The organism is Nocardia sp. NPDC058519 (assembly GCF_042719755.1).
Classification (GTDB): Bacteria; Actinomycetota; Actinomycetes; order Mycobacteriales; family Mycobacteriaceae; genus Nocardia.
Window position 1 is genome coordinate 1 of record NZ_JBHXNK010000002.1, and the last position, 57671, is coordinate 57671.

Sequence of the window (57671 nt, forward strand, 5' to 3'; positions counted from 1 at the left end):
CGCACCAGCTCCGCACGCTCGGCGTCGGACACAACGATCTCAACAGCAGAAGGCCCACGATTCGACACGCAAACAGGCTAACAATTTATCTGGCTTATTTCAGGCGTGACACACTAGGCTGACCGGGTGGATGCCAGTGAGACCCCCGAGACGGAACTGCCGACGTTGCGCAATCCCGTCATGGTTGCCGCCTTCGAGGGCTGGAACGACGCAGGCGATGCCGCCAGCGGAGCCATCGAACATCTGGAGTTGATCTGGGATGCCGAGCCGCTGGCCGAACTCGATTCCGAGGACTACTACGACTACCAGGTGAACCGGCCGACGGTCCGTCAGGTCGACGGCGTGACCAGGGAGATCCAGTGGCCGTCGACGATGCTGTCGGTGTGTTCCCCGCCCGGTAGCGACCGCGACGTGGTGCTGCTGCGTGGCATCGAACCGAACATGAAATGGCGCAGTTTCTGCGACGACCTGCTCGAGTTCATCGAGCAGCTCGGGGTGGAGACCGTCGTCATCCTCGGCGCGCTGCTGGCCGATACCCCGCATACCCGCCCGGTGCCGGTGACCGGTTCGGCCTACAGCCCCGAGGCCGCCGAGCGGTTCAGTCTGGAACAGACCAGGTACGAGGGCCCGACCGGGATCACCGGAGTACTGCAGGACCAGTGCGTGAAGGCGGGCGTACCCGCGGTGTCGTTCTGGGCCGCGGTCCCGCACTACGTGTCGCAACCGCCGAACCCGAAGGCGACGATCGCGCTGCTGCACCGGGTCGAAGACGTCCTCGATATCGAGGTTCCGCTCGGTGAGCTGCCGAAACAGGCCGAGGAGTGGGAAGTCGCGGTCAACGAGATGACCCTCGGCGACGAGGAGATCAGCGAGTACGTGCGCTCCCTCGAGGAGCGCGGCGACGCCGCGATCGACCTCAACGAGACCATGGCCAAGATCGACGGCGACGCCATCGCGGCGGAGTTCGAGAAGTACCTGCGCAGGCGCGGTCCGGGCAGCTTCGGCCTCTAGCCCTCGTTCACCGGGAGTTCGCCGGGCAGAAAGCGCCCGGTTGCCGTCGGCACGCCGCTTAGACTTTTTCGGATGCCGGCCCAGTCGATCGTCGCCCATCTGCGTGGTTTCGACGACCGCATCGCGGTGCTGCACCATCCCGGGCCCGTGCCCGCCGAGTCCGTCGCACCGGTGACCTATGCCCAGCTCGGCGACCGCGTCGCGGAGTTCTCGGCCGGGCTGGGTCCAGTCCGGCGGCTCGTCGCGCTCACGGTCGGCAACGATCTCGACTCCCTCGTCGCCTACCTCGGCGCTCTGGAGGCGGGGTGCGCGGTATTGCTGACCGGCGAGCTCACCGGCGAACTGGCCGCGACCTACGACCCGGACGTGATCATCGATCGCGGCCGCGTCGTCGCGAACCGCGCGCAGCCGGCGCACCGGCTGCATCCGGAGCTGGCGCTGCTGCTCAGCACCTCCGGCTCGACCGGGTCGCCGAAGCTGGTGCGGCTGTCGGCGCACAACCTGACCGCCAACGCCGAGTCCATCGCCGAGTACCTCGGCATCGGCCCGCACGACCGCGCGGCGACCACCCTGCCGCTGTTCTACTGTTACGGGCTGTCGGTCGTCCACAGCCACCTGCTGCGCGGTGCGAGCCTGCTGCTCACCGAGCGTTCCGTGCTCGAGCCCGAATTCTGGGACGAGTTCCGCGCACACCGGGCCACCTCGTTCGCCGCGGTGCCCTACACGGTCGACCTCCTGAACCGGATCGGCTTCGCACAGATGTCGCTACCGGATCTGCGCTACGTGACCCAGGCGGGCGGCAGGCTCGAACCCGCCAGGGTGCGGACGTACGCGGAGCTCGGCGCGGCCGCGGGCTGGCGGTTCTTCGTGATGTACGGCCAGACCGAGGCCACCGCCCGAATGGCCTATCTACCACCGGAATCGGCGGCCGAGCACCCCGACTGCATCGGAATCCCCATTCCGGGCGGGCATTTCACCCTGACACCGGTCGACGACGGCGCCGCCGAAGAACTCGTCTACCACGGCCCGAACGTGATGCTCGGCTACGCGCACAGCCCCGCCGACTTGGCGCTGGGCCGCACCGTCGACGCGCTGCGCACCGGGGATCTGGCCCGACGCACCGCCGACGGGCTGTTCCAGGTCGTCGGCAGGCGCAGCCGCTTCGCCAAACTGTTCGGCCTGCGCATCGACCTGGGCCGCATCGAATCAGAGCTGGCCACAGCCGGTTTCATCGCCGCATGCACCGACGACGGTGCCCGGCTGATCGCGGCGGCACTCCCCCGATCGGCATCGTCGGCGACATCGCATCGAGTCGACGAAGAGGCGGCAGCGCGGCTGATCGCCGAGATATCGGGACTGCCCACCACCGCGATCAGCGTGACCGTCCTCGACGAACTCCCACGGCTGGCCACCGGCAAGATCGACTATCCCGCGGTACGCGCGCTCGCGACCACGTCGGCCGGCCACGGCGACGATGTCGGCGCGATCTACGCCGACGCCCTCGGCCTGCCGATCGAGTCGATCTCACCCGCACACAGTTTCGCGGACCTGGGTGGCAATTCACTGAGTTACGTCGCCGTCGCGGCACGCCTGGAACGCGTGCTCGGCACGCTGCCCACCGACTGGCCACAGCGCTCGATCGCCGACCTGCGCCGATCACCACGCACCCGCACCCGCTTCGGCCGGGCCCTCGATTCCTCGACGGCGTTGCGCGCCATCGGCATCGTGCTCATCCTCGGCTCCCACATCCAGCTGTTCGAACTGTGGGGCGCGGCGCACGTCCTGCTGGCCGTGGCCGGCTACAACTTCGGGCGGTTCGCTGTGAGTTCGGCCCCACGCGCCCGGCGACTCCAGCTCACCGGACGGGCCGTGGCGATGATCGCGGTGCCTGCCGCACTCTGGGTACTGCTCACGATGGCCTGGCAACCCGGCTACTACGGCTGGCAGAATGTGTTGCTGCTCAACAAGATTCTCGGACCGCGCAATGACACGGCGGGACATCTGTGGTTCCTGGAAGTACTCGTGTACTGCACGGTGGCCTGCGCGCTGCTGATCAGGATCCCCCGGATCGACCGGTGGGAGCGACGGGCGCCGTTCTGGTTCGCGCTCGGCCTGCTCGGCCTCACCCTGATCCTGCGCTGGCATTCGTTCGGGCTCTATCCCGAACGCGAAATCACATTCTCACCGCTGGCCTGTTGGTACTTCGTTCTCGGCTGGGCCGGAGCGAAGGCGACGGCAGTCTGGCAGCGGCTGATCGTCAGCGCCGTGCTGCTGGCTGGTGTGCCCGGATATTTCGGCGTCACCGAGCGGGAACGCCTTGTCATGGCAGGCATTGCGATCTTGATCTGGCTGCCCGCGCTGCGCGTGCCCACCGTCGTCGCCGTGGTGGCGGTGGCGGTGGCCGACAGCTCCCTGTTCGCGTATCTGCTGCACTGGCAGGTGTACCCGGTGTTCGGCGACCAGCGATTGCTGGCGCTGGCGGCCTGTCTGGCCGCCGGCGCGGCCGCTACCGAGATGGCGGATCGGTGCAGGCGTGCGATCCCATGGCTAACGCTCCAGGGTCAGCACCTGAGCGGCCGCCTCGTGCGCCAGCTTCGCGATCAGCAGGTCACGCGGAATCGTCTGGCCGGCAAGGTGATCGAGTGACGGCACCACCACGTGGTGGGCGTCGGCCCGCTTCAATTCCTGGGTGAGCTCGGCGAACGCCGCACCGTCACCCGCGGGCGCTTCGTGGAACGTCGCGGCGAAACACATGCCCGCGGTCCGGGCGAGGCTGCGTAGCGCATCCTCCAATTGGTCGCTCTGGCCATCGGCCAAATCGTCCCGCAAGTATCCATAGATCAACGCTTCCACCCGAACCTCCGTTGGATTGGGATCGCTGTTCTGTTGTCGGACCTGTCGTGTACTCGATCCCCCCGCGTCGCGCGGTGCGCCACGCGGGGGTACTGCGTTGCCCTGCAAGCTCTCCTGCAAAGCAGGTATCCGGTTGTCCAGCCGAGCACCTGCTTCCATCATGAACATTCGCGGCCCCCGGCAGCAGATGTCAATCCGATGACATCTACTTGCCCTATCCGGGACGCCGAACGTTAACTGGTGGAATACTACCGCCGTGACCGCAACTGATGATCGACCCGTCTGGGCTGTTCGGATGCGCTCGGAACGTGACGCGAGGGGGTGGTCGCAAGCCGATGCCGTTCGCGCGATGCGTGCCAAGTCCTCCCACAACCTGCCGACGGACAGTACCCTGCTGCGCAACTGGCGCCGCTGGGAATCCGGGGAATCGCGACCTGACGAGTTCTACGCGCCGATCATCGCGGCCGCGTTCGACACCGTCCCCGCCGCGTTCTTCCCGAAGTCCCGTCCCAACCGGGATGACGAGCTGTTATCGGCAACCGGTATGGACACTTTGGAGTTCATCGGACGACTCAGGATGTCCGACGTCAACAGCGCAACACTGGACGCGGTGCGGATCACCGCCGAACGGTTGTGCTGCGAATACGCTTACGCCGAACCCCACGCACTGCACGCCGAGGGGACCGCGTGGCTGCGCCGGATCACCTCGCTGCTCGACGGCAGACTGACCCTGAGCCAGCATCGGGAGATCCTCGTACTGGCAGGCTGGGTCGCGTTGCTGGTGGGTTGCGTCGATTACGACCTCGGCCGCCGAGGCGGTGCCGAAGCCACCCGCCGGGCCGCCGATTCCCTCGGCCGTGAAGCGGGCAATCCCGAGATCGTGGGGTGGGCCGCGGAGATGTCGGCGTGGTTCGCGTTGACACAGGGCAACTTCCGTGGCGCGATCGATGTCTCGGAGAAGGCGATGGCAGGCACCACGTCGTCGAGTGTCGGGGTGCAGCTGGCCGCGCAGCGTGCCAAGGGCTGGGCCCGGCTCGGTGACCGCCGCGCGATGCAGACCGCACTCGACGAGGGCAAGGCGATTCTGTCGCGGATGGGCCACCCGGCCGATCTGGACAACCACTTCGTCGTCGACGCCACCAAGTTCGACTTCTACGCGATGGACTGCTGCCGGGTGGCAGGCCAGGATCGACTGGCCGAACGCTACGCCCGGCAGGTGATCAGCGATTCGACCCGACCGGACGGTTCGGTCCGCAATCCCATGCGGGTCTCGGAGGCGCGGCTGACGCTGGCTGTCGTCGCCGTGCGCGACCGCGATCTCGAGCGCGCGGTCGAGGAGGGCGTCGCGGCGTTCTCCGCGGGTCGCAAGTCGCTGCCGTCGCTGGCGTGGATCGCGGGCGAGGCGGCCAGGGAGATCATCGAACGATACCCAGGAGATCAGCGCACCCAATCGTTCCTCGACCAGCTGCGATCGCTCAATGTCGGGTGAGTTCGCCCGGCGGTGCCACGCCGATCGGGGACGGGTCCGGCGGAGCACCCGGAGGCCACCACTAACCTGTCTACGGTGACCGACTCCGCCGACGGCCTGCCCAGCGCCGTACCCGCCCTCTGGGACGAGCGTCTGCGGTTGTTCTCGTTCGCGACCGCCGAGAAGCGCGCCGACTACCTGCGGGTACTGCGCGCCTTCGACAGCGCTCGCGCCGCCTACGTGGTGTTGTTGCACGCCGACGACGTCGCCGAGTGGATTTCGAGAGCCGAGGCGGGCGGCCGGATCGAGGCGGCCGCGGGTGTCCCACTGCCCGCGGCCGAGATCGGTCCGCTGCTCGAGCAGTTGCATCGCTGGGGTGTGCTCGAACGCAGCTATGACGGCACCAGGGCGGCCACCCTGGCCGAGTACCGCAACCGGCACTACGTCTACCAGTTCGCGCAGGCCGGCTTCCAGGCCTACCGGGCGGTGGCCGGGGTGCTCGCGGCCCGGATGGAGGACGCGTCGCTGTCACGGCTCGTGCTGCCCGAACTGCTCGCCGACCTGCGCACGCTCGCCGCCGCCAATCGCGACGGCGATGCCGAGCGGGTCTACACCACCTTGCGCAGGCTCGACGCCGCGCTCACCGACATGGCCGCGCGGGCCGCGCATTTCTATCTGTCGCTGGGCGATCTGGTGCGCACGACCGAGATCACCCCGGAATCCTTTCTCGCGCACAAGGATGCGCTGCTGGCGCACATGCGGGAGTTCAGTCTGGATCTGGCCCGGTTCGCGCCGCGGCTGGCGGCGGCGATCGGCGAGGTCGAGGAGACCGGGGTCGAGCAGTTGATCGGTCGCGCGGCCGGGTGCGACGAGCGGGTGCTGTTGAGTTTCGATGAGCGCGAAGCGGATTGGCGTTCGCGCTGGGACGGGTTGCGCACCTGGTTCGTCGCCGCGGGCACCGAGTCGTCCGAAACGTGTGAGGCCGACCGGCTGCGGGAGGCGACGATGAGCGCGATCGCGGCGGTGCTGTCGCTGTTGCGCCGGGTCACCGAGACCCGCCGCGGTGGCGTCAGCCGGGAATCGGCGTTGCGGCACCTGGCCGAGTGGTTCGTCGCCACCCCCACCGCGAGCGGTGCGCACGCGCTCTACGACGCGGTATTCGGGCTGGGCAGGCCGCGTCATCTGTCGCTCGAACACCCCGATGCGGAGCTGATCCCCACCAGTCGCTCCTGGTGGGACGCACCGCCTTTGGAGATCTCCCGAACGCTCGCCGAGACCGGGCGCGCACCCACCGCGGGCGCGCCCGCCCGGATCGCACGCAACGACGCGGGCATTCGGCGGTTGCGGGAGGCCCAACTGTTGGCGCAGCGGGACCGGGCCGCGGCCGCCGCTTCGCTGTCGAAGGGCAATGTGCACGAGCGCGTGCTGGATCAGCGCGAGACGGAGGTGTTGTTGCGTCTGCTCGACGCGGCTTCCACCGCCTGGGTGCCGGTGAGTGGAAAGGTCGACGGCACAACAGGTTCTGACAACGGCGTGACGTTGACGGTGCGTCCGTGCGACGGGTCGACGGTGATCCGCACCGCGGTGGGCCTGCTCCACTTGAACAACCGGCGCCTCGAGGTGCGCGCTGGTTCAGCGCGGCGGGGGGTGGCCCGATGAAACGGCAACGGATCGACGCGCTGGCCCTGGACAGCTATCAGCGCGCGGCTCGGGTGATGCTGGCCAACCACCTGGTCACCCGCGTCTACCCCGATCGAATCGCCTTGCCGTTGATCCGGCGCTGGGCGACGGAACTGCGCGAGGATCTGGCCGAATTGTTCGGCTACCGGCTGGAAGTCACCGAGACCACGGCCCGGCTCTACCCGGTGCACGACCGACTCGACGACGCCCGGCCCGCCCGCAGCGTCAACGACCGCGTCTTCGACCGCCGCCGCTACGCCTATCTCTCGCTGGCGCTCGCCGCGCTCGGCCGGGCGGGCGACCAGATCACCCTGTCCGAATTGGCCGAGCACGTCGCCGATTACGCGAGCCGGATCGAGGGCCTCGACCTGTCGACCGAGCGGGCCGCCGATCGCGACGCCTTCGTCGACGCCGTGGGCTGGCTCGGTGCGCGTGGTGCGCTGACCTTGGCCGACGGCGATGCGGGTGGCTGGGCCAGCGACCCGGAGGCGGGCGAGGCCCTCTACGACATCGATCGACCGGTGGTGTTCGCCCTGTTCCGGCCCCCGCGCGCACTGCAGCACCTGCACAGCGTGCGCGGTTTGCTGGCCGAAGACACCGAACAGGCATCGCCCGAGCAGGCCCGCCGGGTTCGCCGGGCACTGGTGGAGCGCCCGGTCGTCTATCTCGACGAGCTGCCGGAGGCCGAACGGGCGCTGCTGGGCCAGGAGCGTCTGGTCGGCGAGGTCGAATACTGCACCGGCTTGCGGGCCGAACGCCGGGCCGAAGGGGTGGCGCTGATCGACACCTCGGGCCGGCTGTCCGATACTCGTTTCCCCGGCACCGGAACCCTGGCCCAGGTGGCGCTGCTGCTGATCGGCGAGATCGCCGACGCGGTTCTCGATATCGACAACCCGGTCCCCCGCCGCCCGGGCGCTCTCACTGCCGATGACACGCTGCTCGACCAGCTCGACGCGTCCATCCCCACGGCGGGCGTGTTCGCTCCGCTCGCCGATGACATCGAAACCATCACCACCGCAACCGATTTCGTCGACGAAGCGACCGAGGACGACGAACCGGCCACCTACCCGTTCCTGGCCGAGATCTGGGTGCGCGCCACTGTCACCGCGCTCACCGACCGCTACGGCGCGACCTTCGCCGCGCAATGGCAGGCCGATACCGGCGGGCTCACCACCGAGGTGCTCGCGCTGCTCGCCAAGCTGCGGCTGATCCGGCCGGTCGATGACGGGCTGCTGGTCTTGCCCGCGCTGGCCAGATATCGCGGCGCGGTGGTCACCGTGCGGGTGCGCAAGGCCGAGGAATTGTTCGTCACCGCCGCCGATACCGACGGCAGCACCGGAGAGGGAGGGGTCTGAGCATGTCAGTCATTCACGGCGGAGTGCGGTTCGTCCCGACCCGTGCGGGCATCGTCAACCTGTGGGACTACCGCGACCAGGAGTTCAGTTTCGCCGACGGTCGGCTGGTACTGCGCGGACCCAATGGCTCCGGAAAGACCAAGGCGCTCGAGGTGCTGTTCCCGTTCGTGCTGGACGGGCGGATCGAACCGCGCAGGCTGAACCCGTTCGCCGGTGAAGAACGCACCATGAAGTCGAATCTGCTGTACCGCAAGCAGGAATCGGCCTACTCCTATGTATGGATGGAGTTCGCGCGCGGCAGCTGGGACGATCCGGAGACCGTCACCGTCGGCATCGGCATGCGCGCCACCCGATCCTCGGACAAGGTGACCCGCTGGTACTTCGTCGCCGACGGCCGCGCCGGGGTCGACTTCTCCCTCATCGGCCCCGACGACCGCCCGCTCACCCGCAAGCAATTGGCCGAGCAGATCGGCAGCGACGCCATCCTCGACCGTCCCGTCGAGTATCGCGCGGCGATCGACGCGCGCATGTTCGGGCTCGGCGTGCAGCGCTACGACCAGCTGATCAACCTGATCCTCACCCTGCGAAGGCCCCAGCTCGCCAAGAACCTCGACCCGCGCGGCCTGTCCCAGGCGCTCACCGACGGCCTGCGCCCTCTCGACGAGCAGTTGATCCTCGATGCCGCTCGCTCGTTCAGCGATATGGAGGAGGTCGGCCGGACCCTCGACGGTCTCGTCCAGGCCGACACCGCCACCCGCCGTTTCGTCGACGTGTACCGCAAATACCTCGCGGTTCAGGCGAAAACCGACGTCGACCAGCTCCGCACCCGTCTCGACGCGGTCACCAACACCGCCACGGCCCTGTTCGCCGCGACAGCCTTGCGCACCCGTCGCGACACCGATCGCGCCGAAGCCGAGACCAGAGCCGAGAACGCCGATCACGCCTACGAACAGGCCATCGCCGACCGTGAGAACCTCCAGCGCTCCAGCGCCTACGAGGGCAAACAGCAACTCGACGACCTGGCCGACGCCGTGCGCCGCCTCGAGACCTCCGCCGCGGCCCATCGCGACAAGGCCGCCGAAGCAGGTCACACGCTGCAACGTCGCGCCGAGGAAGCCTCGCGCGCGGCCGAGGCTGTCCGCACCGCGGCGGCCGCCCTCCTCCGCGGCGAAGACGCCGTCCGCGCGGCTGCCGAAGAAGCGGGCATCGAATGGACTCCGCCCAGCGCCGAGGGCCGCGGCGACCAGTTCACCGCAGCGGTCCGCGGCCACGCCGAAGAGCGCGATGCCGACGTCCGCGCGGTACGAAATGCACTGGGCAAGTGGGAAACCGCCGCCGCGGACCGCACCCGTTCCGAGCGCCTCGCCGAACGCGCGATCGAACTACGTGACTCCGCCGCCGCGGAGGTAGCCCACGCCGAAGCAGCGGTTGCCTTGGCCCGCAGCGAATCCGCGGCCGCTCTGCGCACCTGGTGGAGCACCAACACCGAGGTTTTCGCAGCGGTCGCCGGACCTGAAGGCATGCCCGCAGAAGGCGCCGGTCGCGTGACGGGCACCAGCGGGCCGGTCGACCCCGAAGAAGCTACGGCGGATACGGGTCAGATCGACCCCGCCGCCGACCGAGGTCGTCCCGCGGGCTTGTTCGAGGCGCTCGACACGGCCATCGCCGGCGCGGAAGTGGCGGATATTCCCTCCGCCGCAGAGGTTTTGGCCGAGCGATGCGAGCCGCTACAGGAGCAGATTCGCACCCGCCGCCAGGAAGCCCGGTCCCACGCGAGCGCTGCCGCCGCCCGCCGCGACGCGCTGACCGCCGAACGCAAGCAGATCGCCGCCCAACGCGACGACGCTCCCCCACCGCACCCCGCCAGAGCCGGTGTCCGAGAAGGCCTTCCAGGCGCTCCGCTCTGGCAGCTGGTCCGGTTCGCCGAGTCGGTGTCCCCGCGAGATGCGGCCGGTATCGAAGCAGCGCTGCAATCCGGCGGCCTGCTCGACAGCTGGATTTGCGGCCCGACTCTGCCCGCCGACGTCGACTCCGACCACTTCCTGCTCCCCTTGCCGGTCGACCAGCGTCCCCCCGGGCGCACGCTCGCCGATGTCCTTGTCGTCGAAGAGGACTCCACCGCGCTCACGGTTCCCACCGAGACCGTCGCCGCGGTGCTGGCCTCCATCGCGCTCACCTCGATGATCGAACACTCGGCTTCGTGCACCGGCGCCACACTCACCGCGCTGACCACTGCCGACACACCGCACGTCGTGGTCAGCCTCGCCGGGTCCTTCCGACAGGGCGTTCTCGTCGGCCACCATCACAAGTCCGAGGCCGAGTTCATCGGTACGACAGCGCGAGCCCGCAGGCGTGAGTCCCGGCTCGCCGAGATCGAGGCAGCGATCGAGGCAGCCGCTGCCGAGCACGACGCCGCGCGAGCCGAAGACGCTTCGGCCACTGCGGAATTGGCCGCGCTGTCCGCAGCCGCCAAGGCTCTGCCGCGCCCGTCGGCGGTGACCTCCGCTTTGCGTGCCGTAGCCGAGACCGCCGGTCTGATGAGGTCACGGGTGGAGGCCGCGACGCAGGCCGAGCGCGAACTCGACCAGGCCGTCGCCGAAGTCGCGGCGCTGGACAAGAAGGTTCGCGCCGCCGCCGCGGCACACCGAACCCCGCGTGCGGCACGCGAACTCGACGCACTGGCCGCCGCCATCCGCCATTTCGAGAACACCGGCACCGGTCTGCTCCGCCTGCGCGCCGAACACGAGCGCGAACGCGAACGCGAACGCGAGGGCGAGGACCGTCACGACGAAGCGCGGGCACTGGCCGAGGCGTTCGCCGAAGAGGCTGAGGCCGCCCGGCTCGGATATACCGAGCAGCATCGCAAACTCGAAACGCTGCGCGAAGCGTTGGGCGCCAGTGCCGCCGACATCGACCGTGACCTCGACCTGGCCCGTGGCGCCATCGAGGCGGCCAAGGCCGAACAGCGGGCCGCGCGCAAGGCCGCCAACGCCGCCATCGAAGCGGTCGGCGACGCCGAGGCCGCCTATCGCACCGCCAACGAAGCCCTCGCCACCGCGCTCACCGAGGTGCTCGCCGAGGTCCGTTCACTGGCCCCCTACGCACGCCCCGACCTGTTGAGCTTGCTCGGCGCATCGGTCGAACATCGCTGGCCCAGTAGCGATGCCGCGTGGTCCACCCCGGAGCAGCTGCAATACCGCATCGTCGCCGCGGGCCCGGAAACCGATCCGCTGGTGCTGCCCGATGAGGTGGCCGCCCTGTTCGCCGACCTCGACACCGCCACCAGCCAGGTCCGCGCCACCGAGGCCGGTCGCAAGTCCACCCGGTCCGCCGTCACCAGCGCACTCCAGGAGTTCGACGCCGCGCTCACCGCATCGGGTCGCGACTACCGCCTGAACTGGGACGCTGCCGACGGACTCACCGTCGTCGCCGTCCACGACGAAAACGGCCAGGCCGCCCTCGCCGACTTCGCCGCCCGCATCGACGCCGCCCGCCGCGACCAGGAACTGCTGCTCACCGATGCCGAACGCCGCATCCTCGAGGACGCGCTGCTGACCGGTCTTGCCCAGCAGATCCACGAACGCACCACCGACGCGCGCGAACTCATCTCCCGCATGGGCGCGGAGATGAAGCAGCGGCGGATGTCGTCGGGCAACACCATCGGTGTGCACTGGATCCTCGCCGATGGCCTGTCGGAGTCCGCGCGCTCGGTGTGCAAACTCCTCGACCGCGACACCACGGCCCTGAGCTCGGATGACCTCGGCGCGGTGCGCGCCCACTTCGCTGCCGAGATCCGCGCCGCCCGCACCGCGCACCCGGAGCGTTCCTACCCCGAAATCCTCGCTGCCACCCTCGATTACCGCACCTGGCGAGTCTTCTCCTTCACCCTCATCTCCGGCGACGGCACCGAGGACAAGCTCACCGTCGCCCGCCACAGCGCCCTCTCCGGCGGCGAACAATCCGTTTCCCTGCACCTGCCGCTGTTCGCCGCCGCCCACGTGATGCTCGACTCCGCCGACCCCCAGGCCCCTCGCCTGCTGGCCCTCGACGAAGCCTTCGCCGGCGTCGACGACAACGGCCGCAGCGAATTGCTCAGCCTCAGTGTGCAATTCGACCTCGACCTGTTCATGACCGGCTACGACCTGTGGATCACCTATGCCCACGTGCCCGGCTGCGCGCACTACGACCTGGCCCACTCCACCGCCGAGAACACCGTCAGCGCAACCCTGCTCGTCTGGGACAGCGGCGAACTCCTCGCCGAACACGACGGCGGCGACCTCACCACCGCCCTCGGCTCTCCCAATCGCCGCCGGGTGCCGAACACCATCGAGGGTGGGTTGACGCTGGCGGGCATGCCCGGTGAACCGGCATCGGTGGGCTGAACTGCCGGTCCCCGCGACTCATCAACTGGCTGATGACACTTCGTAGCAGGTGGCGAGCGCGGCGGCACGGTGGTGCAGGGCGGTGCGCAGCCATGGTGGTGCCAGCACTTCCGCGTTCGTGGCGAGCTGCCACATCGCCCATTCGGCGTGCCTGCGATCCTGGAAGGTGACCTCCATCCGCACCCGGCCGTCCGCGTCCGCCTCTTCGCTCCGAACAGCCAGCGCGGTGCCGACCAGTTCCTCCCGTCGCGCCGGGTTCACCCGAACCAGCACGGAGATCAGCTCGCCACCCTCGCGAAACCGCGTGCTGCGGCCCTGCCACGCCTGATCCAGATCGACCCGATCCGGTCGCTGGGCCGGTTCGTCCAGTTCCTCGGCGGCCAGCACACGCGAGAGCCGGTAGGTGCGGTCCGCGCCGGACCTCGTGGCGAGCAAGTAGCCCTGACCTCTGACGGTGACCAGGCCGATCGGGTCCACCGTGCGCCATTGGGGGTCCTGGTCCACGGCCGCGTAGTGGATGCGCAGCTTGTGTCCGGCGAGCACCGCGCGCCGGACCTCGGTCATGATCGTGTCGGACAATTCCTCGGCGACCAGCCGACGCGACAGGAGGTCGATCTCCGGATCGACGAGCAAACGCTGGGCCGCGTCGCTCGCGGTGTCCCGGTAGCTCTCGGGGAGCGCGTCGACCACCTTGAGCATGGCCGATGCCAGGGCGGAGCCGAGACCGAATGCCTGTGCGCCACGCCGTGATCCGGCGATCAGCAAGGCGAGGGCCTCCTCGTGGTTCAGCCCGGTGAGCTCGGTCCGGAACCCGGGCAGCAACGCGAAACCGCCGTGCCTGCCGCGCTCGGCGTAGACCGGAACGCCTGCCGTGGACAGTGCCTCGATGTCGCGCAGCACGGTGCGGGTGGAGACCTCCAGTTCGCGCGCGAGGGCGTCGGCCGACAGCCGGCCGTGCCGACGTAACAGCAACACCAGGGAGACCAGCCGGTCAGCTCGCATAGGAAAAACTATGCCAGGAATACACGACACAAGATGTCGTGTATTCCTGGCAGATTCATCGGCATGACCAACACCGAGCACGCACCCCGCACGGCCCACACCATCGTCAACCCGGACGGCCTGCACGACCCGACCCCCTTCGGCTACAGCCACACCGCCACTGTCCCCGCGGGAACGGAACTGGTGCTCGTCTCAGGACAGTACGGATCACGACCGGACGGCTCGGTCGTCTCCGCCGACTTCACCGAGCAGGTGAACCAGACATTCCGCAATATCGGCACCGCCCTCGCCGCCCACGGCCTCACCCTCGGCGACGTCGTCCAGCTCAGGACCTATGTGGTGAACCACGACGTCAGCAAGCTCGGCCCTATTGCTGGTGCTGTACAAGCGAATTGGGGGACGACGCCGCCTACCCAAACCCTCATCGGCGTAGCGAGCCTGGCGACGCCCGACGTGCTGTTCGAGGTCGAAGCCGTCGCCACCCGCCGCTGACCCGCCTCGTGCGCAGGTGCTGTAGCGCGATGAACCCGCGCAACTGGGCGCACAGGTCGCTCTAGCCGGGGACGCCCCGTAGGTGCACGGCTCACCTACGGGGCGCGGGCAACGGATAGACCCCGCTCGAGGACGTCGTACGCCTCGGCAAGCAGCTCGAGCAGGTCGAGATCCTCTGTCCGGTCGAATGCTGCGACCACCGCGTCTGTGGCGGGTCCGTTACTCAGCCAGTCGACCAGTTCACCGAACGGCATCCACCCGTGGTCCCAATAGGAGTTCGTCGGAGTCAGTCGGCCATCCTCGATACGGCAACCGTGTATCACGAGCTCATGCAGATTCCGCACCGCCGGCGCTGAATCCAGCAACGCCCATTCCACGAGCCGGGCAGCGATCGTGGACTCGGCCGCACCAACCACGCACACTACGACAGCGATGCCAGGACCCGGATTCGCAGCGGCAAATGTGCTGCGCCACAACGCATCCACTACCTCGGCGACCGCGTCGGCCTGCGGCCACGAATCCCAGCCCGCCTGCCGAAGCTTGCTGTACACGACCTCCATGTCGGGCATCTGCGGATCGTCGGTATGGAGCAGTTGCAGGATGCGACCGGTCAGGTAACGCAGGTCCGCGACCGATCCGACTGTGTTCAACGCCCGGAAGGCAAAGCTGCCCAGCTCGGTTCCAGTGAGTTGGTGTCGCGGCGTGCTCAGCAGGACCGCATAGTCGGCCGGATTCCGGCAGCACGGACAGGCTTCGATCGCAGCGGGCGGACCTACTGGGGCGAAGGCGTCATCGAGCGCGACCAATGCTCCGGCGAGCGCCTGGTCGACTCCGATGTAGGTCAACTCCGATCGAGGCACCCACCCGTACTCGTGCCGAATCGACATTCCGGGCCATCCGCCGACATCGTCACGGTCGCCGACATAGTGGATGAACGCACGATCCGGATCGTCGATCCAGATCTCGAACGGTTCCCTCCGCCACCTGCACGGCACTCGTAGATCAACGGCCACCAGTCGCACAATACCGACGGTTCGGGCTGTCCACGATTCCTTTCCGCAGGCGGTGAGGGGCGGACGCTCAATCGGCAAATGCGTCTGTGAGGCGATCCGCGAGGGCGCGTAGCCGCGCGGTGAGTTCTGGCGAATCGTGTACGCGGAAAGGTACTCCCAGGGAGATCAGCTGGATGGCGAGCCAGGTGGGGTCGTCATCTCGGGTGGCGGTGTGGCGGCACGTGGTGTCGCTGTCGGCGTGCAGGGTGTCCGGTTCTTCGCCGAGGCGGCCCGCGATCCGGGCGTGTGGCGCTTCGATGGTGACGTCGACGTGGTATTCGGGGGTGGCCCAGTCGGTTCGGCGGCCTGCGACGTAGTCGGCCGCGTCGGCGGCGGGGAGGTCGCGTGGGGTGGTGCGGGCGCCGGTGGGCTGGGGGTTTTCGATGCGGTCGGCTCGGTAGCTGCGCCAGGCGTCCCGGTCCAGGTCGTAGGCGACGAGGTACCAGCGGCGGCCCGCGGCGACGACGCCGACGGGGTCGGTGTGGCGGTGGGATCGGGTGCCGGTGGCGTCGCGGTAGGTGAAGCGGAGGCGTTCCCGGTTGGTGACGGCGGCGGCCAGGGTGGTGAGGACCTCCGGGTCGACGGTGGGGCCATCGCCCGCGCGGACCGCGACCGCCGAACCGACCACGCGCACCCGCCTGCGCAGTTTCGCGGGCAGGACTTGCTCGAGCTTGGCCAAGGCCCGCACCGACGCGTCCTCGATGCCCGCAACCGCCTGTCCCGCAGCGACTCTCAACCCGACAGCGACCGCGACGGCCTCGTCCGCGTCGAGGATCAGCGGTGGCAGCGCGGAGCCCGCGGTGAGCCGGTACCCGCCGGCCGCCCCCATCGCGGCGACCACCGGATAGCCCAGCTCGCGCAGACGGTCGACGTCGCGTCGCACGGTCCGATCGGTGACGCCGAGCCGGTCGGCCAGCTCGCTGCCCGGCCACTCCCGTGGCATTTGCAGCAGGGAGAGCAAACGGAGCAGCCGGGCCGCGGTGTCGGTCATGTTCTCGATTCTGCCGCGTATCTAGGACCGAAACAGTCCTAGATGGCCGATAGCGTCGCAATCACACCGACAACGAGGAGTCCCGATGAGTACCATTCGCCCGTTCCGCATCGACATCCCCCAGGCCGACATCGACGACCTGCACGACCGGCTGACCAGGGCGCGCTGGGCGGCCCAGCTGCCGGGCGAGGGCTGGGAACGCGGCGTGCCCACCGAGTACCTGCGCGAGCTCGCCCGGTACTGGGCGAACGAATTCGATTGGCGCGCACAAGAAGCCGCGCTGAACACCTTCCCCCAGTTCATCACCGAAATCGACGGCCTCGACGTCCATTTCGTGCACGTACGCTCCCCCGAGCCCGACGCGGTGCCGCTGCTGCTCACCCATGGCTGGCCCAACTCGTTCGTCGAATTCACGCGCACCATCGGCCCGCTCACCGACCCGCGCGCACACGGACTCGATCCCGCGCTCGCCTTCGACGTGGTGATCCCGTCGGTCCCCGGATTCGCCTTCTCGGCGCCACCGCGCGACACCGGAATGACCACGGCACAGGTCGCCGGGATGTGGGCCACCCTCATGGACCGGCTCGGCTACGACCGCTACGGCGCCCAGGGCGGCGACCTCGGCGCCTACGTCGCGCCGGACCTGGCGCTGGCCGCCCCGGAACACGTGATCGGCGTGCACCTCGACGGCGGGATCGGCATGCCGACAGAGGCAGACGTACCCGCGATGTCGGCCGAGGACCGCGCGCAGTGGGCCGACATGCAGCAGTGGATGACCGGCGGCGTCGACCACCACGCCCTGTTGCGGGCGGCGCCGCACACGTTCGCGCTGGGCTGGAACGATTCACCGGTCGCGCTGCTCGCGTGGATGATGCAGAAGTTCCAGGAGTTCACGCCCATGGCCGAGCTCGCCGAAGACGTGATCGACCGTGACCACCTGCTCACCAACATCGCCCTGTACTGGTTCACCCAGACCACCGGCACCTCGTCGTGGCCGATGTACGACGGACTGCGCGACGGCGGTTTCGGCTGGCCCACCGATCAGAACCTGGTGCCGACCGGTGTCTACGGTGGCGGTTCACCGCTCATGCGCAAACTCGCCGACCACGGCAACAAGATCACCCACTGGCCGTCGGGAAATCCGGGCAACCATTTCGTCGCGATGGAGGAACCCGCCGCGCACGTCGCCGACATCCGGACCTTCTTCGCCGCGCTGATCTAGCGCTGACTCGCGTCCGGCACCCGGGGCGGACACGGGGTGCCGGGCGCGGTGACCAGCTCGAAATGCCACCACTCATTATCGAAAGTCCGGCAAAGCCCCCAGCGGTTGCCGTTGTCCTCCAGCCACTGCGCCCCCACCTGCGGGCCGACGTCGACGGCGTGCCCGGAGACGTGCGTGGACTCCTCGGGCGGCAGCACCCAGCGGCGCGCCTCGTCGGGGCTGCCGTAGGTGGCGAGGCCGTCCTGCCAGAGCCATTCCTGCTGCTCGTAGGTGCGATGGCCGGAGGTGATCGACAGCGGCACACCCTCGGCGTGGGCCTGCTGCTCGGCGAGGGTGTAGGCGACGGCGAGGGGCGGGTCGAGGCCTTCGGTGCCTGCGGCCGATTGGAACTGTTCGCGCGGCTCGGGTTGGGCGGCGGTGGTGCCGATGCCCATAGCGGTCACGGCCGCGGCGGCCGTCATCGTCACCAGGATCCGGTCGGCCACGCGGCCGAGCACAGTTTTCATAGGCGGATTCTATCGACCGGACCCGTCGCCGAGGCCACGGCGCCACTGCTCGATCGCCCGGCCGATCTCGGTCTGCGGGGGTTCGTCGTAGAGCCATTCGCGGGCCAGCTGATGCCAGTTGGCGGTGACGCGCAGCTGACCGAGGGTGGCGAAGGTGAACAGGTCGGCGCGGCGGGAGAACACGTGCTCGGGCGGCAACAGCTGTTTGTGCATGCCCTGGAAGTCGGACGCGCGCGGATCGACAGCGAGGAGCAGTGCGCCGGTGGCCAGTTCGGGGGTGATCGTGACTTCCTCGTCGAGCAGGTGCCAGCCGGTGGCTGCCCAGACGTAGGCCAGACTCTCCTCCACGGTGACCTCGGAATCGGGGTCGATGATCCCCCGGCCCAGCCACGCGGCGAACAGATCCTCGCCCCGGCCCTCCGCGGCCGCCCGTAGGACCGAACGCTCGAACTCGACGTGCGCCGGGTCCATCTCCTTGTAGAGGCCGAAGTCGACGAAGGCAAGTTTGCCGTCGGCGGCCAGCAGCACATTGCCCGGATGCGGGTCGCCACAGAACTCGTTGTCGGCGAACAGGCCGGCGATGTAGAAGCGGTAGATCAGCTCGCCGAGCCGGTCACGTTCGGCGGCTGGCAGCGTCTGGATGTGCGAAAAAGGGCGCCCTTCAACGAATTCCGTTACCAGCACATTGTGCGTGCAGAATTCCTCGATGCTGTCGGGCACGGTGATGAAGGGATGGCCACGATAACGCTGCGCGACCCGATGCTGGGTCTGGGCCTCGCGCTCGTAGTCGAGTTCACTGCGCAGATTGCTGGCGACCTCCTCCAGCACACCCGTATCGGCCATGCTCGGCAGCACCGTTCTGGCCATCTTGCCGAGGAACTCGAGATTGCTGATATCGGCGTGGACAGCACGGTCCACCCCGGGGTACTTCACCTTGACCGCGACGACCCGCCCGTCGTGCAGTCGCGCCCGGTGCACCTGGCCGATCGACGCCGCCGCGATCGACGTTTCGTCGAACTCGGCGAAGGTCTGTTCCAGTGGGCCGAGATCGTCCTCGATCACCTGCCGCATCGTCGGGAACGGCATCGCGGGCGCCCGGTCCTGCAGTGCCGCGAGCTGTGCACGGAACTGCTCGCGATGCGCTACGGGAACGAAGTCGAGATCGAGCACCGAGCCCATCTGCCCGAGCTTCATCGCCGAGCCCTTCATGCTCCCCAGCACCGCGACGATCTGCTGTGCCTTCATCATCGCCGACCGCTCGGCCAGCACCTCACGCGCCTCATCGGTGCGCCCGATCATCGACAGCCGCCGCCCGACCTCCCGCACCGCCTGCCCGGCCGCGAACTGCCCCAGCTTCGCACTGCGCGTCGCCCGCCCCCTGGGAAGTCCACCGCTCGCCAATCCACACCCCTGTCAGGCCCTGTACACCGTATGTCGTGCGTCACAGTACACCGGGGTGACAGCCGACGCCGGGCCCCCGGAACAGACGAACCCCCGGTGCCCGCCGAAGCGGACACCGGGGCATCGAAGCGGGCTACTACACGCGTTCCTTGGAACGAGTACGCACGCGCAGGGCGATGGGCTTGGAGGTTTCGGCGAAGAAGTCGTTGCCCTTGTCGTCGACGACGATGAAGGCGGGGAAGTCCTCCACGTCGATCTTCCAGACCGCTTCCATGCCGAGTTCGGCGTATTCGAGGACTTCGACGTTCTTGATGCAGTCCAGCGCCAGGCGAGCGGCGGGGCCGCCGATAGAGCCCAGGTAGAAACCGCCGTGATCGTTGCAGGCCTTGGTGACCTGAGCCGAACGGTTGCCCTTGGCCAGCATGACCATGGAGCCACCCGCGGCCTGGAACTGGTCGACGTAGGAGTCCATCCGGCCCGCGGTGGTGGGGCCGAAGGAGCCCGACGCGTAGCCCTCGGGAGTTTTGGCGGGGCCCGCGTAGTAGACGGCCATGTCGCGCAGATACTGCGGCATCGGCTCGCCCGCGTCGAGGCGTTCCTTGATCTTGGCGTGGGCGATGTCGCGGGCCACGACCAGGGGACCGGTCAGCGAAAGACGGGTCTTCACCGGGTATTTCGACAGTTCGGCACGGATCTCGTCCATCGGGCGGTTGAGATCGATCTTCACCACATCGCCACCGAGGATGTCGGCGGTCTGCTCCGGAAGATACTGGGCCGGTTCGGTTTCCAGCTGCTCCAGGAAGATGCCGTCCTTGGTGATCTTGGCAAGCGCCTGGCGATCGGCCGAGCAGGAGACGGCGATCGCGACGGGGCAGGACGCGCCGTGCCGGGGCAGGCGGACCACGCGCACGTCGTGGCAGAAGTACTTGCCGCCGAACTGCGCGCCGATGCCGAACTCACGGGTGAGCTGGAAGACCTCTTCCTCGAGCTCGACGTCACGGAACGCGTGACCGGTGATCGAGCCCTCGGTGGGCAGGTTGTCGAGGTAGTGCGCGGACGCGTACTTCGCTGTCTTCAAGGCGAATTCGGCACTGGTGCCACCGATCACCACGGCGAGGTGGTACGGCGGGCAGGCCGCGGTGCCGAGCGAGCGGATCTTCTCGTCGAGGAACTCGAGCATGCGCTCGGGGTTCAGGACGGCCTTGGTCTCCTGGTACAGGAACGACTTGTTGGCCGAACCGCCGCCCTTGGCCATGAACAGGAACTTGTACACCGGGTTGTCGGCGTCGCCCTCGGTCGAGTACAGCTCGATCTGGGCGGGCAGGTTGGTACCGGTGTTCTTCTCGTCCCACATGGTGATCGGGGCGAGCTGGGAGTAGCGCAGGTTCAGCTTGGTGTAGGCGTCGAAGATGCCGCGGCTGAGCCATTCGGCGTCGTCGACACCGGTGAGCACACCCTCGCTCTTCTTGCCCATCACGATCGCGGTGCCGGTGTCCTGGCACATCGGCAGCACGCCACCGGCGGAGATGTTGAGGTTCTTGAGCAGGTCGAGCGCGACGAAGCGGTCATTGCCCGAGGACTCCGGGTCGTCGATGATCTTGCGCAGCTGCCGCAGGTGCGCGGGGCGCAGGTAGTGGCTGATGTCGTGGATCGCCGTCTCGGTCAGCAGCCGCAGCGCCTCGGGCTCGACCTGCAAGAAGGTGCGCCCGTTGTGCTCGACGGTGCTGACCCCCTCGGTGGTGAGCAGGCGGTAGGGCGTCTCGTCGGCGCCGATGGGCAGCAGATCGGAATAGCGGAACTCCGGCGCGGTCACGGATCGCACTCCTTCGGGCAGGGCGGGCACCGCAACACTGCGGAGCACCAGGCAGGGCTGGTCACAAAGCAATCCGCAGCCTATCCACCACCCATACCCGCACGGTGGTTAGGCAACCCTATGTGAGGTTCCCGACCGACCCTAACCAATGTCGAGGTTGCACGTTCAACCCAAACGGTGCTACCCATTCTCCGGGCGGTGGCGGGCGTGCGCCGTTCAATCCGAAGCCTGCACCTTCAGAATCTGGAGCTCGATCGTGACCGATCCACAGTGGCTCGATGATGTCGAAATGCGTGCCTGGCTGGGCTATGTCCGGACCCGCGACCTGATCGCCGCGGCGATCGGACGTGACGCAGGCCGGGCAGCGAACCTGAGCTATGTCGAATATTCCGTGATGGTCTACCTAGCCGACGCACCAGGCCAGCGGCTCACCTTCGCCGATCTGGCCTGCGCGCTCGAATGGTCGCAGAGCAGGCTCTCGCACCAGATCACCCGCATGCAGAAGCGCGGCCTGGTCTCACGCGAGACGATGCCGCACGACCAGCGCCGCACGGTGGCGAAGCTGACCCCGACCGGCGGGCAACTGCTCACCACGGCCGCGCCCGCCCATGTGCGCAGCGTGCGCAAACACATGATCGACGTGCTGGATCGCGACCAGCTCGCCACCCTCGCGGAGATCTACGACGTGCTCGTCGACCATCACCGCGGCGCGAACGCGGCCGAACCGGTCGGCCGGCTGCAGCCCGCCGCGCCCGGCGAGGACTAGGACCCGCCGCTGCCGCTGCCACCCCCGCCGGAGGAGTCGGGGCGGGCATTGCCCAGACCACCGCGCGCGACGCTGCCGCCCTTGGCAGGCGCACCGCGGTCGAAGACCTCGCCGCTGGTCGGGCGCAGGAAACTGCCCGCGGCGAGAGCGACGGCGACGCCGATCGCCGGGTACACGAAGGTGTCGGTGTGCTGGTACCAGAACCGCTTGTAGTTGGTGTCGGCGCTGTCGCACTGTTCGTCGGCCACGCGGACGTTGGTCGTCTTGTCCACGCAGACACCGACAGCCGCCGGTTTGGCGGCGGCCGAGGTGGTCGTGGGCACCCGGGAAGTGGTGGTCGGGGGTTTCGAGGTGGTCGTGAGTGTGGTCGACGCCGCGCGCGGTGCCGGTTTCGGTGTGGCGGTGCCACATCCGGCCGAGACCAGTGCCACCGCCACGACGGCGGGCAGCGTGTAGGACACGCTGCGCGACATCATGATTCGACTACGCGAACCCTCGATATCCGAAACCACACTCACGAATTCCCCCTCTGACGGTGATGCCCAACCGCCGATACTATCCAGCCGCGGCGCCGCTGACGACCGTTCCGTTGGACGCGAAATCCCGGTTGCCGGAATCCTTTTGCCCCGTACCGACCCCCAGCGCGCGTTCGAAGCCGGCGGGAACGATGATGTCGTCGCGGGTCAGGTCGGAGATCGAGGTCTTGCGCAGACCCAGCAACGCGGAATCGATTCCGCCACGCAGGATGTCGAGAACGTTCTCGACGCCGGCCTGCCCGTTGGCCGCCAGACCCCACAGGGAGGCGCGCCCGATCAGCACCGCACGCGCACCGAGCGCCACCGCCTTCACGACATCGCTGCCGCGCCGGATGCCGCCGTCGAGGAGCACCTCGATCTGGTCGCCGACCGCATCGGCGAGCACCGGCAGTGCCCGGATGGCGGCGGGGGTGCCGTCGAGATTGTTGCCGCCGTGGTTGGACACCGAGATGCCTGCCACGCCCGCGTCGACGGCGCGCAGGGCGTCGTCGACGCGCATCACGCCCTTGAGCAGTACCGGCCCGTCCCACTGCTCGCAGATCCAGGCGACATCGTCCCAGTCGGGTGCCGGTGTCTGCATCCATTCGCCGTAGGCGCCGAAGAACCCGGGTGCCGCGCCGCCGCCGACCGCCATATTGGGCGCGGTGAGGTCGGGGATGCTGCCCGAGCGCAGGTATGTCGCGAGCCAGCGTGGGCGCGCGAGGGTCTGCGGCGCGAACTTCATCATCGTGCGCAGGTTCAGCGATTCCGGGATCACCGGGCTGCCCCAGTCGCGGCCGTGCGAGAACGACCAGTCCAGGGTGAGGATCAGGCCAACCGCGCCGGCTTTCTTGGCCCTGGCCATCCGCTCGAGGATCTGGTCCTTGTTGCCGCACCAGTACAGCTGGAACAGGGTCGCCGGGTTGGCGGCGAGCACCTCCTCGACGGGCTTGCTCGCGAAAGAGCTTAGCCCCATGGCGATTCCGCGTGCCGCCGCGGCGCGCGCGACGGCGACCTCACCGTCGGGGTGCACCGCCTGCACGCCGGTCGGCGAGATCAGCACCGGCATGGACACCTGCTGACCGAGCACCGTGGTCGATTGGTCACGGTCGCCGATCGGGCCCGCGCAGTGCGGGGCGAAACCGAGTTCGGTGAACGCGGTCTGGTTGTCTTCGATGGTCTGTCCGCGTTCCGAACCGGCGATCAGCGCGCCGTACACCGACTTCGGCAGACGCTTGCGGGCGCGCCGCTGCGCCTCGGCAACGGTCTCGAACCAGGGATTCATCGGGGTCCTTCCTCATGATCCTGCGGCCACCATCGGCGCAGGTCTTCCAGCAATGCGGTAGTGGCGACCCGCAGCAGGCCGGTGCCTTCGCAGGCACTCGATCCGGTCGGGTCGCCGAGGATTCCATTGGGGCTGACCGCCCGCACTCCGCCCGCGCGCAGCAGCGGCAGCAGTTCGGTCAGCGGGCGGCAGTCCCCCGGTTCGGCCAGTTCGGTGCGCACCAGGTCGGGGCTCAGCGCGAGCTGGATCGAGGTCTCGGTGCGCCCGGCGTGCGGGTCGCCGCCGTAGCCGGGCGAGAACACCCGAACGTCGCGCGACTCCGACCGCAACAAGGCGACGGCTCGGCGCAGGGCTTCCACATTGCCGCCGTGCCCGTTGACCAGCACGATCCGCGAGAACGTGTCCGTCGCGGAGCGACACAGTTCGACGACGAGCAGTTCCAGCGCCGCCTGTCCGATCGACAAGGTGCCCGCGAACCCCGCGTGCTCGCCACTGGCCCCGTAGGCCACGGCGGGCGCGATGAGCACGTCGGAGCGCTCGGCCGCGACCAGGCGGCACACCGCCGACGCGATGTCGCTGTCGGTCGAGAGCGGCAGGTGCGGGCCGTGCTGCTCGGTCGCGCCGAGCGGAATGACCATGATCACTCCCGCGGCGGCGCGCACACCTGCCTCGGGCGATGTGAGGTGCGCCACGAACATGGCGCCAACATTAACGTCAGTCACTGACATAATCAATAGCTCGTGCAGGTCGAAAGCTCGCCGAGTCCCTATCCTGTATCCATGTCCGCCCCGCCGCCGCGCGCCCCGATGTCGATTCCGAAGCAATCGGGGCACCGCGGGCGCCCGCCGCGCACCACCCGTCGCGAGCTCGAGGTGATCGCGATGAAACTGTTCGCCGAGCACGGATTCGACGACGTCACCGTCGAACGCATCGCCGCCGAGGCAGGGGTGAGCGAGCGCACCTTCTTCCGCTACTTCCCCAGCAAGGCCGAGGTGCTGTGGCACCAGTTCGACAACGAGGTCGACGACCTTCGCGCCGCGTTCGCCGCCGTGCCGAGCGAGGAGCCGATGATGGCGGCGGTGCGCCGAATCGTGGTGGCGGCCAACAGATATCGCGCCGAGGACATCCCCGAATTGCGCACCAGGATGCGGCTGGTCTCCGGGGTACCCGCACTTTCGGCGGGCGCGGGGGCGCACTACGACGCGTGGGAACACGCCGTCGGCGAGTTCGCCGCGAGCCGCCTCGGCGCTAGCGCGGGCGACCTGATTCCCCTCGCCATCGGGCGCTCCACCCTGGCCGCCGCGCGTGCCGCGTTCGATGCCTGGCTCGAGCGCGGCGATACCGATCTCACCGTGTATCTGGACCGGGCACTGCGCGCACTGGAACGCGGGTTCGCCCCGGAATAGCCGAGCGCGCCACGTTTGGGCAGCACCACCGAGGGGGTATGAGTAGGCTCAGGCTCAACGCGCACTGTGCGCACCGAGAACGTCCGTCGTCGAAAGGGGCAGGGGTTTCCATGTCCGAGGTGTCCACGAGTCTTTCGGCGGATTCGCTGCCGGTGCAGCCGCTCGACAATCTGCTCCCGCAGCTGGTCGAGCACCTGCGGCAGAACCGCACCGGGCTGCGGGAAGAGTGGGCACGGCGCATCACCGAGGCCGAACTGCTGACCGCGATGACCCCGGAGGAGATCTTCTCCGAGGCGACGTCGATGTACGACAACTACGTCGAGGTGCTCGTCACCGGTAGCGTCGAGGCACTGCAGGCCTACGCCCGCGACCTGTCCGAGCGCATCATTCCGCGAGGCGTCGAGACCGACGAGGTCATCGGCATCGTGCTGCTGCTGCGCGATGTGCTGGCACGCAGCCTCTTCGAGAAGTACCAGTCCAACTTCGAGCTGCTCAATCGCGTGCTCGACGCCTACGAACCGGCCGCCAACCGCATCGCCAACACCGTGGCCGTGTCGTTCGTGCAGGAGCGCGAGCGCGTCATCAGCCGCCAGCAAGAGGCCATCCGCGAGCTGTCCACCCCGGTGTTGCAGGTCCGCGAGCAGCTGCTCATCCTGCCGATCATCGGTGTGCTCGACTCCCAGCGCGCCCGCCAGCTCACCGAGCAGCTGCTGCGCGCCATCCGCGCCAATCGCGCCAAGGTGGTCGTCATCGACATCACCGGTGTGCCCGCGATCGACTCCGTGGTGGCCAACCACCTCGTGCAGACCGTCGACGCGTCCGGCCTGATGGGCGCCAGCGTGATCATCACCGGCCTGTCCTCGGAGATCGCGCTGACCCTGGTGACCATCGGCCTCGATCTGTCCAAGATGAACGCGGTCGGCGACCTGCAGGGCGGTATCGAAGAGGCCGAACGTCTGCTCGGGTACGAGGTCTCGCGAGTCACCGAACGCTTGAGCGAGCGGGACGGGCGCTGACCAAGCCACCATGCCGGTACCTATTCTCAAGCAGGGCACGTACCTGATCGCGTCGGTGCAGTCGGCGTTGACCGATGCCGACACCGAACGGTTGCAGGACGACCTGATGAAGCAGGTCAGTCGCTACCGCGCGACCGGCATCATCGTCGATGTCACAGCCATCGACGTGATGGACTCCTTCGCCGCGCGCTCGTTGCGCACCATCGCGCACATGACCCAGTTGCGCGGCGCGGAAACCGTCATCGTCGGGCTGCAGCCCGAAGTCGCCTTCGCCATGGTCCAGCTGGGCCTTACATTCGAAGACATGCACACCGCGCTGGATCTCGAGGAAGGCCTCTCCTGGCTGAATCGGCACCCGCGGCGACGAGACGGTCGCGACAGTGGCCGCTGAGCAGGTGGCGATCGCGGTCAAGGTGTCCGAGGACATCGTCACCGCCCGGCAGGCCGGGAGCGAGTTGGCCGGTGACCTCGGTTTCACCCTCACCGACCGCACCATGATCTCCACCGCCATCTCCGAAATCGCCCGCAACATCACCAGTTACGCGGGCAGCGGCGAGATCAGGCTGCTCATCGATTTGCGCGAAGGTCGCCGCGCACTCGTCATCCAGGCCGAGGACCAGGGCCCCGGCATCCGTGACATTCCCCGCGCGCTGGAAGACGGCTATTCCACCGGCCGCGGACTCGGACTCGGACTGCCCGGCGCGCGCAGGCTGATGGACCGCCTCACCATCGATTCCGCCCCGGGCCGCGGGACGTTGATCGAGATGTGGAAGTGGGTACCCGACGTTGCATGAGGACGGGATCATCGGGCGCATGGAGTGGTCGACGGCCGGCCGGGCACTGCCCGGTCAGGACGTCTCCGGTGACCGCGCGCTCGTCCTCGACACCGGCGCGGGCGTGCTGTTCGCGGTGCTCGACGGGCTCGGTCACGGTGCGCCCGCGGCCGAGGCGGCCGATCGCGCGACGCACATCCTCACCGAGAACTGCGGCGAACCGCTGGACGTGCTGATGGTGCTCTGTCATCGCGCGATGGTCGAAACCCGTGGTGCCGCGGTGTCGTTGGCGCTGATCGAACCGGGCGAGACGCTGCAATGGCTCGGTGTCGGCAATGTCGATTCGCGACTGCTCACCCTCGGTCCGGCCGGTCCGGAGCTGCGGGCGACGATGCTGCTCACCGGCGGCATCGTCGGGTATCGGTTGCCCTCGCACCTGCAGCCGCAGACACTGCCGATCCGCCCCGGCGATCTGCTGCTGATGGCCACCGACGGGATCGTCGCGGTCGGCCCGGAATCACTGGACCTGGCCAAACCCGCCACCGCCATCGCGGGCGATCTCCTCGCGCGCGACGCGAAGGACACCGACGACGCCCTGGTGCTCGCGGCGCGTTTCCGTGGGCCCTGCCCGTGAGGCCGCGACACCGCGGCCTGTTCCCACAGACCTGGCCGATAAGAGGTTGCCGATGAGCGCTGTCCTGGTCGCATTTCTCGACGACTACTCGGTGGCCATGCGCCGCCACGTCGCCGCGCCAGGCCAGGCCGGCCTCTCGCAGGGATACGACCTCGGGCGGCGGGCCCTCGTCGAGGGCATCAGCCTGCTCGATCTCACCGAGCACCATTTCCGGACCGTTGCCGAGGACGCCGAAACGCAGGCCGATCCGCGCCGCGCCGAGGTGGCACTGGAATTCCTGCTGCAGACCATGGCGGCCCTCGACATCGCCACCCGCGGCTATCTCGACGGCACCCGCCGCTACGAGCAACAGCGTTCCCGCGCGGAGGATCTCGAAGGCCGCGACGCGTTTCGCACCGCGCTGGTCGAATCGTTGCAGGACGGGTTCTTCGTCGCCGACGACCACGGCACCATCGTCGAGGTGAACTCCGCGTTCGGGGTGCTCACCGGATACGGCGCAGGCGAGGTGCCGTTCGGGCTACCGCATCCGTGGGCACTGACCGATCGCGCCGGCTATCCCCAGATCGGCACGGAGGCATCGCGATTCGTGATGCCGATTCGTCATCGCGACGGCCGGGAACGCTGGCTGGCGGTGAGCGCGAGCTCGCTGGTGAAGCAGGAGAACGACGAACAGATCTTCGTCGGCACCGTGCGCGATGTGACCGCCGAACACGACGCACAGGCCCGCGACCAGGCGGCCTCCCGCCTGGCCACCGCCGTCGGCGCGGCGACGAGCATGGTGGAGGTCCTCGCGGTCGGACTCGACGAACTGCGCCGGACCATGGGCGCCGAGACCGCCCTGGTGGCGATCTGGCCGAGCCGGACCGGGCGCCCCGATGTCTTCTCCTGCGGAGTGACACCGACGAGCAGGGAAGAAGCGGATCCCGAACCCGAAACCACCGGCATCGCACCGCAATTCACCGTCACGCCGATGCGGCAGAGCGGCCCGCGCGCGGACGGCCCCGTCGTGCTCGACGACGACACCCAGGCCCTGCTCGACCGCTCGCGCAGGCAATCCGCCCGTGGGCTCTCGGCCATCACCGGTGACGAGGGCGGGGTCGACGCGGTCGTCGCACCGCTCGGCGAGACCGGTGACGCGGCGCTGTGGGTGCGCTTCGGTGCCCCACGCGCGGTGAGCGCCGCCGACTGGGCGCTGTACTCACTGCTCGTCGGTCATCTCAGCGTCGCACTGCAGCGCGCCCGCAACTTCGATCAGGCCCGCGCCACCTCGCTCACCCTGCAGCGGGCGATGCTCGGACCGATCGAACTGCCGCCCCGGTTCTCGGTGCACTACGAACCCGCCCTGCCACCGTTGGAGATCGGCGGCGACTGGTACGACGTGGTGCCGTTGCGCGACGGCACCATCGGTGTGGTCGTCGGCGACTGTGTCGGCCGTGGTCTGTCCGCGGCCGTGGTGATGGGCCAATTGCGTACCGCGGCAAGGGCTCTGCTGCTGCGCGGCGCCGGACCGGCGCAGTTGCTCGCCGAACTGGACGCCGTGGCCTCCCGGATCCCGGGCGCCATGTGTACGACGGTGTGCGCGGCCGTGCTCGATCCCGAGCGCGGGATGGTGCGGTACTCGAACGCGGGCCACATGCCGCCGGTGCTCGCACCGCCCGGCGGGCCGGGCCGGATCCTCGAAGGCGGACGCGCGGTCCCCCTGGCCACCTTCGACACCCCACGCAGGCCCGAAGCCACTACGGCGCTCCCCCCTGGCGCGACCTTGGTGCTGTTCACCGACGGCCTCGTCGAGCAACGCGGATACGACATCGCCGAGGGCTTCGTCAAGATCGCCGAGGTGCTCAGTGAGACCGGTGCCGCGCTCCCCCGCGATGTCGCCGACGCGGTGCTGTCGCGGCTGTGCCCGCCCGCGGGCTACGACGACGACGTCGCCATGGTCGTCTACCGGCAGCCCCCGGAGCCGCTGCGGCTCGACTTCCCCGCTGCCGCAGCCGAATTGGCCGGTGTGCGCCGTGGCCTCTACCGCTGGTTCGCCACCGCCGCGGTCCCGCACGACCTGGCCGCCGACCTCGTCGCCGCGGCCAACGAGGCCTGCAGCAACAGCGTCGAACACGCCTACCGCGACACCGAACCCGGCCGCGTCAGCCTCACGGCCCGCTGCGACGGCGACCGGGTGGTGCTCGAGATCGCCGACAACGGCAACTGGATCCCCACTCCCACCGACCCCGGCTATCGCGGTCGCGGAGTGGAGATGATGCGGGTACTCACCGAGGATCTCACCTTCGACCACGACGAGAACGGCACCCGGGTTCGCATGTGGGTGACCCTGCCGTCGATCACCTTCCCCACCGCGAACCCGCTGCGCGCCTCCTCACGGCCGCCGACCGTCAGCTCCCGGCAGAATTCATTCTGACCGGGTCGTCTCGTAGGCCTCGACGTCGAAGCTCTGCAACATCCGCCGGAACCGGAAGCTGAAGTCCGGCCACAGGGTGGCGTTGTGGCCGTTCTCGTCGACGAACCAGCTGGTGCAGTCGCCCGCGTTCCAGACGGTGCCGTCGAACTTCTCCTGCAGGTCCCGGTTGTAGGCGGTCTGCGCGTCCTCGCGCACCTCGACTGTTCGCAGGCCACTGGCATCCATCGTCGTGATCGCGTCGATGATGTAGTTGATCTGCGCTTCGATGGTGAAGATCGCCGAGGTGTAGCTCAGTGCCGAGTTCGGGCCGATCATCAGGAACATATTCGGGAAGTTCGCGATGGTCGTGCCCTTGTACACGCTCAGTCCCCCGGCGCCGAAAACCTCCGACAGGGTGCGCCCGTCCCGCCCGCTGATCAGGTCGTAGGTCGGCGAGTCGGCGATCCGGAACCCCGTCGCCAGTACGACGGCGTCGACTTCGCGCTCGGTGCCGTCGTTGGCGACGATCGACTGTTCGCGGAACTCGGCGATGCCGTCGGCGACGACCTCGACATTGTCGCGAGCCAGTGCCGGGTAGTACACGTTCGAGATCAGCATTCGCTTGCATCCGAGGCGATAGCCGGGGGTAAGTGTGCGACGCAGCTTCCGGTCCCGGATCACCCACCACATCTTCAAACGCGCACCACGCGCGAAGAAGTCGGCGAACGGCGGGTACTTGGACTGCCAGAGCACGAAAGACTCACGCACCCAGTACACGCCGATCCGCGCCAGCCGCTGAGCACCAGGAACCCGCCGGTAGTACAGGCGTTCCAGCCGGCTGTACTTGCGTCCCATCCGCGGCAGCACCCAGGGCGCGCTGCGCTGGTACAGGTCCAGCCGGGCGACCTCACCCGCGATGGACGGCACGATCTGGATGGCGGACGCGCCGGTACCGACGACCGCCACCCGCTTGCCCGCGAGCTCGAACTCGTGGTCCCAGCGCGCGGAATGGAAGATCGGGCCACGAAAGGTGTTGATGCCCTTGATATCGGGCAGATTCGGAGCGCTCAGCGGACCGGCGGCCGACACCGTGATGTCGGCGGTGTAGGCGCCGCGGCTGGTCCGGATCTCCCACCGCGCGGTGTCGTTGTTCCACCGCGCGTCGGTGACCTCGCAATCGAGGACGATCGAATCGCGGACGCCTTCCCGGTCCACCACATCCTGGACGTACCGCTGAATCTGCGGCTGCGTCGAGAACGAATGCGTCCAGTCCGGATTGGGGGCGAACGAATACGAATACAGCTGCGACGGTACATCGCACCCGGCACCGGGATAGGTGTTGTCGCGCCAGGTTCCGCCGACATCACCGGCACGCTCGAAGACGACGAAGTCGGTGATCCCCAACTGGCGCAGTCTAACAGCCACACCCAGCCCGGCGAAACCGGCGCCGATGATCGCGACGCGGGTGTGGCGCGCCGACGTTGCGGTCACAGTGTCTTCGTCGTGGTGTCGTAGGCGTCGATGTCGAACTTCCGCACCATGCGCCGATATCTGAAGCTGAAGTCGGGCCACAGCGCGGAGTTGTTGCCGTGCTTGTCGAGGAACCAGCTGGTGCAGCCGCCGTTGACCCACACGGTGCGGGCCATCTTCGGCGCCAGCTGCCGGTTGTATTCGACCTGCGCGTCCAGGCGCACCTCGAACGACTGCAGGTTCCGCTGCTCCATGGTGGTGATGGCGTCGACGATGTAGTTGATCTGGGATTCGATGATGTAGATCAGCGAGGTGTAGTTCAACCCGGAGTTGGCGCCGAGCATGAAGAAGATGTTCGGGAAGTTCGCGACGGTCGTGCCCTTGTACATCTGGTAGCCCTCGGCATCGGCTGCCTCGGACACGGTCCGGCCGTCGCGACCGGTGTAGAGGTTGAACGTCGGCGAATCGGCGACATGGAAGCCGGTGGCCAGCACGATGGCGTCCACCTCCCGCTCCGTGCCGTCCTCGGACACGATCGAACCGCTGCGGACCTCGGCGATGCCGTCGGTGACGACGTCGACGTTGTCGCGATCGAGCGCACCGTAGAACTTGTTCGACACGAGCATGCGCTTGCACCCGATGCGATGCTCGGGCAACACTTTTCGCCGCAGCTCCGGGTCACGGATCTCGAAGCGCATCTTGAACCGCCCGACCGTTTCCAGCACGATGCCGGTCCACGGATACTTCACCTGGGTGATCACGAACAACTCGCGCGTGGTGTAGATCAGCGCCCGCATCAACCGTTGCAGACCCGGAATGTGCTTGAAGGCGAAGCGTTCCGGCGCCAGGTAGGGCCGCGAGATCTGCGGCATCACCCAGGTGGCGGTGCGCTGGTAGACGTCGAGGTGCTCCACCTCGGGCGCGATCGACGGGACGATCTGCACCGCCGAGGATCCGGTGCCGATGACGGCGACCTTCTTGCCGGCCAGCGTAGCGTCGTGGTTCCAGCGCGCGGAGTGGAAGATCTCGCCCTCGAAGCTCGAGATGCCCTTGATATCGGGAAGATTCGGCTCGGCGAGCACACCCGCGGCCGACACGATGAAGTCGGCGGTGAAGGTGCCCTTGCTGGTCTCGATATCCCACCGGCCGTCGGCATCGTTCCAGCGGGCCGCGGTCATCGCACAGTCGAAGATGTGCTTGTCGCGAACGCCGTAGCGTTCGGACACGGTGCGCAGGTACTGCTCGATCTCCGGCTGCGGCGAGAACGACCGGGACCAGTCGGGATTGAGCGCGAACGAATACGAGTACAGATGCGAGGGAACATCGCAGCCCGCACCGGGGTAGGTGTTGTCGCGCCAGGTACCGCCGACGTCGGGGCCACGTTCGATGACCACGAAGTCGGACAGGCCACGCTGGCTCAGCCGGATGGCGGTGCCGAGGCCGGAGAGCCCGCTGCCCACGATCATGACCTGGACGTGGCGGGTGTCGTTACTGCTCATGGGGCGACCTCAGCGGGATTCGTAGATGCGTTTGTGACCGGAGACGGCGGCCAGCCGGTACGGGCGCCGCGTTTCCTCGACCATGGCGTGGTACGCGCCGTCGCTGGGCGAGGTGGCCTCGTGCAGTTCCCGGTAGCGCTCGTAGCCGAGCAGCTCACGCGAGCCGATGGCCGCCTGGTTCGCCGCGGTCCGCAGGTGTTCGCGGTAGCCGGGCACCACTGTGCCGCTGAAGAATTCGGCGACACTGCCCGACCCGTAGCTGATCATGGCCAGCGCCTTGCCGGTGAGGTCGTCGGCGTGATCGAGCAGCGAGGCGAGGCCGAGGTAGAGCGAGGCGGTGTAGCTGTTGCCGACCGTGCGGTTGTAGGTGGTCGTACTGCCGATGGCGGCCTCGATCGCATCGGCGTCGGCGGTGTGGCCCTGGCTTTCGAGCAGGTGGCGGTGTGCCTTGTAGGCCATCTTGGTGAAGGGCTGGTGGTAGCAGAACGCGGCGAACTCACCCAGTTCGCGGCCACCCTGGCGGCGGTAGTCGGTCCACGCCTCCTGGGCGGCCTTCTGGTAGGCGTTGACCGAGGTCTTGCCGTCCACGATGGCCTCGGTGCGGTAGTTCGGGCGCCAGAAGTCCATGATGTCGGCGCTGTAGAGGCCCGACACCGGGTCGAGCGCCAGGATCGCCGGGTCCGCGGTGACGAGCATCGCGACGGCGGCGGCGCCCTGGGTCGGCTCCCCCGGGGTGTCGAGTTCGTACTTGGCGATGTCGGCGGCGATGACCAGCACGCGCTGCGACGGGTCGCGGGCGATCAGGCCCGCCGCGAACTGCAGCCCGGCGGTGCCGCCGTAGCAGGCCTGCTTGAGCTCGACGACGCGGGCGGCATTGGGCAGCCCGATCAGCGAATGCAGGTACAGCGCAGCGGCTTTGGACTGGTCGACACCGGTTTCGGTGGCCAGCAGCACGGTGCGGATATTGTCGGTGCCGTGCCGTTCCAGGATCGGCTTGGCGGCGGCCGCGGCGATGGTGACGATGTCCTCGTCGGCGGCGGCGACGCTCATCTTCTCCTGGCCGATGCCGAGGTAGAACTTGTCGCGGTCCACCCCGAGTCGCTCGGCGAGGACAGCGTGATCGAGAGCGTAGTGGGTGGTGGCGAACGAAAGGTCGTGGATACCGACCGGCGTAGTTGTCATCGTGGGATTCCGTTGCTCGTGGTGGACCGCTCGAACTGGGTATGTGCGCGCATCAATTCACCGCGATTGGTCTGTGCCGCCATCAACGACAGCTCCCCACACAACACGGTGGCCGCCCCGATCACCGCGAGGCGTCGGGCGTTCTCGCCGGGCTGCCGGTCTTCGCGGCACCCCAGCCGTTCCAGGTTCTCGTCGACGAAACTCGCGTGCTTGCCGTTGCCGACCGTGCCCACGATCAGGTTGGGCAGGGTGCACGAGAAGTAGAGGTCACCGTCGCGATCCTCGGCATGGGTGATGCCCTGGGATCCTTCGACGATATTGGCGGCGTCCTGACCGGTCGCCAGGTAGTACGCGAGCAGCATGTTGGCGTAATGCGCGTTGGCGGAACGGATTCCACCCGCCAGCAGGGTACCGATCAGGTTCTTGCGGATATTGAGCTGCACCACCTGCGCCGCGGTGGTGTGCAGCCGCTGCTCGACCACCTCGCGGGGAACGAGCAGTTCGGTGATCACGTTCTTGCCGCGACCGAGAATGCCGTTGACCGCCGTGGCCTTCTTGTCGGTGCAGTAATTGCCCGAGATCGAGCCGTAGCGCACCCCGGGCATGGTCGACAGGATGTGATCCATCAAGTGATCGCTGGCCAGGGTTGCCATGTTGTGGCCCGAGGCGTCACCGGTGGTGAACTCGAAGCGCAGGAACAGCAGGTTGCCCGCGATCTGGTGGTGCAGGTCGATGAGCCGGGCGAAACGGCTGCTGCCCGAGACCACCTCCTGGAGCTCGGCCATGCGGCCTTCTAACTGCTGAACCGTGGTGTAGGCGGTGTAGGCGTCGTCGGCTTCCAGCAGGATCGAGCGGGTCATCCGCTCGTCGATCAGCGTCGCGACGATGCCCTTCTCGGCCAGGGTGCTGATCCGCGCGCCGCGTCCGACCGAGGGCCACAGCGGGGTTTCGTAGGTGGCGAGGGGAACGTCGACGGCATCGTCGACGACGTTTCCGGTAATACGCACAGGTCCCACCCATTGCAGCGGCACCGCCGCGTACGACATGTCATTCATGGGTGACTCCTTCTCGATTTTCGGATTCACGCCACCAGGGGCTCCGGTGGGCAAGTGCTGCGGCGTCGATACCGCGAAGCAGGCAGAAGCTCGCGACATCGCCGGTGATGAGCAGGTCGGCGCCGACCAGATCCGCTGGGGTGCGGGCGCCGAGGACGGTGAGAATCGTGCGCAGTTGGTCGAGCCAGGTCCCGATCTTGTCCACCAGGGCGGCGGTATCCTGGCTCACCAGGGTTTCCAGGAACGCGCCTGCGACGCCGGTCGCGTTGGCGCCGAGCGCGAGTGCGCGCGCGATGTCCAGTGGCGAGCGGATGCCGCCGGAGGCGGCGATATCGATGCCGGGGATGTCGGCGCAGTCGAGCAGGCAGTTCGGGGTGGACTGGCCCCAGCTCTCGATGAACCCGAAATCGCCGCCGACGCGCCGATCGTTCTCGATACGAGCGAAATTGGTGCCACCGCGGCCGCCGACGTCGGCCACCGACACGCCCGCGTCCCGCAACCAGGTGACGGTCTGCCTGCTCAGTCCGAACCCGACTTCCTTGACGAAGACCGGCACGGCGGTGTCGGCGACGATGCGCTCGATCTGGCGCGGCCACGACCCGAACGAGCGGTCACCCTCTGGCATGACCACTTCTTGCACGGCGTTGAGGTGGATCTGCAGCGCGTCGGCCTCGAGGAGGTCGATGGCGCTGCGCACCTGGTCGACGGTCGCGTTCGCATTCACATTGGCCATCACGAATCCGTGCGGATTCTCCTGCCGCAGCACGCGATAGGTGCCCGCGACCGCCGGGTCACGGAAGTAGGCGCTCATCGATCCGGAGGCGATGGGGATTCCGGTCTCGCGGGCGGCGATGGCGAGTTGGCGGTTGATCTCGCCGGTCTTGGTGCTGCCACCGGTCATCGCGTTGACGAACAGTGGTGTTTCCCACTGCTTTCCGGCGACATCCACCGCGAGGGAGACCTCTTCGGCGTCGATGCCCGCGAGGGCGTGATGAACGAACGTGACGGAGTCGAAGTCACTGACCCCGGTGGCCTGGCGTTGGTGGTTCACCGCGTGGCGGACGTGGTCGTCCTTGCGATCGGCGATCATCGGTGGTCCCCTTCGACTGGGTGGGTCCGCAGGGGCAGCGGGCGGATTCCGGCGCTGATCCAGCGGCCGGTGAGTTCGGCGATCGCGGCGGGCCGGGTGCGCTCGATGAGCGCGATCCCGCAGTCACCACCACCGGCGCCCGAGGGCTTCGCCGCCGCGCCGACCGCAGCACCCGCCTCACACAGCGCGTGCAGACGTGGCGTCATGATGCCGAGGCCCGAATTGGCGTCGAGGTCGACGAGTAGTGTTCGCGCACTGTCGATTTCGACTCGCATGGCCCGGGGGTCGTCGGCCTCGATGGCGGCGACGAGTCGTTCGACGCAGTCGTTGCTGTGCGCCCGGAAGGTGCTGCGGTCACCGTCGAGTCCGGCGACCAGTGCCGGTGTGGAGGCCGGGTTTCCGGTCCAGCCGACCTGCACGGTGAGCTCGGTCGGGGTGGGCAGCGGGCGGACCGACAGGCCAGGCCACGGTGAGCGCAGGGCTGCCTCGACGCCGTCGCGGGCGAGCGAGGCAGCCACCTGCGCGCGGTCCGGGGACCGGTAGGCGAGCCAGCCACCCCAGGTGCTCACGGCGATATCGCCACCCGAGGCACGCGGGTTGACCGCGATCGTGGCGAGCATGGCCAGTCGGTACCGGTCCATGGGATCGAGGCCGAGGGCGAAGTACTGCCCGAGGGCGGCGACGGTCGCCACCGTGACGGCCGCGCTGGAACCCAAGCCGAACTTGCGACCGTCGGCGTCACCGAGGTCTGCGGTGACGCTCAGACGGAACGAAGAGACGGGGATCGCACGTTCCACGAGCAGCCGATGCACGATCGACACTGCCGCGAAAACGTAGGAAAACGCCGCTGGCACAACAGCATCGGGAGTGGGCACCAATTCGTCACCGTGACGCCCGCACGACAGCGTGATGCCGCCGTCCAGATCCGAATGCAGGGTGGTGTCCTCGCCCGGATCCGCCGCTGTCACCGTGGCGGTCGCGTAGCGGTCGACCGCCGTGAGCACCGCGAGGTGTCCCGGCTCGACCACGGCGTACTCACCGGCGATGAAGAGCTTGCCCGGTGCGCGACAACTGATCATCGATCGCCGCCCGCCGCAGGAGCCGCCGACGTCGTCAAGGACACGCCGGGACCGATGTGCGCGGTCCTGGTGGTGACGAAGTCGCCGAGGCCGTCCAGGACGGCGTTGACCTGTGGTGCGTCGGCGCGGGTGCACAGCACCTTGACATTCGGGCCCGCATCGATCGTGGCATACGCCATGATCCCCTCGGCACGCAGCGCGAGTACCGCGTCGAGGATGGCGATCGAATGCGGTGACAGGTACCGGATTCCGGGGCGCGCGGTGAGCATCGTGGCGTGCATGCCGAGGGCATTGCGCTCGGCGATCTCCCCGATCGCGGGAAGGTCCTGCCGTGCCACGGCTTTGCGCATCTCCGCCAGATCGAGCACCGACGATTTCGCCCACGGGCGATAGAACGGGGACGTGGCGGTGGTCTGCCGCATGGCGACACGGCTCGAGACCTCCTTCGCGCCCTGGTTCACCACGGCGACCACCAGGGCCGGGTCCAGTTCGTCGCCGCCGATCGGCTCCGCGTACGAACTCAGGTCCCCCGCTTCGCCTTCCCCCTCGCCGGCATGCCAGACGACGAATCCACCGAAGATGGAGCGCGAGGCCGAGCCCGAGCCGCGCCGGGCCAATCGGGACAAGGCGCGCGGGTCGACGTCGAGTGTGTAGGCGGCAGCGGCGGCAGCAGCCAGAGCCGCGAAGCCGCTCGCCGAGGAGGCCAGACCGGCGCCGGTCGGCCCGGCATTGGACGTCACCACCATCGCCCGGTCGTCGCGACCTGCCTTGGCACGCACCAGATCCAGGAACGTCTCGATGCGGGCGCGGGCGGCACCGGTCGCCGCGACACCGTTGAACTCGACGACATCGGCCGGTCCCTCGATCAGCCGCACCGACGTGGTGGTCGGGAAGATATCGAGGGTCATCGACAGGCTGCCCGTGACGGGCAGGAACAGTTCTTCGTCCCGCTTACCCCAGTACTTCACCAGGGCGATATTCGGATACGCGACCGCGACAGCCTCGGCGGACGGCCCGGCCACGGCGCCACGTTCGGTGGCCGCGGGTGATGCGGGAGTGAAAGTCATTGGTTGGCACCGTGTTCCGATGTCGAGACGGATAGGGACTGTGCGCCCGAACGCAGGCTGCGGGTGGGGACCGTCCAGGTCTGTACCGCACCGGCGCGGCGCAATGCGGCGCTGACCGTGCGCGCGTCGCCGGTTTCGGTGAGCGCGAGGACGCAGCCGCCGAGGCCGGCGCCGGTGAGCTTGGCGCCGTAGGCGCCCGCGTCCAGCGCCGCGGCGACCAGGGTGTCGATGTGGGGGGTGCTCACGCCGAGTTCGGCGAGGAGGTCCTGGAATTCGAGCATCGCCCGGCCCAGCGAGGCGGCGTGCCCGGTCGAGAGGTCCGCCGCGGCACCGCTGATCAGCTCACCGGCCCTGGCCAGCAGCCCTCGCGCGGCCCGCGGATCACGCTCGAGCGTGCGGCGCACCCCGGCGACCGCGTGCTGAGTGGACCCGGGCACCCCGGTGTCGGCGATCACCAGCGCGGCGTCGAGACCGATATCCAGTGCGGTGGCGGTTCCTTCGTGGAACAGGATCGGGCCGTCGGCGAGCACCGCGCTCGCATCGATACCGCTGGCCCTGCCGTGCGCGACCTGTTCACCGCACTGCACGAGTTCGTAGAGCGTGGCGGGATCGACGGTCCGGCCGTGCAGATCGGCGACCGCGCGCACCGCCGCACCCGCGCAGGCCGCACTCGATCCGAGCCCGCGGGCGAGCGGAATATCGCACTCCATCACCACATCGGCGATGTGACCGGTCAGGCCCCAGCGCCGCAACGCCTCCTCGACCGCGACGCGCGGCCCGGACAACGTGTTCTCCACGGCATTCGGGTTGCCCGCGACGAACCCGAAATGTCCTTCGGGAACCTCGATCACCGCGCCCGGCGTGCCGGGCCGCGCGATCGCCCGCACCGACAGGGTCGGCAGCGGGAACGCGATGGCGGGCGTCCCGTGCACCACGGTGTGCTCGCCCAGCAGGATCGCCTTGGCGTGGGCCCGGCCCACGCCACGGACCGGGCCGGTCGCTGTGGAGCTGTGTTCAGTGCGTTCTCGAACGGGACTGTTCACGACGATTCCTCTCCAGACTCGGCCCGGCCGTGCCGGTTACCGAGACGATCGGCCGAAAATAGCGCGCACGGACGGGAAGAACGCGGGTACCTGCGCGGCATATGCACGATACGACGCACCGAAACGAGCGATGAGATCGCGCTCCTCCAGGTAGGTTCCGAGCAGGATGTACCCGGTCAGTCCGAGCGCCCACACCAGGTGCCCGACGGTGAACTCACTGGCGAACCAGAACGAGACGAGCAGACCGGTCATCAGCGGATGACGAACCAGTTTGTAGACACCGTTCACCTGCAGGCGGTCGACCGTCGCGTCCGGCACCTGGATCACGTACTGGCGGTAGGCCTGACTGATGCCGAGCAGGTGGAAGTGGTTCAGCAGCAGGGTAGCCGCGTAGACCAGCACGAAACCGATCCAGAACCCGGTGTCGAGTGCCACCCCGAGCGCACCGTCGGCCGACCACAGCACCTGCGGCACCGGCTGCCACGCCAGCATGATCACCCACATCACCAGGCACACGCCGATGATGTAGACGGTCCGCTCCAGCGCCTCGGGCACCCAGCGGGTGATGAACGCCTTGAACGAGGGCCGGGCCATCCCCGAGTGCTGCAGCGCGAACAGCGCGAGCAGCACGAGGTCGATCGCGATCGCGGGGACCGCGGACAGGTGCGGTCCCTTGTCGACCGTCTTGGGCAACCACCAGCCGCCCGCGAACAGCAGCATCAGCGGCACCGTGATGCCCGCGAAACCGTAGACGGCGAAGGAGAACAGGAACGGGACGAGCCGTGCGGGAGTTTTCACCACGCCCCGAACCTGCTGGGGTGTCATCAGATCCATGCGAACCACGGCAGGAAACGCGAACGGACGGTGCCCGCTTCCAAACGCGTCTCCAGGCGCGCCTTCCACTTGTTGCCGTAACCCTCGTTGAGGAAGCCGCCGGGCACGACCAGCCGCCAACCCGACTGCGCCACCATCCAATACGGCACGATGACGCCGGGGTTCACGTCGCGCATGTAGTCGAGCTTGTCGGGGATCTGGCTCCAGTGGATGCCGGGGTAGCGGTGGTGCACGCTGTGGTAGCCCTGGTTGAAGATCAGGAAGTTGAGGATGTTGCCCGCGTTGTTCAGCGAGGTGCTCGGCTCATCGGTGAAGCCGCGTGCGGGGGCGTGGCTCAGCCAGGCGAAGTAGCCGGCGTTGACCTGGGTGATCAGGAACGGCACCCAGTAGAAGAGCACGAACTTCTCGAAGCCCGCGACGTACCAGACGGAGCCGATCACGACCGCGTACACGGCCAGGTCGAAGATGAACTGGTGGCGCGTCTTGCGGCGGCGCGGCGCCGGGTTCGCGGCGAAAACCGTGCGCACCGTGTGGATCTTGACGACCATGCCGTAGCGGACCCAGTACCAGATGGCGCCGATGCCCTTGTCCATGCCGGTGGTCGCGGTGACATCGCCCGGGCCGTCGTTGAAGCGGTGATGGTTGAGGACGTGCACCTCGCGCATCTCGGCCGCGGTCAGGTTGCCGGGCAGGCAGCACAGGATGTCGACGACACGATTGGGCAGTTTGGACACGAACAGCGGGCGATGGGTGTGCATGTGCATCACGCCGATGGTCAGTGAGAGGTTGAGCAGCGAGAGCACGATGATCAGCGGCACCGCGAGGTACCAGGTCGAGGTGCCTGGCACGAACAGCGCGGCCGAGGTCATGCCGATCCACAACACGATGTGGAGCAGCGGGCCGACATTGGACGCATGCTCGAGTTTGAACACGCGCCGGCTGAACGGCGGTTTCTCTGTGGGCGCGACGGGCGTTCCGGTGCTCATGGGAGAGCTCCTTCGCTAGTAGTGACGATCATCGAGGACGTGTTCCCCGACTACTGGTGGCTGCTGTTGTCGAGAGCGGCGAGCTGCAGCCGTGTGGCCAGCGCCCGGATCGCGTCGGGTTCGTGGCTGGGCACCCGTTCCATGGCACCGAAGGCCAGGTGATCGGCGATCATCATGGTGCGGATCGCCGAATCGGAGAGTTCGCCGGTCAAGCGGCCTTCGGGCAGCGTGTGCACCAGCGCGAAGGTGGTGTCGACGATCAGCGGCATCAGCGAGGTTTCCGTCGAGGTGAGGTCGCCCGCACCGAGCACCTGTGACGCCGAGGCCGAGCCGGTGGTGAAATCCGGTGAGGCGTCGAGCATTTGATGGATCGCGGCGTCGCCACTGCTGCGCACCCGCTCGAGCATCTTGGTCCAGTACGCCGGCGAGGCGGCGGCCAGCGTGGCCGCGGCGACCGGGCGCCGGAAGGGCGCGGGCGCGTCGACAGCACCGCACAGGAACGCCGAGGTCGTGATCGTCATGTACGCCATCGCCGCCCGCGCGCCCAGGCTCGGGGTGCTGGGACCGAGCTTGGCCAGCAGCGCGAAACCGCCGAGGGCGGGGGTGAGCTGGCGCAGCATCACCATGCGCGTGAGTTCCTCACGGTCGGCGGCGCCGTAGATCGCGAGTTCGTTGTCGCGCAGGTCGTTGGCCGACTGGGCGATCACGGCGACACAGCCGGTCAGTTCGCGCAGATCCGCTTCGGGCAGAACATCTTCGGCGACCAGGGCGCACGCGTAGTGGGTGATCCGGCCGAGCACGCCCTCGCTGTAGGCGACGCGGGTCAGTGGTGCGTCGATATTGCGGGCCATGACCCGGCCGACATCGGTGAGCACGTGGCCCACCCGCTCGCGACCCTGCGCGGACAACGCCGTGAGCAGTGCCCTGATGTCGGCGATGCGTTCGGCGAGCACCCGGTCGACCGCTTCGCTGTCGCGGATCTTGCCCTCGAACGCGGGCAGCGACGGCGGGAGGGTGTCGCTGGTGCCGTTGAGGTATTCCACTGCCGCGAGCACGGCACTGCTCGCTACCGCGCGGTCGCTGAGGTCTTCGAATGCGTCGAGCACGCGACAGGCGAGCAGCGCGGCCGTGGCTTCGGCGCGCAAGGTCGCGGGCAGCAGGCCGACGGCGATACCCAGGTTGCGGCCCGCGGGGATCAGGGCGAGCGCGGCCAGTTCCTGCGGTGAGCGCGCGGCCCGCAGCGCGGCCAGATCCGGTGCGCGGCGCAGATTCCGCAGCCCGCGGATCAGGAGAGGAAGTCGTGCTGAGCTCATCGGGATATCACCTGCTGGAGGAGTTCGCGCAGGTCGTCGCGCGCGAGGGAAGGTGGGAAGACATCAAGGGCGCGGGTGGCCTTCTCGATGGCGTCCATCGCGACCAGGCGGGCAGCTTTGGTCGCGCCGCTGTCGACCAGGTCTTCTTGCAGCGTCGCGCTGGAAATCTCCGCGTCGAGCCACATTTCCCGGGCGCCGGGGCGCGAACCGAGCCATTCGATCACCGGCCAGGTCGGCACGCGGCGCTCGAGGTCACCGCCCGCGTCCTTGCCGAGACCGGGGCCGCCTTCGATGTCGCGAACGTCGTCCATGATCTGGAAGGCGAGGGCGAGCTGGTCGGCGTACTCCATCAGGGCGTAGAGCCGATCGAGATCGACTCCGCCCGCGGTGCCGCCGTAGGCACACGACAGACGGAACAGGGTGCCGGTCTTGGCCCCGGCCACGAGTTCGTAGTGGCGGCGCAGCGCCACCTCGTCGATCGAGGGTGGCAGCGTCTCGATGAGCTGACCGTAGGACAGGTCGGAGAGCCGATCCGCGTAGGTGATGCCGGGTGCCTCACCGACCCGCGCGAAGATCTCGGGATTGTCGGTCAGCACCCGGGCGACGACCTGCATCGAGGCGCCTGCCAGGTGAAACCCGGCGCGCGCACTGGTGCGTACACCGAACGCGGCGGGCACCGACGGCGCGTCACGGCGCAGTAGTGAGCCGTCGCAGATGTCGTCGTGGACCAGCGAGGATTCGTGCAGCATCTCCATCGCGCAGGCCAGATCGACGGCGTCGCCCAGCGGTGTCGCGGTGTCGGCGGCATCGGGGAGCAGGCCGGCGCAGGCCAGCACGAGCCGTGCCCGCACGCGTTTGCCGGGAGCGGCCAGGATGTGGGTGTAGATCGCATCGAAGTCTTCGCCGGTGATGAGCAGTTCCCGCAGCCGTTCGGTGACCAGTGCCAGTTGCTCGACCGGTCCGGCCGGTCTGGGCATGACCACCACTTGGTCGCCCGAGTGCTGCTCACCCGAGTGTTGTGCTGCGGGTAGCGCGGGATTATCCATAGCGCTGAGCTCCTTTGGTGTGGTCACGATGCGGAGAGGTTCACCGGCGACGGCCGGACACGGGTTTACGGAGATTCCGGCGGGGCAGTCGTAGGGAGTCACCTCTCGCAGCCGACGGGGTCGAGCGTCCCGTTCGCTGGCTACCGACGGGTAGTTTTCTGTAGGAAGCTCGAGATGTCAAGCATTCCAACATGTTCCAAGTTTCGATCGCGCAATTGTGGCGTATCACAAGGGTTTACGAAGTTTGTGAGCGGGGCGCACAGCAGAGGCAGACGGCTCTGATACCGGCAATGATGCGTAAACTCCTGCACCACAACGGCTTCCGCGTCATCGCAGAGAAGCCGGACATGAACTCATCGATCGCCGGGCAACCGACCTCGGGGTCGTCCGGCGATGTGCGGGTCGACAGGTACACGGTTACGTCGGAACCGCACCACATCAATGTTGTTGGCACACACAGGGTTCAGGACCAGAGTGACATGAACTGTCGGATCGTCAACAGCCTCGGTGACGGTGCAGCTCTGTCAGAACCATACAATCCGGAGCGCCTTCTCGCGAGCCGAGGCGCGATCGGAAACAGACCCGAAGGTCTGCGACGATCCGATATCACGATCGCCGACACAGTGAAATGTGTTGCAGCACAATTAGTTTTGCTAGCAAGACACCGGGCCACCGAAGCGCCAAGTGAAAAGACGCGAAACGCAGCAGTCCGCCGCCGACCGCACCTAGAATCGGACACCCCCGAACGCCCAGCGGCGACCGGAACGGATCAGCGGGCGGCGGTACTGCCGAGGTTGCCGAGGACCAGCACGTCCGGCGTCGGGTGGTCGACGAGCGGAGCCGTGGAACGGGCCGGGGGGTGCATGATCGTGCAGCGGCGGGCCAGCAGGGTGCCGCAGGCGTGGATGGCGGTGGTGATCAGGTCTTCGGCCAGCGGGAGGTCGTCTTCGCGGTAGGCGTACACCGAGAAGCGCACCGTGTACTGGTTGTTCAGCGGGTCGGCCTGCTGGACCGCCTCGGCAGGGCAGCTCGCCAGGAGCATGACCGCGGCGGCCAGGTCGGCGCAGGGGTCGCCGCCGACCAGCGAACCCGAGGCGAAGGCAGCGAAAAGTGTGCGCAGGCAAGGTTGTTCGGGCCGCTGCTGGGAGTCCTGGATCTGCGACCAGCGGCGCAACGCCGGGTGATCGGCGATATCGGGCCTGCCCTGCCAGCGCCGGCGCGCGCAGTCGAGCAGCCGGGCGGCGGTGGAGTCCCACAGGTGGGGCGCCTCGATCCGGGCAACGATCCGCAGTCGCCGGCATTCGTCGGCAGCGATGACGGGCGGTTCGATGAGGGGCGTCGCCGCTTGTCGGTGCGTCTGCATGTCGACCTCCTACCGCGCGAGAGAAGAACCGAACGGGTGCCGTGCGGCGGCGGAACCGCGCCGCCAGGCCAGGCGGAATGCCCACGCCGAGGCCAGCACCGACATGACGACGACGGCCGCGATCGCCCCGAAAACCACCCCACCGGACCAGCCGACACCGTTATTTCGCGCGATCAACGCCAACGCGAAGATCGGCCCCGCCGTGATGAACACGGGGATCAGCAAGATCAACCCGAGAGTGACCAGACTCGACGGCGTCATCGCTGTTTTCGCTGCGGAGAAATCATGTCGGGAGATCATGGTGCGCGGCCCCGACGGCTGCGTGACTGTAGCCATTTCCGCCCTCTCCGTTACCTGAATGGAACCCAGCGAAACTCTCGAGTCCCAAACGTACAGCCCCGATCCGGCATAGCGCGTACTTCGTCACGAAACAGTGATAACCCGAAACTGAACCCGATCCAGCCATTCGACGTATACCCAGTTCAGGCACCATTTTCTAGGTAGCTATGAATTTGCTACAGCCGTATTTCATTCAGATCGGATAACAATTTCAGGGGCCGATCACACCCGCTCCACCGTTCCCATAGAGCTGTTCGTGGGCCATCGAGAACGATCTCGAGAACGGCTGGCGTTCGGGCGGGATCCGTGCCGCCGATAAGTAGCCGGTAATGCAACGGAGCACAGAACAGTTCGAACATCTCCCTGATCGAATTGCCATCGCGCAATTGCCCAGAGGCTACGGCGATTTCGAGTCACCGGGCATATTCTCCAAGCGCCGATCGGCCGTCACCGTGCGCGCAATCAGCTCGGTTCGCTACCGAAGCTGCCCTCCAAGCGATTTCGCGAACCGGGATGCACGAGCCGTGCCACGCTGACCAGCCCACCCGAGGACCAGGTGCGGCGCCGGATCAGCAGGCACGGCTCGTCGGCGTCGATGCCGAGCAGTGCGCACTCCTCGCGAGCCGCCCGCACCGCCTCGACGACATGCTCGCCGCGCAGCAGCGGGGCGACCTCGCTGAGGTAGACGTTCGGGGTGACGGCGGTGAAGTCCTGGGCGAGGTAGTCGGGGGCCTGCGCCGGGTTGACGTAGCGATCCTCGAGCTGGATCGGCACACCGTCCTCGAAGTGCACGAGCAGCGAGTGGAATACCTTGCCGCCCATCGCATTCGCGAGATCCTGGTCGCCGGGCACCTCCGACCGCACGAACACCACCTCGGTGCGATGACGATGTCCGCGGCCGGTGATCTCGTCGGCGATATTGCGGACCTCGAACAGCGGTGAGGTGGCCTTGCTCGCCGCGACGAATGTGCCGACACCCATCACCCGGGTGAGCGCACCGTCGGCGGTCAGGTCACGCAGGGCGCGATTGATCGTCATCCGGGACAGGCCGAGGGCGGCGACGAACTGGTTCTCCGAGGGGATCTGCTCCCCCGCGTTCCACCGTCGCGCCTTGATCTGCGCCATGATCAGCTGCTTCACCCGCTCGTACGCCGCGAATTCGCTGCCGAGCTCGCCGTACAGCGCGGCCAGCTCCGCATCGATTACCTCGATCGCCACCACCGAAAATCTCCTCGCCTCGCCCAGAGAATACGTTGCGCCCGAACGCCGACGTCACTTGTATATACAGGACTATACTGGCCTCATGAACGACGTGACATCACCTGTCTCGGGCCCACGTCCCGTGTCCGCTCCGCGCGGCACCGAGCTGCACACCCTCGGTTGGCAGCAGGAGGGTGCGCTGCGGATGCTGATGAACAATCTCGATCCCGAGGTCGCCGAACGTCCCGATGACCTGGTCGTCTACGGCGGGACCGGGCGGGCGGTGCGCAGCTGGGCGGCGTTCGACGCGATCGTGCGAACGCTGCGGACCCTCGCCTCGGATGAGACCTTGCTGGTGCAGTCGGGCAAGCCGGTCGGGGTGTTCCGTACCAACGAGTGGGCGCCGCGGGTGCTGCTGGCGAATTCCAATCTCGTCGGCGACTGGGCCACCTGGGAGGAGTTCCGCAGGCTCGAGCAACTGGGGCTGATGATGTACGGGCAGATGACGGCCGGGTCGTGGATCTATATCGGCAGCCAGGGCATTCTGCAGGGCACCTACGAGACCTTCGGCGCGGTGGCGCGCAAGCGTTTCGGTGGTTCCCTCGCCGGCACGATCACGCTCACGGCGGGTGTCGGCGGGATGGGCGGTGCGCAACCACTCGCGGTGACGATGCACGGCGGTGTCGCCCTGTGCGTGGACTGCGATCCGGCGCGGATCCAACGGCGGATCGCCCACGGCTACCTCGATACCGAAGCCGAAACCTTACGGGAGGCACTGGATCTGGCCGTCGCCGCGCGGGACGAGCGCAAGCCGCTCTCGATCGGCCTGGTCGGCAACGCGGCCCAGGTGTTTCCGGAACTGCTGGCCATGGCCGCGCCGATCGACATCGTCACCGACCAGACGTCCGCGCATGATCCGTTGTCCTACTTGCCGATCGGGGTCGCACTCGAAGACTGGCACAGCCTCGCCGAGAAGGACCCGGTCTGGTTCACCACCGAGGCGCAGGCGTCGATGGCCGAGCACGTGAAGGCGATGGTCGGTTTCATGGACGCCGGTGCCGAGGTGTTCGACTACGGGAACTCGATTCGCGACGAGGCCCGAAAGGGCGGCTACGACCGGGCTTTCGCGTTTCCCGGTTTCGTTCCCGCCTACCTCCGCCCGCTCTTCGAAGAGGGCCGAGGGCCGTTCCGCTGGGCCGCGCTCTCGGGCGACCCGGCCGACATCGCCGCCACCGACCGCGCGATCCTGGAGCTGTTCCCCGACAACGAACATCTGCGCCGCTGGATCACCATGGCGGGCGAGAAGGTGAAGTTCGAGGGTCTGCCTGCCCGGATCTGCTGGCTCGGCTACGGCGAACGGCACCGCGCGGGCCTGAGATTCAACGAGATGGTCGCCTCGGGCGAGCTGTCCGCTCCCCTGGCGATCGGCCGCGACCACCTCGACTCCGGCTCGGTGGCCTCCCCCTACCGCGAAACCGAGGCGATGGCCGACGGTTCCGACGCGGTCGCCGACTGGCCCCTGCTCAACGCTCTGCTCAATACGGCGTCCGGCGCGAGCTGGGTGTCGATCCATCACGGTGGCGGGGTCGGGATGGGCCGCTCGATCCACGCGGGCCAGGTGTGTATCGCCGACGGCACCGCCCTGGCCGCGCAGAAGCTGGCGCGCGTGCTGACCAACGACCCCGGCACCGGCGTGATGCGCCACGTCGACGCGGGCTACGAGCACGCGGCCGAGGTGGCTCGCGAGCGCGGGGTACGCATCCCGATGCAAGAAGGCTGACCTGCCGGAAAATGACGAGAGCCCCGGCATTGCCGGGGCTCTTTCCACTTTCAATATATAGCGCATGTGGGGACTTGCGGCAAGGCCCCGTGGGTACTGCACAATCATCCGGTCGCACCGGAAAAGTACAGTTAGGGGCCTATGTCAGCGCACGGGTACGAAGAGGAACGCCGGTCCGAGCGAAGCTATGTCGCCGGGTTGTACTCGCGGCTCGATGCCGAGCGGGCACGGGTGAAGGGCCGCTACGCCGCGGCCCTGCGCGCCAAGGGCGACTCCCCGATGGAGCGCGACAACGAGGTGCGGGCGCTGGGTAAAGAGGTGCAGCGCCTCGATGTGGCCGACAACGGATTGTGTTTCGGTCGGCTCGACGCGGCGTCGGGCGAGCGGTCCTATATCGGCCGGATCGGGCTGTTCGACGAGTCGAACGACCTCGAACAGCTGCTCCTGGACTGGCGGGCGCCCGCGGCCCGCGCGTTCTATGTCGCCACCGCGGCCAACCCGGAGGGCATGCGCAGGCGGCGCCAGTTCCATACGCGGGGACGTCAGGTGGTGGATTTCACCGACGAGGTGCTCGGCCGTCCGGACGGGAGCGAGGGCGGAGCCGATGCCGCGCTGCTCGCCGCCGTCGACGCGCCGCGCGGGGACGGGATGCGCGATATCGTCGCGACGATCCAGGCCGAACAGGACGAGATCATCCGCTTGGAGCACCCCGGCGTGACCGTGATCGAGGGCGGTCCAGGCACCGGGAAGACCGTGGTGGCGCTGCACCGTGTGGCGTACCTGCTCTACACCCAGCGCAGGCGGATGGAGCGGCAGGGCGTGCTGGTGGTCGGCCCCAACCCGGCCTTCCTGAATCACATCGCCCACGTGCTGCCCTCACTCGGTGAGACCAATGTCGTGTTCGCCACCACCGCCGATCTCGTCCCCGGGCTGCACGCGACCGCGGAAGACGCCCCCGAGGCAGCCCGGCTCAAGGGCTCACTGCGGATCCTGGATGTGCTGGCAGCGACGATCGCGGATCGACAGCGCCTGCCCGAGGCGCCGTTGACGATCGCGCTGACCGATGTGACGGTGCGGATCGACGCCGCGACCGCGGAGTGGGCCAGGCAGGAAGCGCGGGAGAGCGGTCGCCCACACAACGAGGCGCGCGCGGTGTTCTCCGAGATCATCACCTATGTCCTCACCGAGCGCGCGATCGCGCGCATCGGTGAGGGCTGGCTGACTCGTGACGACACCGAGGCATGGGAACAACTGCGGGCCGACCTGCTCCGCGAGCTCGCCGACACGCCCGAGTTCACCGCGGCGCTCGATCAGTGCTGGCCCGTTCTGCAACCGGAAACCGTGCTGTCCCAGCTGTATTCGTCACACGGCCGGCTACGGGCGGCGGGTGCGGACGAGGCGCTGTGGCGGGCCGACGGTGGCGCGTGGACGGTGTCGGACGTACCGCTGCTCGACGAACTGGTCGACCTGCTCGGCCGCGACAAGGCCGCCGACGACACCGCCGAGCGAGAACGCAAAGCCGAGGCCGAGTACGCGGCGGGTGTGCTCGACACCCTGATCAGCCGCGAGGACCTGATGGACGACGAAGACCATCTGCTGGCCCAGGACATGCTCTACGGCGAAGACCTGGCCGAACGCTTCCTCGAACGCGACACTCGCGAACTCGCCGAACGTGCTGCGGCGGACCGTGATTGGACCTACGGGCACGTCGTGGTCGACGAGGCCCAAGAACTGTCGGAGATGGACTGGCGGGTGCTGATGCGGCGCTGCCCGAGCCGATCCTTCACGATCGTGGGCGATCTCGCGCAGCGCCGGTCAGCGGCGGGCGCGACCTCATGGGGCTCGATGATGGAGGCCTACGTCCCCGGCCGGTGGATCTACCGTTCCCTGACGGTGAACTACCGCACCCCCGCGGAGATCATGGCCGTGGCCGCCGACGTGCTGGCCGAGTTCGCGCCCGACGTGCGGCCGCCGGATTCGGTCCGCTCCTGTGGTGTCGCGCCCTGGTCCCGTCGGCTCACCGCCGACGAACTGCCCGCTGCGATCGAGGAATTCGTCCGGGACGAGGCGGGCCGCGAGGGGACGAGCATTGTGATCGGTCCGCCGGGTGTGCCGGGTACGGTGCCCGCGTCGGAGACCAAAGGCCTCGAGTTCGACGCGGTGCTCGTCGTGGATCCGCAGCGCATTCTCGCCGACGGACCCCGCGGCGCCGCCGAACTCTACGTCGCGCTGACCCGCGCCACCCAACGCCTCGGCGTCCTGTATCAGAGCCCGTTGCCGGAGTCGCTGCGCGGACTCACCGAGGTCCAGCCGGCAGAACAGCTGCACGCGTAGCAATCTCACGTCCGCGCTGCCGGTCGCCGCACGGCGATCGGCGCGATGCGCAGTCGCCCGCACGGGGTCAGCACGCTCCGGCGGTCAGCCGAGCGGACCGGTCACGGCCTCGGCGGCGGCCAGCAGCGCGCCGGAGCCGGCCAGCCGCACCGCAGCGTCGATTTCGGGGGCGAGATAGCGATCCGGGCCGGGGCCCGGCACCTCGGTTCGCAGCGCCGCGAGCACGGCCGCGGTGGCGGGTGCCGGGGCGAGCGGGGCGCGGAGGTCGAGGCCGCGGGCCGCGGTGAGGGCTTCGATGGCGAGGACCCGGGTGAGGCCGTCGAGGGCGCGGCGGAGTTTGCGGGCGGCGGACCAGCCCATCGAGACATGGTCCTCCTGCATGGCCGAGGACGGGATCGAGTCGACCGAGGCCGGGGTGGCCAGGCGTTTGAGGTCGGAGACGATCGCGGCCTGGGTGTACTGGGCGATCATGTGGCCGCTGTCGACACCGGGGTCGTCGGTCAGGAACGGGGGCAGGCCGTGGTTACGGGCCTTGTCGAGGAAGCGGTCGGTGCGGCGTTCGCTGATCGAGGCGACGTCGGCGATCACGATGGCGAGGAAGTCCAGGACATAGGCGACAGGGGCGCCGTGGAAGTTGCCGTTGGATTCGACGCGACCGTCGAGGGTGACGACGGGATTGTCCACCGCGCTCGCCAATTCGTAGCCCGCGACGCGTTCGGCGTGGTCGAGGGTGTCACGGGCGGCGCCGGCCACCTGGGGTGCGCAGCGCAACGAGTAGGCGTCTTGAACGACAGCGCAGTCCGGGGTGGCGTGGCTGGCGACGATCGACGAATCAGCCAGCAGGCGAACCATATTGGCGGCCGCGATCGCCTGGCCCGGTTGCGGGCGCAGCGCCTGCAGGTCAGCGGCGAAGACCTTGTCGGTGCCGAGCAGACCCTCCACGCTCATCGACGCGGTCACATCGGCCAGGCGCAGCAGTCCACGCAGGTCGTGGCAGGCCAGCACCAGCATGCCGAGCATGCCGTCGGTGCCGTTGATCAGCGCGAGGCCTTCCTTCTCCTCGAGCTCGACGGGGGCGATCCCGGCGTCGGCCATGGTCGCGGCGGCAGGCCCCAGGGCACCGTTCGCATCCCGCACGGTGCCCTCACCGATCACGGCCAGCCCGACATGCGCCAGCGGCGCGAGATCGCCGGAACAGCCGAGACTGCCGTATTCGTAGACCACCGGGGTGATTCCCGCCGACAGCAGCTCGGCGTACGTGCGTGCGACGACCGGGCGCACACCGGTCCGGCCGGTGGCCAGCGTCGACAGGCGCAGCAACATCAACGCGCGCACCACCTCCCGCTCCACCTCGGCACCGGAACCGGCCGCATGCGAGCGGATCAGACTGCGCTGCAATTGCTTACGCGACTCCTGTGGAATATGACGGACGGCGAGCGCGCCGAACCCGGTAGACACGCCGTACACCGGCTCGGGGTTCGCGGCCAGCGCCTCGATCCGCGCCCGACTCGCCCCGATGGCGGCAAAAGCCTCGTCCGACACCACCACCTCGGCACCACCCCGGGCCACCCGCACCACATCCGGCCCCGATACCGGACCTGTGCCGACGACGACAGGTCCGGACCGATCCGAGTCGATGCTCACGATGCTTCTCCATTCACTGCGACAGCCATATCGACGAACCGCGACCGAGCGCCACCCTTGACGTTCTTGTCTATACAGGTCTATACCTATCGTACGTGACTTGGCGCACGTCCACCGACACATGATCTACCCCGCGCACCGCCATGCTCGACATTCGCAGCCAGGAGGCGTCCCCGTGCCCACCACCGTGCTGAGCGATATCGGCACTCTCGTCACCAATGACCCGGAGCTGGGCGACGGCCCGCTGGGGATCCGGCGCGAGGCCGCGCTCGTCATCGACGAAGGCCGGGTGGTGTGGGTAGGTGACAGCGCAGGCGCACCCGCCGCCGACACCGGCTTCGATCTCGCCGGGCGCGCGGTGCTGCCGGGATTCGTCGAATCGCATGCGCACCTGGTTTTCGCGGGCGATCGCGCCGAGGAGTTCGCGGCCAGGATGGCGGGGCTGCCCTACTCGGCGGGTGGCATCCGCACCACCATCGAGGCGACAAGGGCCGCCACCGACGAGCAGCTCGCGGCGACGGTGCGCGGGCTGCTGGACGAGTCGTTGCGGGCGGGCAGCACCACGGTCGAATGCAAGAGCGGCTACGGGCAAACCGTCGCGGACGAACTGCGCAGCGTGCAGATCGCGGCACGGTTCACCGACGAGGTGACACTGCTCGCCGCGCACGTGCCGCCACCCGAATACGCCGGGCGTGCCGACGAATACGTGACGATGGTGTGCGAGGAGATGATTCCGCGCTGCGCGCCCTACGCCCGGTGGATCGACGTGTTCTGTGAGCAGGGCGCTTTCGACCGCGATCAGGCGCATGCCGTGCTGACCGCGGGGATCGCGCACGGGCTGGTGCCGCGGGTACACGGCAATCAGCTGCATCAGGGACCGGGAGTGCGGCTGGCTGTCGAGCTCGGTGCCGCGTCGGTGGATCATGTGTCGCAGGTGAACCGTGCCGATATCGCCGCACTCGCCGACAGCGACACGGTGGCCACGCTGCTACCCGGCGCCGACTTCTGTACGCGCAACAGCTATCCCGATGCCAGAGCGCTGCTGGACGCGGGGGTCACCGTCGCGCTCGGCGCGGACTGCAATCCGGGCACCAGCTACACGACGAGCTTGCCGTTCTGTATCGCGTTGGCCGTGCGGGAGATGCACATGACCCCCGATGAAGCGGTCTGGTCGGCCACGGCGGGTGGCGCGAAGGCGTTGCGGCGCAGCGATATCGGTGCCCTCTCCCCCGGTTTCCGGGCCGATGCCATCGCACTGGACGCCCCATCGCATCTGCATCTCGCCTACCGCCCCGGCGTTCCCCTGGTCGGTCAGGTGTGGCGTGAGGGTGTGCTCGTTGTTTCGAATCGAGGGGCGGCACAGTGACTTCCGACTCAGCCTGGACCGGTCGTGTGGACGGCACGACACCCGAGCATCTGCGCTGGCATCAGGCCGTCACGCCCTACGAACCGGGTGCGGATCCCGGGGCGTGCGTGTTCGTCGGTTTCGCCTGCGAGGAAGGGGTGCGCCGGAACAAGGGCCGCCTCGGCGCAGCGCAGGGGCCGGACGCGCTGCGGCGCGCGCTGTCACCGATGGCACTCGCCACGGAACTGCGAGCCTTCGACGCGGGCACGATCGCCGTCACCGACGACCGATTGGAGGATGGTCAGCGCCGACTGGGCGAGACCGTGTCCGCGCTGCTGGACGACGGCGCGTTCCCGGTCATCCTCGGCGGCGGTCACGAGGTCGCCTACGGCACCTACCTCGGGCTGGCCGGTTCGGCCCGCCGCGCTCCGGGCAGCATCGTCGGAATCCTCAATCTCGACGCGCATTTCGACCTGCGCCCCGATCCCGCGCCCAGCTCCGGTACCCCGTTCCGGCAGATCCTCGAGACCGACGAGGACGTCCGGTACGCGGTGATCGGGATCAGCCAGCCCAGCAACACCAGGATCCTGTTCGACACCGCGAACAGATTCGGTGTGCGCTACCTGCTCGACGACGACTGCGAGCCGACCCGGGTCGCCGGCTTCGTCGACGATTTCCTGGACGGGATCGACCTGCTGTATCTCACCATCGACCTCGATGTCCTCCCCGCGGCTGTCGCTCCCGGCGTGAGTGCCCCTGCGGCATACGGTGTTCCGCTGTCCACGATCCAGTCCGTCTGCGACCGTGTCACCGCCGGCGGCAAACTCGCGGTTGTCGACGTCGCCGAACTCAACCCCCGCCTCGACGTCGACAACCGCACCGCCCGCACCGCCGCCCGCCTCATCCACCGCATCGTCACCCGGCACGTCGAGTGAGACCCGTTGCGGGACTCAGAAGTACCGGATCCAGACATAGATCCAGGCGATGAAACTACTGAGCAGCGTGACGAGCATGCCGTACTTCGTGAACTGCCAGAAGGTGATCCGCTGCCCCGCACGGGCGGCGATCCCGAGGGCGACCACATTGGCGCTGGCCGCCACCGCCGTGCCGTTCCCACCGAAGTCGGCGCCCAACGCGAAGGCCCACCACAGTGATTGCCCGGTAGCCGGATCCGGTGCGCCCGCGACGATGTCCTCGACCACCGGCGCCATGGTCGCGGTGTAGGGGATGTTGTCGACGAACGCGCCCAGGATCGCCGAACCGAAGACCAATGCGGTCGCGGCCAGGAAGTAGTCGTCGCCGACCCACCCGATCGCGGCGTCACCGATCGTGGCGATCACCCCGGTGTGGACCAGGCCGGCGACCATCACGAACAAGCCCATGAAGAACACCAGCGTCGGCCACTCCACCTCCTGCAGGATGTCGCCGATGTCGAGGCCGGAGACCAGCACCATGATGCCCGCGCCGACCAGCGCGATCACCGACGGCGCGACATGCAGCACACTGTGCAGGCAGAAGCCGATGACCACACCGGTGAGCACGAACATCGAGCGCACCAGCAGTTTCGGATCGCGGATCGCGCGGCGTTCCTGCAGCGACATCACCGCGTCGACCGAGGTGGGATCGGTGCGCAGCGCCGAGCGGAACAACACCCGGGTCAGCGCGACGAACAGCACGAAGGTGATCACCACGATCGGCGCCATGTGCACGAGGAAGTCGTTGAAGCTCAGCCCGGCCCGGCTGGCGATGATGATGTTGGGCGGGTCGCCGATCAGCGTGGCGGCACCACCGATATTGGACGCGAGGACCTCGGCGATGATGAACGGTTGCGCGGCGAGGCCGAGCCTGCGGCACACCACCAATGTCACCGGTGCCACCAGCATGATGATGGTGACGTTGTCGAGGAACGGTGAGGCGATCGCGGTGATCAGCATGAGCATCACCATCAGGCGATAGGGATTGCCCCGAGACCGCTTGGCCGACCAGATCGCCAGGTAGTCGAACAACCCGGTCTGCTTGATGACACCGACGATGATCATCATCCCGAGCAGCAGGAAGATGACATTCCAGTCGATGCCCTCGTGGGCGGAATAGAAGACTTCGTCGCCGGGAATCAGGCCGAGCAGAGCCATGGCCCCTGCCGCGATCAGTACGGTTTTGACCTTGTCGGCTTTCTCCGTGGCGATGAAGAAGAAGGCGATCACGAAGATGATGACGGCAAGAGCTGCGGCCATGCGCGGCGTGGCGTTCAGTCGCCGGGGCCGACGACAGCGAGGCTGGTCAGCAACCGTTCCAGGGTGATCGCGCCGCGCAGGGTGCGCGAGCGGTCGACCACGGCGATGAGCGGACTGTGCTTGCGCGCCATCAGGATCGCGATCTCCAGCAGCGTCGCGTCGGGGGTGACGGTGACCGGCTTGCTCGCGCCGTCGGGCAGACAGTCGCCGACGGTGAGACTGCCGGGTTCCTGCCAGAACAGGTCCGCGTGCACCTCGTCGATCGTGCGGACCAGCGCGGGATCGTCGTGATAGGAGGCGGGAATCGCCAGGCGCAGCACCTGGGTTCCCGGCAGGACCGCCACCGGCCGGTCCATCTCGTCGACGACGATCAGACCGGGCAACCGGTTGACCACCATCAACCGGACCGCGCGGGCGACGGGGTCGCTGGTGCGGACGGTCGGCAGGTTCATCGCGATATCGCGTGCACGCATGGCATGGCTCCGGGGGGATTCGACTGTGCTCACGGGTGGGCCTTCCGTCCGGTCAGCAGGTCAAGGCGCTGTTCGAGGCGAGCGAGGCGGTCGACGAAGGGCCGCGAATGCATCAGCTCAGCGACCTGGTCGGCCTCGTCGGGCTCCAGTTCGATGTCGACCGTGGGTTCGTCGCTGCCACCGGCGTAGGCGAGCAGGCGTCGCGCGCCCGTCGGTTCCGTGAGCAGGGCGAATCGGATGCCGCGGCGAGTGTGGAAGCTGTGCAGCACACCTGCTCCCGGGATCGTCGTCCGGTCGATATCCATGGCCGGCGGTCCTTCCTCGGATCGTCGAAAGCGTCTGATCCGAGTCTGGTTCGCGCAGGTGGCGGGCACTATCGGCCGTGACACCCATTTCGTGGACCGGTCGGGGCCGGTCAACGGGTGCGGGATGGGTGCCAGGCACCATGGACAGAACACAAGGGCGCCAGCATGCTGGTGTCATGAACCGTCTCGCAGCGCTGCGAGCAGGACGCTCGCGGCGAATCCGAACGCCGGTGACGGCGTTGTTCTGGCGGATCTGCTTGCTCAACGGTGTGATCTTCACCCTCGGCACGTTGATCTTGGCCTTCTCCCCGGCCACGGTGTCGGCCCGGCTGCGCCTGACCGAGGTGCCGGTGCTGGTGATCGGACTCGCGGTGATCCTCACCGCGAACGCCGTGGCCCTTCGCACCTCGCTGGCACCGCTCGACGAGCTGGTCTCCTCCATGCGCCGCGTCGATCCGCCCCGGCGCGCGGTCCGCCTCGATCACGGCGCGAGCGGGGATTTCCACCAGCTGATCGAGACCTTCAACGCGATGCTCGACCGGCTCGAAGCCGAACGTTCGGTGGCCGGTGGTACCGCGCTGGCCGCGCAGGAGGGCGAGCGGCGTCGCATCGCCCGCGAACTGCACGACGAGATCGGCCAGAGTCTGACGGTGGCGCTGTTGCGGCTCAAACGGGTCGTCGATCGGGCGCCCACCGGACTGCGCGAGGAGGTCGAGGCCGCGCAGGAGACAGTGCGTGGCTGTCTCGACGAGGTCCGCGGGATCGCCGCACGGCTGCGGCCCGATGTGCTCGAGGACCTCGGCCTGCACAGCGCGATCAACGCGCTGTGCCACGAATTCACCCGCTCGGCAGGCATTTCCGTGCGCCGCGAGGTCGACCCGGCGATCAGCCGCCTCGACCCCGACATCGAACTCGTCTGCTATCGGGTCGCCCAGGAGAGCCTGACGAACGTATTGCGGCACGCCGACGCCGACG

Annotated in this window: 49 protein-coding genes (1 of these 49 running past the window's edge); 20 read left to right on the forward strand and 29 right to left on the reverse strand. The window is 68.2% G+C overall.

Translation table 11 applies throughout. The annotated features are described in order from the left end of the window. Window positions 1-180 precede the first annotated feature (180 nt). Both ACFWPK_RS02395 and ACFWPK_RS02400 read left to right on the forward strand, forming a co-directional pair. The gene (locus tag ACFWPK_RS02395) at window positions 181-1011 is read left to right on the forward strand and encodes a PAC2 family protein (protein WP_378913138.1); all 831 of its coding nucleotides are present in this window, start codon (window positions 181-183) and stop codon (window positions 1009-1011) included. 72 nt (window positions 1012-1083) lie between these two features. Next, the gene (locus tag ACFWPK_RS02400; protein WP_378912757.1) at window positions 1084-3657 is read left to right on the forward strand and encodes an AMP-binding protein; all 2574 of its coding nucleotides are present in this window, start codon (window positions 1084-1086) and stop codon (window positions 3655-3657) included. Here ACFWPK_RS02400 and ACFWPK_RS02405 read toward each other — a convergent pair. Then, complete coding sequence (locus ACFWPK_RS02405; RefSeq protein WP_056809962.1) at window positions 3559-3864, reverse strand: hypothetical protein; 306 nt, start codon at window positions 3862-3864, stop codon at window positions 3559-3561. The two genes, ACFWPK_RS02400 and ACFWPK_RS02405, sit on opposite strands and share 99 nt — an antisense overlap. A gap of 349 nt (window positions 3865-4213) precedes the next feature. Here ACFWPK_RS02405 and ACFWPK_RS02410 point away from each other — a divergent pair, with 349 nt between their 5' ends. From ACFWPK_RS02410 to ACFWPK_RS02425, 4 genes are all read left to right on the forward strand, one after another. Further along, a complete protein-coding gene (locus tag ACFWPK_RS02410; protein ID WP_378912758.1) occupies window positions 4214-5353 on the forward strand; it encodes an XRE family transcriptional regulator in 1140 nt (379 codons plus the stop codon). Window positions 5354-5428: 75 nt separating this feature from the next. After that, complete coding sequence (locus ACFWPK_RS02415; RefSeq protein ID WP_378912759.1) at window positions 5429-6991, forward strand: TIGR02677 family protein; 1563 nt, start codon at window positions 5429-5431, stop codon at window positions 6989-6991. Further along, complete coding sequence (locus ACFWPK_RS02420; protein WP_378912760.1) at window positions 6988-8367, forward strand: TIGR02678 family protein; 1380 nt, start codon at window positions 6988-6990, stop codon at window positions 8365-8367. The genes ACFWPK_RS02415 and ACFWPK_RS02420 overlap by 4 nt, the downstream gene beginning before the upstream one ends. A gap of 2 nt (window positions 8368-8369) precedes the next feature. After that, on the forward strand, window positions 8370-12749 hold the full coding sequence (locus ACFWPK_RS02425) for a TIGR02680 family protein (RefSeq protein ID WP_378912761.1): 4380 nt from the start codon (window positions 8370-8372) through the stop codon (window positions 12747-12749). Window positions 12750-12770: 21 nt separating this feature from the next. Here ACFWPK_RS02425 and ACFWPK_RS02430 read toward each other — a convergent pair whose 3' ends face one another. Beyond that, window positions 12771-13751 carry a helix-turn-helix transcriptional regulator gene (locus ACFWPK_RS02430; protein ID WP_378912763.1) on the reverse strand — a complete coding sequence of 327 codons (981 nt, stop codon included), beginning with the start codon at window positions 13749-13751 and terminating at the stop codon, window positions 12771-12773. 63 nt (window positions 13752-13814) lie between these two features. On the opposite strand from ACFWPK_RS02430, the gene ACFWPK_RS02435 reads away from it, so the two are divergent. Beyond that, window positions 13815-14243 (forward strand): RidA family protein, encoded by a 429-nt coding sequence (locus tag ACFWPK_RS02435; protein WP_378912765.1) that lies wholly within the window; start codon window positions 13815-13817, stop codon window positions 14241-14243. 95 nt (window positions 14244-14338) lie between these two features. On the opposite strand, the gene ACFWPK_RS02440 is transcribed toward ACFWPK_RS02435, so the two are convergent. Together ACFWPK_RS02440 and ACFWPK_RS02445 are read right to left on the reverse strand one after the other, a co-directional pair. After that, window positions 14339-15049 carry a hypothetical protein gene (locus ACFWPK_RS02440; RefSeq protein ID WP_378912766.1) on the reverse strand — a complete coding sequence of 237 codons (711 nt, stop codon included), beginning with the start codon at window positions 15047-15049 and terminating at the stop codon, window positions 14339-14341. Window positions 15050-15323: 274 nt separating this feature from the next. Further along, window positions 15324-16286, reverse strand: coding sequence for a helix-turn-helix transcriptional regulator (locus ACFWPK_RS02445; RefSeq protein WP_378912767.1), 963 nt, complete (start codon window positions 16284-16286; stop codon window positions 15324-15326). 85 nt (window positions 16287-16371) lie between these two features. Between ACFWPK_RS02445 and ACFWPK_RS02450 the strand changes: the two genes are divergently transcribed. Beyond that, window positions 16372-17508 carry an epoxide hydrolase family protein gene (locus ACFWPK_RS02450; RefSeq protein ID WP_378912768.1) on the forward strand — a complete coding sequence of 379 codons (1137 nt, stop codon included), beginning with the start codon at window positions 16372-16374 and terminating at the stop codon, window positions 17506-17508. Here ACFWPK_RS02450 and ACFWPK_RS02455 read toward each other — a convergent pair. The 3 genes from ACFWPK_RS02455 to ACFWPK_RS02465 all read right to left on the reverse strand — a co-directional run bounded on the left by ACFWPK_RS02455 (window position 17505) and on the right by ACFWPK_RS02465 (window position 21228). Beyond that, the gene (locus ACFWPK_RS02455; RefSeq protein ID WP_378912769.1) at window positions 17505-18014 is read right to left on the reverse strand and encodes a M15 family metallopeptidase; all 510 of its coding nucleotides are present in this window, start codon (window positions 18012-18014) and stop codon (window positions 17505-17507) included. The genes ACFWPK_RS02450 and ACFWPK_RS02455 overlap by 4 nt on opposite strands. A 9-nt stretch (window positions 18015-18023) precedes the next feature. After that, window positions 18024-19415 (reverse strand): ABC1 kinase family protein, encoded by a 1392-nt coding sequence (locus ACFWPK_RS02460; RefSeq protein ID WP_378912770.1) that lies wholly within the window; start codon window positions 19413-19415, stop codon window positions 18024-18026. A 136-nt stretch (window positions 19416-19551) separates the two neighbouring features. Further along, window positions 19552-21228, reverse strand: a complete 1677-nt coding sequence (locus ACFWPK_RS02465) for a fumarate hydratase (protein ID WP_378912771.1) — start codon at window positions 21226-21228, stop codon at window positions 19552-19554. A gap of 256 nt (window positions 21229-21484) precedes the next feature. Between ACFWPK_RS02465 and ACFWPK_RS02470 the strand changes: the two genes are divergently transcribed. Then, window positions 21485-21994, forward strand: coding sequence for a MarR family winged helix-turn-helix transcriptional regulator (locus tag ACFWPK_RS02470; RefSeq protein ID WP_378912772.1), 510 nt, complete (start codon window positions 21485-21487; stop codon window positions 21992-21994). Here ACFWPK_RS02470 and ACFWPK_RS02475 read toward each other — a convergent pair. Genes ACFWPK_RS02475 through mftE form a run of 3 tightly spaced genes read right to left on the reverse strand, consistent with a single transcriptional unit; the run spans window position 21991 to window position 24492 of the window. Then, window positions 21991-22512: a hypothetical protein gene (locus ACFWPK_RS02475; RefSeq protein WP_378912773.1), complete on the reverse strand. Its 522-nt coding sequence runs from the start codon at window positions 22510-22512 to the stop codon at window positions 21991-21993. The two genes, ACFWPK_RS02470 and ACFWPK_RS02475, sit on opposite strands and share 4 nt — an antisense overlap. Window positions 22513-22549: 37 nt before the next feature. Continuing rightward, on the reverse strand, window positions 22550-23794 hold the full coding sequence (gene mftD, locus ACFWPK_RS02480; protein ID WP_378912774.1) for a pre-mycofactocin synthase MftD: 1245 nt from the start codon (window positions 23792-23794) through the stop codon (window positions 22550-22552). Further along, window positions 23791-24492 carry a mycofactocin biosynthesis peptidyl-dipeptidase MftE gene (gene mftE / locus ACFWPK_RS02485; protein ID WP_378912775.1) on the reverse strand — a complete coding sequence of 234 codons (702 nt, stop codon included), beginning with the start codon at window positions 24490-24492 and terminating at the stop codon, window positions 23791-23793. Before mftE ends, mftD begins: the two co-directional genes overlap by 4 nt. 81 nt (window positions 24493-24573) lie before the next feature. Here mftE and mftR point away from each other — a divergent pair, with 81 nt between their 5' ends. From mftR to ACFWPK_RS02515, 6 genes are all read left to right on the forward strand, one after another. After that, the gene (gene mftR / locus ACFWPK_RS02490) at window positions 24574-25200 is read left to right on the forward strand and encodes a mycofactocin system transcriptional regulator (RefSeq protein ID WP_378912776.1); all 627 of its coding nucleotides are present in this window, start codon (window positions 24574-24576) and stop codon (window positions 25198-25200) included. 110 nt (window positions 25201-25310) lie between these two features. Next, entirely contained in the window at window positions 25311-26216 is a 906-nt protein-coding gene (locus tag ACFWPK_RS02495; RefSeq protein ID WP_378912777.1) for an STAS domain-containing protein, read from the forward strand. 10 nt (window positions 26217-26226) lie between these two features. Next, on the forward strand, window positions 26227-26607 hold the full coding sequence (locus ACFWPK_RS02500) for an STAS domain-containing protein (RefSeq protein ID WP_056809990.1): 381 nt from the start codon (window positions 26227-26229) through the stop codon (window positions 26605-26607). Continuing rightward, the gene (locus ACFWPK_RS02505; RefSeq protein ID WP_056809992.1) at window positions 26597-27010 is read left to right on the forward strand and encodes an ATP-binding protein; all 414 of its coding nucleotides are present in this window, start codon (window positions 26597-26599) and stop codon (window positions 27008-27010) included. Before ACFWPK_RS02500 ends, ACFWPK_RS02505 begins: the two co-directional genes overlap by 11 nt. Before the next feature lie 19 nt (window positions 27011-27029). Next, window positions 27030-27623, forward strand: a complete 594-nt coding sequence (locus tag ACFWPK_RS02510; protein ID WP_378912778.1) for a SpoIIE family protein phosphatase — start codon at window positions 27030-27032, stop codon at window positions 27621-27623. Between the two features lie 52 nt (window positions 27624-27675). After that, window positions 27676-30036, forward strand: coding sequence for a SpoIIE family protein phosphatase (locus ACFWPK_RS02515; RefSeq protein WP_378912779.1), 2361 nt, complete (start codon window positions 27676-27678; stop codon window positions 30034-30036). Here the strand turns inward: ACFWPK_RS02515 and ACFWPK_RS02520 are convergent. The 15 genes from ACFWPK_RS02520 to hutC all read right to left on the reverse strand — a co-directional run bounded on the left by ACFWPK_RS02520 (window position 30028) and on the right by hutC (window position 46602). Continuing rightward, window positions 30028-31506, reverse strand: coding sequence for a flavin-containing monooxygenase (locus ACFWPK_RS02520; RefSeq protein ID WP_378912780.1), 1479 nt, complete (start codon window positions 31504-31506; stop codon window positions 30028-30030). The genes ACFWPK_RS02515 and ACFWPK_RS02520 overlap by 9 nt on opposite strands. Next, on the reverse strand, window positions 31503-32984 hold the full coding sequence (locus tag ACFWPK_RS02525; protein ID WP_378912781.1) for a flavin-containing monooxygenase: 1482 nt from the start codon (window positions 32982-32984) through the stop codon (window positions 31503-31505). Before ACFWPK_RS02525 ends, ACFWPK_RS02520 begins: the two co-directional genes overlap by 4 nt. 9 nt (window positions 32985-32993) lie before the next feature. Then, window positions 32994-34166: a hydroxymethylglutaryl-CoA synthase gene (locus tag ACFWPK_RS02530; RefSeq protein ID WP_378912782.1), complete on the reverse strand. Its 1173-nt coding sequence runs from the start codon at window positions 34164-34166 to the stop codon at window positions 32994-32996. Next, a complete protein-coding gene (locus ACFWPK_RS02535; RefSeq protein ID WP_378912783.1) occupies window positions 34163-35221 on the reverse strand; it encodes a hydroxymethylglutaryl-CoA reductase in 1059 nt (352 codons plus the stop codon). The genes ACFWPK_RS02530 and ACFWPK_RS02535 overlap by 4 nt, the downstream gene beginning before the upstream one ends. Then, window positions 35214-36311, reverse strand: coding sequence for a type 2 isopentenyl-diphosphate Delta-isomerase (gene fni / locus ACFWPK_RS02540; protein WP_378912784.1), 1098 nt, complete (start codon window positions 36309-36311; stop codon window positions 35214-35216). Before fni ends, ACFWPK_RS02535 begins: the two co-directional genes overlap by 8 nt. Next, entirely contained in the window at window positions 36308-37390 is a 1083-nt protein-coding gene (locus ACFWPK_RS02545) for a phosphomevalonate kinase (protein ID WP_378912785.1), read from the reverse strand. The genes fni and ACFWPK_RS02545 overlap by 4 nt, the downstream gene beginning before the upstream one ends. After that, entirely contained in the window at window positions 37387-38457 is a 1071-nt protein-coding gene (gene mvaD, locus ACFWPK_RS02550) for a diphosphomevalonate decarboxylase (protein WP_378912786.1), read from the reverse strand. The genes ACFWPK_RS02545 and mvaD overlap by 4 nt, the downstream gene beginning before the upstream one ends. Continuing rightward, window positions 38454-39500 (reverse strand): mevalonate kinase, encoded by a 1047-nt coding sequence (gene mvk / locus ACFWPK_RS02555; RefSeq protein ID WP_378912787.1) that lies wholly within the window; start codon window positions 39498-39500, stop codon window positions 38454-38456. The genes mvaD and mvk overlap by 4 nt, the downstream gene beginning before the upstream one ends. A 36-nt stretch (window positions 39501-39536) precedes the next feature. Further along, window positions 39537-40334, reverse strand: coding sequence for a methyltransferase family protein (locus tag ACFWPK_RS02560; protein WP_378912788.1), 798 nt, complete (start codon window positions 40332-40334; stop codon window positions 39537-39539). Continuing rightward, a complete protein-coding gene (locus tag ACFWPK_RS02565) occupies window positions 40325-41320 on the reverse strand; it encodes a fatty acid desaturase (RefSeq protein ID WP_378912789.1) in 996 nt (331 codons plus the stop codon). Before ACFWPK_RS02565 ends, ACFWPK_RS02560 begins: the two co-directional genes overlap by 10 nt. Window positions 41321-41370: 50 nt before the next feature. Further along, window positions 41371-42633: a hypothetical protein gene (locus tag ACFWPK_RS02570; RefSeq protein WP_378912790.1), complete on the reverse strand. Its 1263-nt coding sequence runs from the start codon at window positions 42631-42633 to the stop codon at window positions 41371-41373. Further along, window positions 42630-43679 (reverse strand): polyprenyl synthetase family protein, encoded by a 1050-nt coding sequence (locus tag ACFWPK_RS02575; protein ID WP_378912791.1) that lies wholly within the window; start codon window positions 43677-43679, stop codon window positions 42630-42632. The genes ACFWPK_RS02570 and ACFWPK_RS02575 overlap by 4 nt, the downstream gene beginning before the upstream one ends. A gap of 769 nt (window positions 43680-44448) precedes the next feature. Continuing rightward, the gene (locus ACFWPK_RS02580) at window positions 44449-45042 is read right to left on the reverse strand and encodes a hypothetical protein (protein ID WP_378912792.1); all 594 of its coding nucleotides are present in this window, start codon (window positions 45040-45042) and stop codon (window positions 44449-44451) included. Between the two features lie 9 nt (window positions 45043-45051). Continuing rightward, complete coding sequence (locus ACFWPK_RS02585; protein WP_378912793.1) at window positions 45052-45378, reverse strand: hypothetical protein; 327 nt, start codon at window positions 45376-45378, stop codon at window positions 45052-45054. Window positions 45379-45843: 465 nt separating this feature from the next. Next, a complete protein-coding gene (gene hutC / locus ACFWPK_RS02590; RefSeq protein ID WP_378912794.1) occupies window positions 45844-46602 on the reverse strand; it encodes a histidine utilization repressor in 759 nt (252 codons plus the stop codon). A gap of 82 nt (window positions 46603-46684) precedes the next feature. On the opposite strand from hutC, the gene hutU reads away from it, so the two are divergent. After that, window positions 46685-48361 carry a urocanate hydratase gene (hutU, locus tag ACFWPK_RS02595; RefSeq protein WP_378912795.1) on the forward strand — a complete coding sequence of 559 codons (1677 nt, stop codon included), beginning with the start codon at window positions 46685-46687 and terminating at the stop codon, window positions 48359-48361. A 141-nt stretch (window positions 48362-48502) separates the two neighbouring features. Next, complete coding sequence (gene helR / locus ACFWPK_RS02600; protein ID WP_378912796.1) at window positions 48503-50695, forward strand: RNA polymerase recycling motor ATPase HelR; 2193 nt, start codon at window positions 48503-48505, stop codon at window positions 50693-50695. 84 nt (window positions 50696-50779) lie between these two features. Here the strand turns inward: helR and hutH are convergent, their stop codons facing one another. Beyond that, complete coding sequence (gene hutH, locus ACFWPK_RS02605; RefSeq protein WP_378912797.1) at window positions 50780-52339, reverse strand: histidine ammonia-lyase; 1560 nt, start codon at window positions 52337-52339, stop codon at window positions 50780-50782. 175 nt (window positions 52340-52514) lie between these two features. Here hutH and hutI point away from each other — a divergent pair, with 175 nt between their 5' ends. Both hutI and hutG read left to right on the forward strand, forming a co-directional pair. Then, the gene (gene hutI, locus ACFWPK_RS02610; RefSeq protein ID WP_378912798.1) at window positions 52515-53705 is read left to right on the forward strand and encodes an imidazolonepropionase; all 1191 of its coding nucleotides are present in this window, start codon (window positions 52515-52517) and stop codon (window positions 53703-53705) included. Beyond that, on the forward strand, window positions 53702-54619 hold the full coding sequence (gene hutG, locus ACFWPK_RS02615) for a formimidoylglutamase (RefSeq protein ID WP_378912799.1): 918 nt from the start codon (window positions 53702-53704) through the stop codon (window positions 54617-54619). Before hutI ends, hutG begins: the two co-directional genes overlap by 4 nt. Before the next feature lie 15 nt (window positions 54620-54634). Here hutG and ACFWPK_RS02620 read toward each other — a convergent pair whose 3' ends face one another. Genes ACFWPK_RS02620 through ACFWPK_RS02630 form a run of 3 tightly spaced genes read right to left on the reverse strand, consistent with a single transcriptional unit; the run spans window position 54635 to window position 56696 of the window. Then, the gene (locus tag ACFWPK_RS02620) at window positions 54635-55918 is read right to left on the reverse strand and encodes an ArsB/NhaD family transporter (RefSeq protein ID WP_378912800.1); all 1284 of its coding nucleotides are present in this window, start codon (window positions 55916-55918) and stop codon (window positions 54635-54637) included. A 14-nt stretch (window positions 55919-55932) separates the two neighbouring features. Next, window positions 55933-56391 carry a CBS domain-containing protein gene (locus tag ACFWPK_RS02625; protein WP_378912801.1) on the reverse strand — a complete coding sequence of 153 codons (459 nt, stop codon included), beginning with the start codon at window positions 56389-56391 and terminating at the stop codon, window positions 55933-55935. 29 nt (window positions 56392-56420) lie between these two features. Beyond that, a complete protein-coding gene (locus tag ACFWPK_RS02630; protein ID WP_378912802.1) occupies window positions 56421-56696 on the reverse strand; it encodes a hypothetical protein in 276 nt (91 codons plus the stop codon). Between the two features lie 176 nt (window positions 56697-56872). On the opposite strand from ACFWPK_RS02630, the gene ACFWPK_RS02635 reads away from it, so the two are divergent. Next, window positions 56873-57671: the 5' portion of a HAMP domain-containing sensor histidine kinase gene (locus ACFWPK_RS02635; RefSeq protein ID WP_378912803.1), read on the forward strand. Its footprint extends 218 nt past the window's final position; only the first 799 of its 1017 coding nucleotides appear in the window; it begins with the start codon at window positions 56873-56875; its stop codon lies off the right edge, out of view.

What these genes read in the sequence shown, in the direction of transcription:
- mvaD (WP_378912786.1), bottom strand. Translation starts at nt 38,457, where the DNA reads ATGACTTTCACTCCCGCATCACCCGCGGCCACCGAACGTGGCGCCGTG.
- ACFWPK_RS02400 (WP_378912757.1), top strand. Translation starts at nt 1,084, where the DNA reads ATGCCGGCCCAGTCGATCGTCGCCCATCTGCGTGGTTTCGACGACCGC.
- helR (WP_378912796.1), top strand. Translation starts at nt 48,503, where the DNA reads ATGTCAGCGCACGGGTACGAAGAGGAACGCCGGTCCGAGCGAAGCTAT.
- ACFWPK_RS02445 (WP_378912767.1), bottom strand. Translation starts at nt 16,286, where the DNA reads ATGACCGACACCGCGGCCCGGCTGCTCCGTTTGCTCTCCCTGCTGCAA.
- mftR (WP_378912776.1), top strand. Translation starts at nt 24,574, where the DNA reads ATGTCCGCCCCGCCGCCGCGCGCCCCGATGTCGATTCCGAAGCAATCG.
- ACFWPK_RS02430 (WP_378912763.1), bottom strand. Translation starts at nt 13,751, where the DNA reads ATGCGAGCTGACCGGCTGGTCTCCCTGGTGTTGCTGTTACGTCGGCAC.
- ACFWPK_RS02530 (WP_378912782.1), bottom strand. Translation starts at nt 34,166, where the DNA reads ATGACAACTACGCCGGTCGGTATCCACGACCTTTCGTTCGCCACCACC.
- ACFWPK_RS02420 (WP_378912760.1), top strand. Translation starts at nt 6,988, where the DNA reads ATGAAACGGCAACGGATCGACGCGCTGGCCCTGGACAGCTATCAGCGC.
- ACFWPK_RS02630 (WP_378912802.1), bottom strand. Translation starts at nt 56,696, where the DNA reads ATGGATATCGACCGGACGACGATCCCGGGAGCAGGTGTGCTGCACAGC.
- ACFWPK_RS02525 (WP_378912781.1), bottom strand. Translation starts at nt 32,984, where the DNA reads ATGAGCAGTAACGACACCCGCCACGTCCAGGTCATGATCGTGGGCAGC.
- mftD (WP_378912774.1), bottom strand. Translation starts at nt 23,794, where the DNA reads ATGAATCCCTGGTTCGAGACCGTTGCCGAGGCGCAGCGGCGCGCCCGC.
- fni (WP_378912784.1), bottom strand. Translation starts at nt 36,311, where the DNA reads ATGATCGCCGATCGCAAGGACGACCACGTCCGCCACGCGGTGAACCAC.
- ACFWPK_RS02515 (WP_378912779.1), top strand. Translation starts at nt 27,676, where the DNA reads ATGAGCGCTGTCCTGGTCGCATTTCTCGACGACTACTCGGTGGCCATG.
- ACFWPK_RS02545 (WP_378912785.1), bottom strand. Translation starts at nt 37,390, where the DNA reads ATGATCAGTTGTCGCGCACCGGGCAAGCTCTTCATCGCCGGTGAGTAC.
- ACFWPK_RS02510 (WP_378912778.1), top strand. Translation starts at nt 27,030, where the DNA reads ATGGAGTGGTCGACGGCCGGCCGGGCACTGCCCGGTCAGGACGTCTCC.
- ACFWPK_RS02495 (WP_378912777.1), top strand. Translation starts at nt 25,311, where the DNA reads ATGTCCGAGGTGTCCACGAGTCTTTCGGCGGATTCGCTGCCGGTGCAG.
- ACFWPK_RS02625 (WP_378912801.1), bottom strand. Translation starts at nt 56,391, where the DNA reads ATGCGTGCACGCGATATCGCGATGAACCTGCCGACCGTCCGCACCAGC.
- ACFWPK_RS02570 (WP_378912790.1), bottom strand. Translation starts at nt 42,633, where the DNA reads ATGAGCTCAGCACGACTTCCTCTCCTGATCCGCGGGCTGCGGAATCTG.
- ACFWPK_RS02575 (WP_378912791.1), bottom strand. Translation starts at nt 43,679, where the DNA reads ATGGATAATCCCGCGCTACCCGCAGCACAACACTCGGGTGAGCAGCAC.
- ACFWPK_RS02455 (WP_378912769.1), bottom strand. Translation starts at nt 18,014, where the DNA reads ATGAAAACTGTGCTCGGCCGCGTGGCCGACCGGATCCTGGTGACGATG.
- ACFWPK_RS02425 (WP_378912761.1), top strand. Translation starts at nt 8,370, where the DNA reads ATGTCAGTCATTCACGGCGGAGTGCGGTTCGTCCCGACCCGTGCGGGC.
- ACFWPK_RS02535 (WP_378912783.1), bottom strand. Translation starts at nt 35,221, where the DNA reads ATGAATGACATGTCGTACGCGGCGGTGCCGCTGCAATGGGTGGGACCT.
- mftE (WP_378912775.1), bottom strand. Translation starts at nt 24,492, where the DNA reads ATGTTCGTGGCGCACCTCACATCGCCCGAGGCAGGTGTGCGCGCCGCC.
- ACFWPK_RS02435 (WP_378912765.1), top strand. Translation starts at nt 13,815, where the DNA reads ATGACCAACACCGAGCACGCACCCCGCACGGCCCACACCATCGTCAAC.
- ACFWPK_RS02395 (WP_378913138.1), top strand. Translation starts at nt 181, where the DNA reads ATGGTTGCCGCCTTCGAGGGCTGGAACGACGCAGGCGATGCCGCCAGC.
- ACFWPK_RS02580 (WP_378912792.1), bottom strand. Translation starts at nt 45,042, where the DNA reads ATGCAGACGCACCGACAAGCGGCGACGCCCCTCATCGAACCGCCCGTC.
- ACFWPK_RS02585 (WP_378912793.1), bottom strand. Translation starts at nt 45,378, where the DNA reads ATGGCTACAGTCACGCAGCCGTCGGGGCCGCGCACCATGATCTCCCGA.
- ACFWPK_RS02450 (WP_378912768.1), top strand. Translation starts at nt 16,372, where the DNA reads ATGAGTACCATTCGCCCGTTCCGCATCGACATCCCCCAGGCCGACATC.
- ACFWPK_RS02620 (WP_378912800.1), bottom strand. Translation starts at nt 55,918, where the DNA reads ATGGCCGCAGCTCTTGCCGTCATCATCTTCGTGATCGCCTTCTTCTTC.
- ACFWPK_RS02410 (WP_378912758.1), top strand. Translation starts at nt 4,214, where the DNA reads ATGCGTGCCAAGTCCTCCCACAACCTGCCGACGGACAGTACCCTGCTG.
- ACFWPK_RS02560 (WP_378912788.1), bottom strand. Translation starts at nt 40,334, where the DNA reads ATGGATCTGATGACACCCCAGCAGGTTCGGGGCGTGGTGAAAACTCCC.
- ACFWPK_RS02500 (WP_056809990.1), top strand. Translation starts at nt 26,227, where the DNA reads ATGCCGGTACCTATTCTCAAGCAGGGCACGTACCTGATCGCGTCGGTG.
- ACFWPK_RS02565 (WP_378912789.1), bottom strand. Translation starts at nt 41,320, where the DNA reads ATGAGCACCGGAACGCCCGTCGCGCCCACAGAGAAACCGCCGTTCAGC.
- hutU (WP_378912795.1), top strand. Translation starts at nt 46,685, where the DNA reads ATGAACGACGTGACATCACCTGTCTCGGGCCCACGTCCCGTGTCCGCT.